A 57,671-nucleotide genomic window follows, 5' to 3' on the forward strand; every position below is an offset into this window, starting at 1 on the left:
CATGTGGACGATGTTGCGGGCATCACCCTCCAGCAGACCGTAGTCGCCGAACACCGCCACCGCCGCCGGGTTCCAGGCCAGCACGTCCCAGCGCCGGCCGACGACATAGGCCGGCTGCAGCACCAGGCTTTGCAGCATGTGCAGCAAGGGGCCGTCGACCTTTTCCGGCGCCACGGCGCGACGTTCCGGCTGCTGGCGGCCGGCGAGGATGAACAGATGCTGTTTTTCGGCCGCGTCGAGCCGCAGCGCCTCGCAGAGCGCCGTCAGCACCTCGACCGAGGGCCTGACCTCCCGCCCCTGCTCCAGCCATGTGTACCAGGTCGTGCCGACGCCGGCGATCATCGCCACCTCTTCGCGACGCAGGCCCGGCGTACGCCGCCTGAGACCAGTGGCGATGCCGGTTGCCGATGGCGTCAGCCTTTCGCGGCGCGAGCGCAGGAAGGCGCCCAGCTCGCGCCGGCGGCTGTCTTCAGCGGAGTGAGTGGGAGCAGAGTGGGGTTGGGATTCCATGAGCGTATTATAGCAGTATTGATACCAGGATAAAGTTTGAACTGTTTGGCGCGCTCCCGCTGTCCCATCTTCCGTTCAGAGCAACAGAACGGAGGGTCCGAATATGGAACTCAAAGACAAGACAATCCTCGTCACCGGGTCGACCGACGGCGTCGGCCGCGTCGTCGCGCAGCGGCTTGGCGCTGGTGGCGCCCGTGTGCTGGTGCATGGCCGCGATGCGACGCGCGGCAAGGCGACCGTCGCTGAGATCGAAGCCGCCGGCGGCAAGGCCGAGCTGCTGGTCGCCGACCTCTCCTCGCTGGCCGAGGTGCGCCGCCTCGCCGAGGCCGTGCGCGCCAGGGCGAACCGGCTCGACATCCTTGTCAACAATGCCGGCATTGGCACCGCAGGCCAAGGTGCCAAGCGGCAGGTCAGCGCCGACGGCTACGAACTGCGCTTCGCGGTCAACTATCTCGCCGGTTTCCTGCTGACATCGGAACTTCTGCCGTTGCTCAAGGCGAGCGCGCCGGCGCGCATCGTCAATGTCGCCTCGGCAGGACAGCAGGCGATCGACTTCGGCGATGTCATGCTGACCCGCAGCTACGGCGGCGTGCGCGCCTACTGCCAGAGCAAGCTGGCGCAGATCCTCTTCACCATCGACCTTGCGCAGGAGCTGAAAGGGGCCGGCGTTACCGTCAACGCGCTGCATCCGGCCAGCTACATGAACACCACCATGGTCCGCCAGGCCGGCGTGACGCCGTGGAGTTCAGTCGAAACCGGCGCCGACGCCATCCTCAACCTCGCGACTTCATCGGCGCTGGAAGGACGCAGCGGCCTCTATTTCGACGGCTTGCGGGAATCCCGCGCCGACGCCCAGGCCTACGATGCCAAGGCAAGACAACAGTTGCGCAGTCTGAGCCTCGACCTTGTCGGCCTCGCCTCCCCAACATCGAAGGAACAGCATTCATGACCACGACAATCCAGCACACCGTCATCATTGGCGGCTCGTCCGGCATCGGCCTGGCGACGGCGCGCAAACTGCTTGGTCCCGGCATGAAGGTGACCATCACCGGGCGTAATCAGGACAGGCTCAACAGCGCATGGAAGAGCCTTGGCGGCGCTGTCGACAAGGCTGCGTTCGATGCCGCGAAGCCGGACGAGGTCAGCGGGTTCTTCGAGCGCCTAGGCCCCTTCGACCACCTGGTCCTGGCGGCCAGCGGCGGCAAGGGCCTTGGCCCCTTCCAGACGCTTGACCTGACCGACATCGGCAGCGGTGTCGACGAGAAAGTGAGGCCGCAGCTGTCCTGCCTGCAGGCGGCCCTGCCGACTCTGAACAAGAGCGGATCGGCCACCTTCATCTCGGCAGTATCGGCACAGCTTGCGACGCCGGGCGTCGCCGGCATCGCCGCCATCAACGGCATGCTTTTGACCGTGGTGCCGATCCTGGCCGTGGAGCTGAAGCCGCTGCGCGTCAATGTCGTGGCGCCCGGCGTCATCGATACGCCCTGGTGGGATTTTCTGGCCGAGGAGCAGCGGCAGGCGATCTTTGCCGACTATGCCGGCAAGACCCCGGTCGGCCGAATCGGCCGCGCCGAGGACGTCGCCGACGCCATCGCCTTTCTCGTCTCCAACCGCTTCATGACCGGCCAGGTCCTGACCTGCGATGGCGGCCTGCGATTTGCGGCGTAGGGACAAGCAAAATGGCAGCGGCCGGCAAGGCCGTAGCCGGACTTGTCGAAGGGGCGAGCAGCGGGCCAGGGATCGTCGCCATGATTGGGCGCCGCCAGGCCTGCTGCCTATTTGGCCCTGTCGCCGGCCGGTCTTGCCGCACCTGAAGCGGACTGCTCCGGAACATGGGAATAATCCGGCGTATCGGCCCCATACATCTTGTTATCGATCGCTTCCTGCCAACTGGCGTCTGCCTCGGACGGTGAAATGTCGGCGGCCGCATGGCGGGCGGAGCGAGGATTGAGCCAACTCGGCGTGATCTCACGAACCAAACGTGCAAAGCGTCCCATCGTACCGTTCCTTTCCTGGCCGAAATATCCTTCCAAGATGCGCAATCGCGCTTGCATCCCTCGTCTGGACCTAAAGTTGGCCTCTCAGCCAGGCGAGCGTTTCGGCAACGCCGGCAAGGCCGTACCGCGCGGTTGTCTGCGCGGGTGGTTTGACCCGTATCGATATGCCGCCGGCATCATTGACGGCTTCGAAGCCGTTTTCGTCCGGCGTGTCGTCGCCCAGGAAGACCGGGCGGCGGCCTCTGAATGGTGCCATGCCCATGAACCGCCGGATCGCAGCACCCTTGGCTGCCTCGAGCGGCAGCAGTTCCACGCCGGCATTGCCGGCAACCACCCGGTAGCCCTTCGGCAGGGTGGCCAGCGCCTGCTCGACAAGCTGCGTCGCGCGCGGAAGCAGATGCGGGGCACCGCGCGTGTGGATGGCCAGCACCCGGCCCTTGCGCTCGATATAGGCCTGCCCACGCCCGAGCTCGGCCTCGATCTCGTCGGCAAGAGCGGCAATATCCGCCGGCTCTCCCGCGACTTCGACGTCGTCGTCCGGCAGGAGCCTGTGTTCCAGGCCATAAAGCCCGGCCGCGCGCAGTTTCAAAGGCTGAAACAGCTGGTCCACGGCCGCAACGGAGCGGCCTGTAATAACGGCCAATGCCCCGTTCAACTTGTGATCCAGGCCTTGCAGCAAGGAGCGAAGCTCGTCGCTGACCGAGACGGCGTCCGGGTGTTCCGCATGTTCCAAAAGGGTGCCGTCAATGTCGAGGAACAACGCCCATTCGCCGGTCAGCAAGGTCTGCGGCTTCTGCAGGGTCTCGCTCATGATATTGCCAGCCGTTTGCGCTCGAACATGGAGACGACATTGTCGACGCTTGGAGGCTGCCGATCGCTAGTGCCCGTTGCCCGATCGACGTCGCCGCGCTTGCGCAGGCGCGCCGCATCCAGAAGCATACTGCCGGCCCAGCGATAGACATTGTTGTCGCGGACCATCTGCCGCATCGGCCGCATGCGCTCGCGCTGTTCGTCGGGCGTCATGGTCAGCGCCTGCAGCAGCGTCTCGCTCATCATGGCGGCGTCGTAGGGGTTGACGATCAGCGCCTCCAGCAATTCGCGCGAGGCGCCGGCGAATGTGCTGAGCATCAAGACGCCCTGTTCGTCATCGCGCGCCGCAACGAATTCCTTGGCGACCAGGTTCATGCCGTCATGCAGGCTGGTGACCATGCATATGTCGGCGGCGCGATAGATCTCATAGACCTGTTCCTGCGTGTGATGTTCAGCCACCATGATCACCGGTTTGTAACCTTCGCTGCCGTAACGTTCGTTGAGCTCTTCGGCATAGCGGTGACATTCGTCGTGGAGCAGCTTGTAAGCCGGGAGCGTGCCGCGGCTGGGTGCCGCTATCTGCAGGAAGGCCAGTTTTCCGATCCATTCCGGATATCGCTTGAACAATTCGTCGAGCGCCTGAAACCTATCAAGAATGCCCTTGGTGTAGTCGAGGCGCTCGACGCCGACGCCCAGCTTCACATCCGCTCTCAGCCCGAACCTGGCGCGCAGGCGGGCGCGGCAGTCATCGACATCAGGCAATCTTGCCAGAAGGTCCGCCGGCCATTCTATCGAGATGGGATAGGCGTGCACCAGCGTCGTCTGCCCGCCATAGGAGATGGCCGCATCCGCCCGCTCGATGCGGCTTTCCAGGAAACGATCGACGCTTTCGGTGAAATTGTTGGCGTGGAACTGGGTGTGGAAACCGATGATCGAGCTGCCGAGCAGCCCCTCGAGGATGCGCTCACGCCACGGACAGATACTGTACACTTCCGAGTTCGGCCACGGGATATGCCAGAAGGTGATGACGATCGCCTCGGGCAGGCGCTCGCGGATCATCCGCGGCAGCAGCGCGAAGTGGTAGTCCTGGACCAGCACGATCGGCCGCTCGTTGCGCGCCTCGGCCACCACCGTATCGGCGAACTTCCGGTTGACGGCCTCATAAGCCTCCCAGTCCGAGGCGCGAAAAATCGGCCGGGTGAAGGCGATATGGCAAAGCGGCCACAGGCCCTCATTGGCGAAGCCGAGATAGTAGCCCTGATGCTCTTCCTCGGTCAGCCAGACCCGGCGCAGCGTGTAGGACGGATTGCCGGGCGGCACCTGTACCCGGTCGTCCTTGTCGACCATGAGACGGTCTGCCGTTCCACCGCCATAGGCAATCCATGTGCCGGCGCAGGCGCGCGTGATCGGCTCCAGCGCCGAAACCAGCCCGCTGGCCGGCACAAGCAGTTCGACGCCATTGCCCTTGACGTTGTGGATATACGGTTCGCGGTTGGAGACCACGATGACCTGCGCATCGGGCAGGTCATCGGTCAGGATCTTGCGCAATGTTTCGGGCGACCATGTCACCAGGGCGGCATCGGCCGATTGGCCGTTCTTTTCGAACTCCCGTATCACCTTGCGCGCCGCTTCCGCGGCCACGTCCTCACCGGCCGGATGTGCAATCGTGGGAGGGTGACTGCGGCGTTGCCGCGATATGGAGAAGAAAACGGCAAGAGCGGAGAGACCGAGGCTCGCGAGGATCAGAACCCAGAGCAGGTCCGCACCATAATCTGTCATTGGAATGCCAACTCACCTTCGGCCGTTCGGCGGCCTTTTTGTTCGTGTTTCCGATTTGAAACTGTCCGCCAGCGACCTGGTCGCCGTCCGGACCTGTATTTTTTGCAACGCACAAAGCCGGGATCGGTTCCAGCCAATCTGGCTCGGATCATGTTCTGACGATGAGCGGCACCAGCCCTTCATGCCGGTCGGCGAGGAAGGCGACGACCCGGTCGCCGACACGCTGGAACGTGAGATCGACCACTCTTTCGCCGACGCCCAAATGTCGCAGCGTGAGTGTGTCGATGCCGATCGGCAGTCTCGGACGGGTGACGCGGATTTCGCCATCCCAGCCATCGATCTCCAGGCCAAGGCAGGCCTGCATCAGCATGAAGGCGGAACCCGCCGACCACGCTTGCGGCAGGCAGGCGACGGGATAGGCGATCGGTGCTTCGCCCGGTGCGCGCGTAAAACCGCAGAACAGTTCCGGCAACCGCATGTTGAAATGGACCGCGGATTCGAACGTGCCGCTCATCAGGCGGACCACGCTGTCGCGCTCGCCATAGCGCGCCAGTCCGGCGCCGCACATGGCAGTGTCATGCGGCCAGATCGAGCCATTGTGGTACGACATCGGGTTGAAGAACACGGCATCGTCGGCAAGCGTCCTCAGCCCCCAGCCGGAATGGAAGGAGGCCGAAAGAAGCTGATCGGCGACCATCTGCGCCCGCGCCGGCTCGGGAAGCCCGACAAGGAGAAGATGGCCCGCATTCGAGGTCCGCACCTTGCAGGGCTCGCCGGCACCGTCGATCGCCAGGGCATAGAAGCCGAGATCGTCGAGCCAGAAATCGCGTTCCACCGCCACCCGCATGGCCTCGGCGCGGCTGTCCCAGTGATCGGCTCTCTCGTCCTCGCCACGGCGACGGGCGAGCGCCGCCAGCCCCCGGAAGGCGGCAAAGACATAGCCTTGCACCTCGACCAGCGCGATCGGACCCCTGGGGATGCGGCCATCGGCATGAAAGACGGAATCGAAGCTGTCCTTCCAGCCCTGATTGGCGAGGCCGGACTCGGCTGCCCGCTGGTAGGTCACGAATCCGGTCTCGCGGCCCGCCTCCTCCGTCCATTCGGCCGCGGCGCACAGCGACGGCCACAGGCTGTCGATGAACGCCATGTCACCGGTGCGGTCGGCATAGGCACAGGCGAGATGGATGTAGAGCGGCGTCGTATCGACGCCGCCATAGTAGCGGCCGAACGGAAGCTCCCGCAGCGCCGCCATCTCGCCCTTGCGGGTCTCATGCATGATCTTGCCCGGCTGCGAATCGCTGAACGGCGACGTCTCCGTCGCCTGATGCTGGGCAAGGAAGGCCAGCACGCCCCGCGCCAGGCCTGGGTTGAGCCAGAGCATCTGCAGCGCCGAGATGACGCCGTCACGGCCGAACGCCGTCGAGAACCAGGGGATGCCGGCGTAGGGATAGGGTCCGGTCGGAAGCTCGGTGGTCAGCAGCGCGACATCGGCGCGGGCGCGCTCGACCCAGTCGTTGAAGACGCGACCGGAACTGTGCACCGTCGCGCCATGGCGGCGCTTGGCCCGCATGCCAAAGCGGGCCCGGGCGGCGGCGGCGCGGAAACGGTCGCGATCGGGCGCATCCTCCACCTCGGAACCGACCTCGACATAGAGCACCTTGCTGCTGCGCTTGGTTACGGCGAGCAGGAAATCGGCGCGGTCGGCTGTCAGTTGATCCGGAGCCTGCGAGAACGAGATCGCCGACGCGCGCGCCAGCCCGTCCAACCCGTCGTAACGCAGCAGGACGGATGCCGCACCCATCTCGGCCATATGGGCCATGCCGCGCCGCAGTCGCGTCGAGCCGCGCACTTCGAACATGTCGCGGAAATCGGCGGCAAAGTGCAGGGAAACGCCGATTGTCGAGGTTTCCCGACTGTAGTTGGAAAGCGTGATGCGTTCGAACAGCCTGTCCTGCCAAAGCAGCCGGACGCGTTCGACATGAATCGCGCCCTGCGGAATGTCGCGACCGCTGGCGCTGAGCATCGGCAGATTGGTCAGGTTGGTGGTGAACAGCACATTGTCCTGGCTGAGCGAAGCGCCGAGCAACGATGTCTGCCTGCCGCCGACGGTCAGCCGGAATTCGGAGAGCACGCGTGTGTCGTCGCGGAAGAAACCGTCACCGGCGCCGCGTATGTCGCCATAGGCATCGGCAACCACAAAGCAGTCGCCTTGCTTGAGCGCAAACAGCCGGTGTGGCTCGCGAGGAGCGGTCGCGTCGAGCGATGCAAGGGCTACCGCGGGATCGAGCTGGCGCTCGTCGAGTTGGGCCATTCGTCACAAATCCCTGTCGTTTCGTTCCCGTCGCTCGAGCGCGTCGCCGTTCACGACGCCTTCGCTTCGGCCGGGACGCCGATCAGGCGCGCGTAGGCGGCCAAATAGTCGCCGGCCATTCTTCTGGCGGAAAACCGCTTTTCGAAAACGGCTCTCACTTTTCGCCTGTCGAGCCGCAGCAAGTCCGGCACCGCGGCGACCGCGCCATCCATCGAATCCGCGATAAAGCCGGTCACGCCCTGATCGATGATCTCGGGCAGTGCGCCGCAATTCCAGGCGATCACCGGCGTGCCGCAGGCCATTGCCTCGATGGCGACAAGGCCGAAGGGCTCCGGCCAGTCGATCGGGAACAAGAGGCCGGCCGCATTGCCGAGAAATTCCGCCTTCTGGTGCTCCTCGATCTCGCCGACATAGTCGATGCGATCGCCGTCGATCAAAGGCTCGACCACCTCGTGGAAATAGGCGCGATCGTCGTCGCCGATCTTTGCCGCAAGCTTCAGCCTGAGCCCCGAGCGCAAGGCGATCTCGATGGCGCGATCGGGGCGCTTGTCGCGTGAGAACCGGCCGAGGAAGGCAAGATAGGGTTCCTGCGCCTTCGTCTCGAAAGTCGGTTCATAGATACCGGTCGGCAGTCCGTGGTGGATTGTTGCCAACCAGTTGGCCCTGGCAAGGCCTGCCTTCTGGCTGTGCGAAATGGAAATCATCGGAAAGCGCGGGAAACGCTCATAGGCCGGCGCCAGGTCGACATAGTCCAGCCTGCCATGCGGCGTCGTCACCGTCCGCTCCGCCATGTCCTCGAAGAAGGAAAAGTGCAGGAAGTGGCTGAGGTGGAAGTGGATGACGTCAAACTCGCGCGCCCGTTTCCGCACATCGGCAAGCATCGAAAGATGCGCCGCGATCTCGGATTTGAGCGGACGCGGATCGAGGCGAAGCGCGCATTCCCGGCCGGCGACCAGCTTTGCGGAAGTCTGGCTGTCGCCACTGGCAAACAGCGTCACTTCATGGCCCAGATCGACCAGCGCTTCGGTCAGATACGAGACGATGCGTTCGGTGCCGCCATAAAGTCTGGGCGGCACCGATTCATAAAGCGGCGCGACATGGGCAATTTTCATATTTCATCCCGGGATGCTCGGCATACAGGGACGAAATGCGTCAACGGCTCGATTGGTTCCGATTTAATGATCGATGCCGTCGGGGCTGCAGTGCCGCAGTCGCTATGAAAACGCACATCCAGCGCCGCCTCCTCGACGGCGCTCCAAAGCCCTCTTGGACAATCAGGCAGCCTTGGCCGCCGGCATCGGATGAAGGGCGTGGAACGGGATGCAAAGCCGGTTCCAGGTGTTGATCATGCCGAGCGCGACGGACAGCTTGACCAGTTCCTCTTCCGAAAAATGCTCGAGCGTCTTTGCATAGAGTTCGTCCGACACGCCGTTGTTGGCGATCAAAGTGACCGCCTCGGTCCAGGCGAAGGCGGCGCGTTCGCGCTCGGAAAACAACGGCGATTCCTTCCAGGCCGAAACCAGATAGAGCCGTTGCTCGGTCTCGCCGTCGCGCCTGGCCTCGCGGCTGTGCATCTCGACACAGAACGAGCAGCCATTGATCTGTGACGCTCTGAGCTTGATCAGGTGCAGCAGGCTTTCCTCGAGCCCGCATTCGTCCACCGCCTTGTTGAGCGCCGACACCGCCTTCATGATCTCCGGCGCCTTGGCGAAGAACTGGAGCCTCTGTTTCATCCTCTTTCCTTTCACGTCTGCTTGGCTGAACTGGATTTCTGCAGCCGCTGATGGCGCGCCACGAAAGCGCAGCCGGCGGCGACCGAACGCGGATCGGCATCGGTCATGAATTCGGACACGATGTCGGACAGCTTTGCCTCGGCGAGTGCGGCGCGGTAGGCCTTCTCGGCCTTCAGCATCGCGGCGTTGATGCCGCAGGGCTTCACGTAAGCCGAGACATCGAGCCTGGCCGGACCGTTGCGGCGGATCTCGCCGCAGCGAAAGACCGGCTCCCGCCCTTCGACGGCGAGCACGATATCGAGCAGCGTTATGTGCTCGGCCGGTCGCGCCAGCCGGTAGCCGCCCGCCGGTCCCGGCACCGATTCCAGGATGCGAGCCACGCTCAGCATGTTGAGATGCTTCAGGAGATAGCTCGGCGACAGGCCAAAGGCCTGCGCCATGGCGGCGCCGGGAATGGTCGCGTCGCCATCCACGCCGGCCAGCATGGCGGCGCAGTGGATGGCTGCTTCAACGCCCTCGCCCAGCTTCATGGTGTCGATCTCTATTCATAGATAATTTTTATCGTGGATATTTTTTATCTGCAATAGGAAAATGAAAAAACGGCGCCCGAAGGCGCCGCTTTTTTCGACGAATGGCTGCTCCTACTCCGCCGCCACCTTGGCCATCGGGTTGTTCGGGTGCGTCGTCCAGTTGGCGTAGATCGGCGACACCGGCTTTCCGGTGCGCTGGTCCATAACGCCTGCCGCCAGCGGTTCCATGGTGATGCAGTTCTCGACCGGGCAGACATTGACGCACAGATTGCAGCCGACGCATTCGGCCTCGATCACCTCGAAATGCCTCTTGCCGTCGACCATGCTGGTGATCGCCTGATGCGAGGTGTCCTCGCAGGCGATGTGGCAGCGGCCGCATTTGATGCAGGCGTCCTGGTCGATACGTGCCTTGGCGACATAGTTGAGGTTGAGATACTGCCAGTCGGTGACGTTGGGCGTAGCGCGGCCGACAATGTCGTCGAGCGAGGCATGGCCCTTCTCGTCCATCCAGTTTTCGAGACCGGCGATCATCTCCTGCACGATCTTGAAGCCATAGGTCATCGCCGCAGTGCACACCTGCACATTGCCAGCGCCAAGCGCCATGAACTCGGCCGCATCGCGCCAGGTGGTGATGCCGCCAATGCCGGAGATCGGCAGGCCGTGGGTTTCGGGATCACGCGCGATCTCGGCCACCATGTTCATGGCGATCGGCTTCACCGCCGGGCCGCAATAGCCGCCATGCGAGCCCTTGCCGTCGATGGTCGGCTGCGGTGCAAAACTGTCGAGGTCGACGCCGGTGATCGAGTTGATGGTGTTGATCAGCGACACCGCGTCGGTGCCGCCGGCAAAGGCGGCGCGCGCGGGCTTGCGCACATCGGTGATGTTGGGCGTCAGCTTGGTGATGACCGGCATGCGGGTGTTCTGCTTGCACCAGCGCACCACCATTTCGATGTATTCCGGCACCTGGCCGACGGCGGCGCCCATGCCGCGCTCCGACATGCCATGCGGGCAGCCGAAATTGAGCTCGATGCCGTCGGCCTCTGTCTCCTCGACCACCGGCAAGATCGCCTTCCAGCTCTCCTCGACGCACGGCACCATCAACGAGACGACGATGGCGCGGTCGGGCCAGTCCTTCTTGACCTGCTTGATCTCGCGCAGATTGACCTGCAGGTCGCGGTCGGTGATCAGCTCGATGTTGTTGAGGCCGAGCAATCGCCGGTCGGCGCCCCAGATCGCACCGTAGCGCGGGCCGTTGACGTTGACCACCGGCGGACCTTCCTCGCCCAGCGTTTTCCACACCACACCGCCCCAACCGGCCTTGAAGGCGCGGATGACGTTGTGGGCCTTGTCGGTCGGCGGCGCCGAGGCCAGCCAGAACGGATTGGGCGATTTGATGCCGACGAAATTGTTGCGGATGTCTGCCATGACAGGTCCCTTTCAACCGAGACGAAGGAGCAGTTCGACGGGTGCAAGAATGCCGCCTTCAAGCGCGGCGGTGATATTGGCGATCTTGGTGCGGGCGTCCTCGCCCATGATGAGGCCGACGCCGGGCGGCGCCTTGTTGCCTTCCGCTTGCGCGGCTGCCAGGCGCGCACGCATCGTGGCAAAGAATTCAATGGCAAAGGCGCCGCGCGGCCGCTCGGCGGTCACAGAAAACCCCGCGGCGACGGCCGCCGAGCGATAGTCGTCCGGCGTGGCGACGAAGGACATGGTTTCATCAGACGCCCATGGCAGCGGATAGGTCAGCGCGCCGTCCTTCAGCCGCATCACATCGTAGACGGCCAAGACGCTGCCCGGTAGCAGCACGCGGGCAGCCTCGCTCATCAGTCTCGGCTTGTCGGGAAGGTTCATGCCGACATGCAGGATGACAGCCGCATCGAAGCTGGCGTCCGCGAATGGCATGTCCAGCGCGCTGCCTTGCACGAACCGCGTCTTGCCGGCCATCCCGGTTCGCTTCGACAGGCTGGTCGCGATATCGACATAGCTTTGCGTGAGATCAATGCCGGTAACATCGGCGCCGGCGCTGTTCGCGACAAAGCGGGCCGGACCGCCGACGCCAGATCCGATGTCGAGGAGTTTGGTCGCCGGCTTCAGCCCCATCTGCTCGATGAGTGCCTTCGTGGCGGCCACACCGCCAATGTGGAATTCGTCGACCGCTTCGAGATCGCTCGCACTCAGATTGGCAACGTCCACGCCCCAATCGGCGAGCGCGTCAATAATCCGCTCTTCCAGACCCGATATGTCGTAGTGACGGGCGATGCCCGGTTCCACCGTGGCCATGATCCTATCCCTGAGCGAGGCTCCTGTGGATGCTCTCCGCCGCATCGCGGCCTTGCGCGACGGCCGAGACGGTCAGGTCGTCGCCGCCGAATATGCAGTCGCCGCCGGCCCAGACCTTGGCAAGCGACGTGCGCCCTTCCGCATCGACCTTGATGCGACCGGCTTCGAGCTCGATCGCAGCACCGCTGCCGTTGAGCGCGGCCGGGACAAAACTCTGGCCGATCGCCTTGAACACCTGGTCAGCGATGAGCGTCAGCGTCTCGCCGGTGCCGGCAAGCCTGTCGCCATTCATGGCGGTGTATTCGAGTTCGATGGCAGACACCTTGCCGCCTTCGGCAATCACCCGCTTCGGCTGCAGCCAGTGGCGGATGGTGACGCCATTGGCGGCAGCCAGATCCTGTTCGAACCCGGAAGCGTTCATCTGCTCATGGCCGCGCCGGTAGCAGATCGTCACTTCCTCGGCGCCGAGCAGCTTCGACTGCACCGCCGCGTCGATCGCCGTCATGCCGCCGCCGATGACGACGACGCGCCGACCAACCGGCAGGCTGGAAAGATCGCTGGCCTGGCGCAGCTCGGCAATGAACTCGACCGCATTGGTGACGCCGTCGGCATCCTCGCCATCGGCGCGCAGCGCATTGACGCCGCCAAGCCCCATGCCGAGAAACACCGCATCGTAATTGCGCATCAGGTCGGACAGCTGATAGTCGCGGCCAAGCGCCTTGCCGTTCTGGATGTCGATGCCACCGATGGCGGTGACGTAGTCGACTTCGGCCTGGGCGAAATTGTCGACGCTCTTGTAGGCGGCGATGCCGTATTCGTTGAGCCCACCGGCCTTCGACCGCGCCTCCAGGATGGTCACGTCATGGCCATGGCGGGCGAGCCGGTGCGCAGCGGCGAGGCCGGCCGGCCCTGCCCCGACCACGGCGACCGTCTTGCCGGTGGCAGTGGCGCGTTGATAAAACTGCTTGTCCTCGCTCATCGCGACATCGGTGGCGTAGCGCTGCAAGCGGCCGATCTGCACCGGCTTGCCTTCCGCCACCTCGCGCACACAGACCTCCTCGCACAGCGTCTCGGTCGGGCAGACGCGGGCGCACATGCCGCCCAGAATGTTCTGGTCGAAAATCGTCTTGGCCGAACCGATCGGATTGCCGGTCGAGATCTGGCGGATGAACAGCGGAATGTCGATCGAGGTCGGGCATGCATTCATGCACGGCGCGTCGTAGCAGAAATAGCAGCGGTCGGATTCGACCAGCGCTTCATGATGATCGAGCGGCGGGTGCAGGTCGGAAAAATTGTCCGCATACTGGTCGGCCGCAAGCCGGCCTCCGGCAATACCCTCTTTGAACTGGCCTGCTGGCATCGTCAGTTCCCCATGTTTTCGTTTTGGGGAAGGCTAGCACGTTTTATTTTTTTATCAATTGGTCAATTTTCGACGCAAGGCCCTGAAAAGCCTGAGTAAAACATGATTTTTATACTCATGTTATGGCGTTTGCAGTGCGAGCGAATGGCTGGGCTCGACAGCACGGCCATGGACAGCCCGTATCTCGTCTGCAACCAGCTCCTGCAACCGCCACAGATTGCGGTCGTGATGCCGAACGCTTCGAGATGACTGACAGTGTTGTAGAGATATTCGGCGCCGGACCCGATATGCCCGCAGGCTCTGGCCAGCACGCTCGCCACCCTGTCCAGAGGCTGGTTCAGCGACGTTCCCCTGCCCCTCACGCCGACCCAGAAGCCAAGCGCGCGCAGCGACCCTTGTGCCGTATGCACCGGCAGCCATCTGACCGTGTCGATACTTTCATGGTCGCTGATCTCGCGCCGCAGCAGCCTTTCGATCTGGGCCGGTTTTTCGCCTTCAGGCAATCGATAGATCACGCCGTTGCATCGTCCACCCCGTTCGAGCGCCATCATCAGCCCCGGCTGCTCGGCGCTGCCGCGCCAACGCACCATGTCGAGGCAGAAGGAGCGGTGCCAGCCGAAGGCCGTGGCGAGCTGTTGCTCGACCGACTCGAACTCCGGCTTCCAGATCAGCGACCCGTAGGCGAACACCCATAGCGGCCCGTCGTCGGCTTCGTCAGACAGCCGCAAGGCAAGGGTCCGGAAATCCTCGTCGTTCAACTCCGTCCAGCTCGGGTCCGGGCCGGGATCGGCCTCCTCCCGATGGCACAGTGCGACAAGCTCAGGCGTAAGCGACATCCGGCGCATGAACGACAACCCCTCTCCACCGCAGAGAAATCGAAAACGCTGGGCGCGCAACCCGGGAACGCTTGTCATGGATCGACATTATTGTCTGGGCGGTTGTCGGATTTTCGTCGTGAAGATCGTCCTAGGATGGATCGACCGACGATCGATGCATAACCGGTGAGGAGACCGACCATGCCAAAATCCCCGATGCCCTTCTTCTGGTACGAATTGATGACCACAGACCTCGACGCCGCCGAGGCGTTCTACACCAAGGTGGTCGGCTGGACGGCGCAGCCTTTCGACAAGGCCCCCGGCATGCCGCGCTATATCGTCATGAATGTCGGCGAGCGTGGCGTCGGCGGGCTGATGACAATACCCGAGGACGCGGCCAAGATGGGTATGCCGCCCGCCTGGCTCGGCTACATCCATACAAAAGATGTCGATGCCTCAACGGCATCGCTGGAGAAAGTCGGCGGTGCTGTTCACCGCCAGCCCGACGACATTCCGGGCGTCGGCCGCTTTGCGGTCGTCGCCGATCCACAGGGCGCCACGTTCATGTTCCTGCAGCCGAACGGCCCGGACCAGCCCATCGTGCCGGCCAGCACGTCAGGCCATATCGGCTGGCATGAGCTTTACACATCGGATTGGAAGGCCGCGTTCGATTTCTATTCCGACCAGTTCGGCTGGGCCAATGCCGGCGATTTCGACATGGGCCCGATGGGCACCTACCAGACCTTCACGGCCGGCCCCGAATCCGGCGGCGGCATCATGAACAAGCCGCAGCAGATCCCGGTGCCGGTCTGGCAGTTCTATTTCAACGTCACCGGGATCGACGCGGCCGCAAAACGCGTCACCGACAGTGGCGGCAAGATCCTGATGGGGCCGATGGAAGTTCCCGGAGGCAGCTGGATCGTGCAATGCCAGGATCCGCAAGGCGCGCATTTCGCCTTGATGGCGCCGGTGCGCTGACGGCAATAAAAACCGGTGGCACGAAGCGACGGCCTTTCATCGACCCCCGATGAAAGGCCGCACTCCTCTGCCTGGCGGTCTTATTCCGGCGTCAGCACCGCGACCTTCAGCTCGGCCTTTTTCGCGCCACTGAACTGGACGGTGGCCGGGCCGGCCGCGAGCTTGAAGCGCACGCTCTTGCGGATGCCAGGGCAGGTTTTCACGCCGCTATAGCCCACCGACTTGATGGCGTGGCCGTCCTGAATGACATCGATCCAGGCCTCGCCTGACAGACTTATCTGAATGCCCCCCTCGGTCGGCACCTCCACGCTGGCGACGGCACCGAACGTGCCCGATGCGGGGGCATGTTCGGGCGGCAGCGTAAAACCGGCTTTCTCTGCCGGCACCAGTGCCAGATCCGCAGCAGCACCCACCGCGAGCGTCGCTCCAGACGGCGTTGCGGGCGCTGCGGCAAACAGCGCCTGTTCCCGCGTCACCGGCCATTTGAAGGCCTCGCAGCCGGCATCCTCGGCCATGGCGAAGCTGGTCCCTGCAAGGATTGCGAATAGGCTGATGAAGACTTTTTTCATAACAAAGGAACCCACATGTTTAGAATGCCCACACTAATACAACCATAGAGATACGAATGCAACCCTGACGAGAACAATATGAAAGGTCAAACTGGGGAACATTTCCAATCACCGATTGTTGATGGCATGCCATGGGAAGTGAATGGTCCATTGCTGGTCGATAATTTATGGCCGGTCCGGAAGCTAAAATGGAGCCATTTATGAAGCTTTTCGAGAGCCTTGCCAGATACCAGCCGCAGGCGCTCGGCGTGCTGCGCATCATGACCGCGCTGCAGTTCATCGAGCACGGCAGCCAGAAATTGTTCAATTTTCCCATCAGCGACCAACCCCATGCGCTCACCGGGCTGACACTCACTGCTGCAATTCTCGAATTCGCCGGCGGCATCCTGCTGGCGCTGGGCCTGTTCACTCGCCCGGTCGCGTTCCTTCTGGCCGGCGAGATGGCGATCGCCTATTTCATGGCGCACATGCCGCGCAACTTCTTCCCGGTCAACAATGGCGGCGATTTGGCGATCTCGTTCTGCTTCATCTTCCTCTATCTGGTGTTTGCCGGCGCCGGTGCTTTTGCGCTGGACAACCGGCGCAGCGCCTGACGCCCTGAGAGGGATGCGTGCTCAAGCGCGCATCCGCTCGAAATTGGCATCGAAGCGGCGCCGCCTGCATGCGCGCTGCATGACGCTTGCCCAAGAGCTCGATCTCGAAGCCGTCGCTCTCGTCGGCGATCTCCTTCGGCACATAGCCGACGGCGACGGATTTCTTCGAATGATGCGCGTAGCCGCCCGAAGTCACCCAGCCGCGCACGGCGCCGTCGAACCAGATCGGCTCGTCGCCGATGACATCGGCGTCGTCGGCATCGAGGATGAAGGCACGCAGGCGCAGCTTGCCGCCCTGCTTGCGCTCGGCGAGTGCCGCGGCCTTGCCGATGAAATCCGCATCCTTGCTGTAAGCAACGAAGCGGTCGAGCCCGGCTTCCAGCGGCCCGTAGATCGGCCGGTATTCGCGCGCCCATGAGCCGTAAGTCTTTTCCAGCCGCAGCGCGTTGAGCGCGCGCGAACCGAACAGGCCGATGCCGAATTCCTCGCCGGTCGCCATCAGGGCCTGGAATGCGGCGCGCTGATACTCCGGCGCCACCCACATCTCGTAGCCGAGATCGCCGGTGTAGCTGACACGGCCGACCAGGCACGGCGCCATGCCGATATCCATCCTGCCTATGGCCATGAACGGAACCGCGGCATTCGACACGTCTGCGCGCGTGGCTTTTGCCAGCATATCACGCGCCTTCGGCCCGGCGATCGACAGGCCGGTCAGCTTGGCGCCCAGCGCCTCGATACGGACCGAACCGTCGCCAGGCAGGTGCTTCTCGAACCAGCGCATATGGTACTGCTCGGCGATGCCGGAGCCGGCGAGGAACCAGCCCTCACTGCCGAGATTGGCGAGCGTGAAGTCGCCGATCAGCTTGCCGTCTTCCTTCAGCATCGGCGCCAGCGTCATGCGGCCGGGCTTCGGCAGCTTGCAGGCAAGCATCCGGTCGAGCCAGGCAGCCGCCCCCTCGCCCGTCACCTTGTATTTGGCGAAGCTCGAAATCTCGGACAGCCCGACACCGTCGCGAACGGTCGCGACCTCCCTGGCGATCTGGGTGAAGTCGCTCGAGCGGCGCCACGAGAACTCGTCCTTGACGCCTTCGGGCGCATACCACAGCGGCACTTCCAGCCCATAGGCGACGCCCCATTGCGCGCCCTTGGCCGATAGCAGATCATAGACCGGCGTCGTCTTCAGCGGCCGCCCGGCGGGCAACTCCTCATTGGGGAAGCGGATCGAAAAGCGCCTGGAATAATTCTCGCGCACCTTGGCGTTGGTGTAGGCCATCGTCGCCCAGTCGCCATAGCGCGCGACATCCATCGCCCAGATGTCGGCGCCGGGATCGCCCTCGATCATCCAGTTGGACAGCGCTAGGCCGACGCCGCCGCCTTGGCTGAAGCCGGCCATGACGCCGCAGGCGACCCAGAAGCCCGGCAGGCCGCGCACCGGCCCGACCAGCGGGTTGCCGTCCGGCGCGAAGGTGAAGGGTCCGTTGATGATCTGCTTGATGCCGGTGTTCTGGAAGGCTGGGAAATGCCGGAACCCGACCTCCAGCGACGGCGCGATGCGATCGATGTCCGGTGCCAGCAATTCATGGCCGAAATTCCATGGCGTCTGGAACTCGGACCACGGCTTGTTGGCCTTCTCATAGGTGCCCATCAGCATGCCGCCACGCTCCTGGCGCAGATAGAGCTCACCATCGAAGTCGACCGCGTGGATGATCTCCGTGCCGGTCTTCTGGTTCCAGGCGGCGACCTCCGGCATGTCCTCGGTGATCAGGTACATGTGCTCCATCGCCAGCACCGGCAGTTCGAGGCCGACCATGCGGCCGACCTCGCGCGCCCACAGGCCGCCGGCGTTGACGACATGCTCAGCTACCACCTCGCCCTTGTTGGTGATGACGCGCCACATCCCGTCGGCACGGCGTACGATGTCTTCGACCTTGGTGAAGCGCTCGACCTCGGCGCCGAGTTTGCGTGCGGCCTTGGCATAGGCATGGGTCACCCCGGACGGATCGAGATGGCCGTCCTCCTTGTTTCTGACAGCGCCGACGAACTGCTTGGGATCGAGCAGCGGCATCAGTTCGGCCGCCTCGCTGGGCGAGATCTCCTCAAGCTCGATGCCGAGATAGCGGCCCTTGGCGACGACCCCGCGCAGCCAGTCCAGCCGCGCCTCGGTCGCCGCGAGAAGCACGCCACCAGTCAGATGCACGCCGGTCGCCTGGCCGGAAAGCTCCTCGATCTCCTTGTAGAGGTTGATGGTGTATTTCTGCAGCTTGGCGACATTGGGATCGCCATTGATCGTGTGCATGCCGCCGGCCGCGTGCCAGGTCGAGCCCGACGTCAACTCGTCGCGCTCCAGAAGCACGACGTCGGTCCAACCGTGGCGGGCCAGATGGAACAGCACGGAGCACCCGACGACGCCACCGCCAATGACCACGACCTTTGCATGCGATTTCATGGATTATTCTCTGATATCAGTGAGCTGGATGGGTGAGATGAACCGAAATGGGAGGCATCACGGCTCGCCCTGCCCGATCGTTTCCTTGCGCTTGGCCATGTAGGCCTCCAGCGCCTCGCGCACGGCAATATCCATTACCGGCTCGACGTAATCCTCAAGCGCCTTCTTCCACAGCCGCGTCGCGCGCGCAGTGGCGTCAAGCCCACCGGCCTCTTGCCAGGCTTCGTAATTCTGCCAGTTTGACAGCATTGGCTGGTAGAACGCGGTGGCGTAGCGCTCGAGTGTGTGCGGCTCGCCGAAGAAATGGCCACCAGTCGGCACCGCGCCCAGCGCCTCGACGGCAAGCTCGGCCTCGTTGACCTCGATCGGGCGCAGGAACTCCATCATGTGCTGGATCATCTCGACATCGATGATGAGTTTTTCGAACGATGCCGTCAGCCCGCCCTCCTGCCAGCCGGCGGCGTGGTAGACGAGATTGCCATGGCCGAGCACGGCGCCCCACAGCGCCATCAGCGTCTCATAGGCGCCTTGCGCATCGGCGGCGTTGGAGGCCGAACCTGGCGTCGTGCGGTAGGGCAGATTATAGCGCCGCGCCAGTTGCCCCGACGCGATGTTGGCCTTGGTATTCTCCGGCGTGCCGAAGGCCGGCGCCCCCGACTTCATGTCGACATTGGAGGTGAAGGCGCCATACATGACCGGCGCGCCGGGCCGCACCAGCTGCGTCAGCACCACGCCAAACAGCGCCTCGGCATTCTGCTGCGCCAGCGCGCCAGCCAGCGTCACCGGGCTCATCGCCCCCATCAGCGTGAACGGCGTCACCGCCACCGACTGACCGAACTCGGCCATGGTCATCAGCCCCTCGGCCATCATCTCGTCGAAGCGACGCGGCGAGTTGACCGAGATGATGGTGGTGATCCCGGGATCGTCGCGCATCTGGTCCAGCGTCAGCCCGCGCGCGATCGCCATCATCTCGATGCCGTCCAGCGCCCTGCCCCGGCCGATCGCCGAGACATGGAAACTCTTGTCGGTCAGCGTCAGATTGGTGAAGTAGGTGTCGAGATGACGGGAATTCGCCGGCAGCTCCACCGGCGCGCAGACCTGGTTGCCGAGCATGTGGATGCAGTTGAAATGCTGCGCCAGCCGGGTGAGATCCCCGTAGTCGCGCAGATTGCCGGCGCGGCGGCCGCGCTCCATGTCATGCACATTGGGCGGCCCGGCGACGAGGGTGAAATTGATGGTGTTGCCGCCGAGATGGACGGCGTTGGCCGGGTTGCGCGGCGTCAGCGTATAATTGGACTGGGTGGTCTTCAGCGCCTCGGTGACCAGGCCGCGATCGATGCGGACATTCGCTAAGGCATGATCGACCGTGGCGCCGGCCTTCTCGAACAGCGACAGCGCCCGCGGGCTCATCACCTCGATGCCGAAATTCTCCAAGATGTGCATCGACGCCTGATGGATCTGCTCGATCTGGTCGGGCGAGAGCATTGCCATCGGCGGATAGGGATTGGTCACGCGCCTGAGCGGCAATTGCGGGATGGCTGACGGCCCCCTGTTGCTGGTGCGCTCGGCGCCGCGCTTGCGTCTTGGTTCGTTCATGCCTGATATCAAAGCCCCGGCAAACCTGGCAAGCTGTCAGAAATACGCCGTTTGCGGGCGTGATTTTAGCCACGGCGGCATTTCTACAATATCTGTTTAGAAAAAGCGACGAAATGCGTCGAATTATTGGTACAGGATTCCTCAAGCGAATGCGCCGATGAAGCGTTAACGGACGCAGCAAGATTCCTTTTATGTTTTCGGTCTATTGCTCCTCCAATGCGTAGTTCGAGTTTTAGTAAAATTGGTGCGGTTTGCGTGCTGCTGGCGCTTTCGGCCTGCGCGACTGCGCCCAGTCACATCAACAATGTCTGCGCCGTCTTCGACCAGAACGACGGCTGGTTCGACAACTGGCAGTCGGCCGCCGAGCGCACGCAGCAGAAATACGGCGTGCCGGTTCCCGTGCTGATGGCGACGGTGCGCAAGGAATCCGGCTTCAAGAGCAACGCCCGGCCGCCACGCACCAAGCTGCTCGGCTTCATTCCGTGGAAACATGTCTCGTCGGCCACCGGCTTCTCACAGGCGCTGGACGGCACCTGGTCGCAATATCAGAGGGAGACCGGCAACTGGGCGGCGCGGCGGACCAAATTTGCCGACGCCGTCGATTTCGTCGGCTGGTATCATTCCAAGACAGCAGACACATATGGCGTCGCCCGCAACGACACCTACAATCTCTATCTCGCCTACTATCTCGGCTGGACCGCCTATGGCCGCGGCAACCGCGGCGATGCCGGCGTGCAGGGCTATGCGCGGGCCACCGAAAAGATGGCGCGGGATTATGCGCAGCAGCTGAGCCAATGCGGCAGCTGATCACGCCGCTGCGCTGACTCCGGCTGCGCCCGTCAGTTCGGCTTTTTGCCGCGTGGAGGCTTGGGCGTGGACGCCCCCGGAACAGGCGGCGCGTCTTCCGGCACGCCCTCATGCGCGGCATGCTCCTTATCGAACTTGATCACCGGCTCCATCTTGGCCAGCACGTCGTCGGCCAGCCAGCACAGGCTCATATGGCCGTCGCCGAGATGCTTGACCGGCGGCACCTTGGTCTCGCACAGATTGTCCGGCACCAGCTTCTTGTAGCCGCAGCGGGTCTGGAACGGACAGCCCGATGGCGGGTTCATCGCCGATGGAATGTCGCCCTCCAGCACAATGTGCCGCTTCACCACGCTGGTGTCGGCAATCGGGATCGCCGACAGCAGCGCCTCGGTATAGGGGTGATAGGGTGGTGCGAAGATCTGGTCGGTCGTGCCCTGCTCGACGATATAGCCGAGATACATGACGACGACGCGATCGGCGATGTAGCGCACGACGGACAGGTCGTGGCTGATGAACAGCATCGTCGTCTTGTTCTTGCGCTGGATATCCATCAAGAGTTCGGTCACCGCCGCCTGCACCGACACGTCGAGCGCCGAGACCGGCTCGTCGGCCACCACCACCTTGGCGTCGCCGGCAAAGGCGCGCGCCACGCCGATGCGCTGCTTCTGGCCGCCGGACAACTGGCGCGGTTTGCGGGTCTCGAACGCCCGCGGCAGCTTCACCAGGTCGAGCAGTTCCAGCATGCGCTTGCGGCGGTCGGCGACCGTCTTGCCGACATTGAATTTCTCCAGCGTGCGGATGATCTGCGAACCGACCGAATGGCTGGGATTGAGCGTGTCGAACGGGTTCTGGAACACCATCTGGATCGACGACACGGTTTCGACGCTGCGGCTCTCGATGCCGGTCGACTGGATTTCCTTGTTGCCCAGCGTCACAGTGCCGGCACTTGCCGTCTCCAGCCCGAGCAGCACCTTGGCCAGCGTCGACTTTCCACAGCCGGATTCGCCGACGATGGCGACCGTCTCGGATTCGCGCGCCATGAACGAGATCGTCTCGTTGGCCTTGACGACGCGGCCTTCGCTCGAGCCGAACACCTCGCTGCCGCCGACCTTGTAGTATTTTCTCAGATCCTCGATCTTGAGCACCGGCGCGCCGGGCACCACGCGCTCATTGACCTTCTTGGCGCCAGGCGGCAGCGCCTCCCAGTCGATCTCGTTGAAGCGCACGCAGCGCGAGAAATGGCCTTCGTGGCCCGCGACCTCGATCATCGGGATTTCGGCGGCGTTGCAGACGCCCTCGACGAAATGGTGGCAGCGCGGGCCGAAATTGCAGCCCTTCGGCCGCTCATGCGGCAGCGGCAATTGCCCTGGGATGGAGATCAGTGGCCGCGAGTTCTTGTCGGCGCCGGGCAGCGGGATCGAGCGGAACAGCCCTTGCGTGTAGGGATGGCGCATCCGGTCGAACACGTCCTTGATCTTGCCGGTCTCCACCGCCTCGCCCGAATACATCACCGTGATGCGGTCGCAGGTCTCCAGGATCAGGCCGAGATTGTGCGACACGAAGATCATCGATGTGCCGAACTTCTCGCCGAGCCCCTTGACCAGGTCGACGATGCCCGCCTCCACCGTCACGTCGAGCGCCGTCGTCGGCTCGTCGAGCAAAAGCAGCGCCGGCTTCGACAGCAGCGCCATGGCAATGACGATGCGCTGCTGCTGGCCGCCGGAGAGCTGATGCGGATAGGATCGCATTATGCGCTCGGGATCGGGCAGCTTGACCGAGCGCACCATTTCGAGCGCGCGTTTATAGGCCTCTTCCTTCGACACCTTGTCGTGGATCAGCGGCACTTCCATCAACTGCTGGCCGACCTTCATCGCCGGATTGAGGCTCGCCATTGGCTCCTGGTAGATCATGGCGATCTTGTTACCGCGGATGGCGCGCAGCTCCTCGTCGGAGAGCTCGCCCATGTCCTTGCCCTGGAATTTGATCCTGCCGCCGACGATCTTTCCGATGTTGGAGAGGTCGCGCATGATGCCGAGCGACACGGTCGACTTGCCGCAGCCGGATTCGCCGACGATGCCCATCGCCTCGCCCGGCATGACCGTGCAGGAAAAATCCATGACGGCCGGGATCTCGCCCTTGCGGGTAAAGAAGGAGATCGACAGGTTCTCGATCTCGATGATCGGCTCTGCGGGATTTCGAACTGCCTCATTCATGGGTCGCTCCAATCCTTGGTTTTTCAGGCACGTGCTATTTCGCGTCGGGTCGAAACCCCAGATCAGTCTTTCATCGATTGTTCGCGCAGCGAGTCGGCCAGCAGGTTCAAGCCCAGCACGAACGACATCAGTGCGATAGTCGGCGGCAGCGCCGGGTGGATGAAGGAGCGCAGCAGCCGGCTGGCATCCTTGATCGCAGTGCCCCAGTCCGGGCTTTCCGGCGCCAGGCCGAGGCCGAAATAGCCGAGCGTGCCGAGCAGGATGGTGGTGTAGCCGATGCGCAGGCAGGCATCGACGATCAGCGGCCCGCGCGCATTGGGCAGGATCTCCCACAGCATGATGTACCAGGGCGATTCACCGCGCGTCTGCGCCGCCGCCACATAGTCACGCGTCTTGATGTCCATCACTAGGCCGCGCACGATGCGGAACACACCGGGGCTGGAGGCGAACACCACCGCCACGAAGATGTTGAGCTGGTTGGGGTCGATGTGCACGATCTTCAGCGGGTCTTTGTCGAATACGAGGCCAAGGTAAATCCAACCGCCGACGATCAAGGTGATGCCGAGCAGGATGTAGAGCCGGTCGGGTCGGTTCTTGTAGCGCGTCCAGAACAGCACGCTGAAGAAGATGATCGGGAACAGGAAGAACACGCCGGCCATGCCATAGGGGATCGGCGTGTCCATGATGCCCGGCGTCACCAGCAGGTAGAACAACAGGATCACCGGGAACGCCAGCACCAGATTGGCCAGGAACGACAGCACCGTGTCGATCTTGCCGCCGTAGTAGCCCGCGGGCAGGCCGAGCGTGATACCGACCATCAGCGCGAAACCCGTCGCGGCAGGCGCAATGATCAGCACGATCTGGCTGCCATAGACCATGCGCGAAAACACGTCGCGCGCCAGCTTGTCGCCGCCGAAGAGATAGGTCAGCCCCGATTGCGGCTCGATAGCGCCCGGCAGCACGTCCTTCATGATGGGGACCTGGGCCAACGGATCAAAAGGCGAGATGCTCGCGGCGAAGATCGCCGTGAACAGCCAGAACAGGCAGATGCCGACACCGACGATACCGACACCGCTGTCGAACAGCTGGCCGTAGAGCGCCAGCTTCTTCTTGTAGGCGAAGCTCGCTCCCATGACGATGAGGAGCGCGATCCAGACCGGCCAGAAGCGCGACAGCACTTCGAGAACGACGGTGAAGGCACTGATGTATTGGACCGGCATCCGCTTCGCCCCCTACTGAACTCTGATACGCGGATTGAGAAACGCGTAGCCGACATCGGAAATGAGCTGCGTGATCAAGACGATGAACACCGAAACCAGCGAGCAGCCGAGCAAAAGGTCGATGTCGTTGTTGCCGGCCGCCTCGACCAGCGTGTAGCCGAAGCCCTGGTAGCGAAACATCACCTCGACGATGACGACGCCGGTGAGCAGCCAGGGAAACTGCAGCATGATGACGGTGAACGGCGCGATCAGCGCATTGCGCAGCGCGTGCTTCACCACCACGCTACCGAAGGAGAGACCCTTCAATCGGGCGGTCCGGATATATTGCTGCGTCATCACCTCGACCATCGAAGCGCGCGTCATGCGGGCGATGTAGCCGATGCCGTAGATCGCCAGCGTCATCACCGGCAGCGTGAAATTGTAGAAGGTGATGCCCTGGCTGGCCGAAGCCGCCGAGCCGTTCAGCCAGCCAAGCCAGGAGGCGAAGATGACGGTGAAGATGACGCCCGACACATATTCGGGTGTCGCCGTCGAGGCGATCGAGGCCACCGAAAGCACGCGGTCGGTTCGCGACCCTTCGCGCATGCCGGCCAGAATGCCGATCAGCAGCGAGATCGGCACCATGACCGCCAGCACCCAGAACATCAGGATGCCGGTGGCGCTAAGCGCAGGAAACAGCTTTGACGCCACTGCCGTCTTGAACTTGGTCGAGCAGCCGAAATCGCCTTGCAGGACGCCGGAGAATGTCGGCACGACCGGATCGTTGCAGAAGGAGAAGCGCTGTACGGGCTTCCCCGTCGCCGGGTCGGTCACCGGCTGCTTGGGCATCACGCCGAGCCACTGGCCGTAGCGGACGAAGAAATTCTGGCGGTAGCCGTGTTCCGCCAGCCAACTTTCGAGCTGCTCGGCGGATGTATGCATTTCGGTCTGGCTGATCGCCAGCTTCTTCAAATTTGGATCGAGGTTGATCAGGAAGAAGACGATGATCGTCAGGCACAGCATCGTCAATGCCATGGTGCCCAAGCGCCTGATAACGAACGAAAGCATGGCGGTCCCCTGCCGATGGGTTTGGGGTTTGAGCCGGCTATGAAAGCCAACCCTGCCGTGACCGGCGGGGCTGGCTGTCAAACAGGCCTTCGGATGCGATCAACCCTGTTTTTGTTGCACGACCTTGCCTGGGAGTCCGCAACTTTTTTGAGAAGCGCGGACCAACAGGGGCGGACGATGCAAAGAGCGGGGGGAAAGGGACTGACGTCCCTTTCCCCGATCCGTGCGATCAAGCCTGCTCGAGCCAGACCTTGCCGTAGTCGCGCTCGTATGTCGGGTGCATCTTGTAGTTCTGCACCGCCTTGACCGAGTGACTGTAGAGCTTGCGCCAGAAGGGCTGGATGATGATGCCGGAATCCTGCAGGGTCTGCTGGATGTCCTTCATCATCTCTTTGCGCTTGGCGGCGTCGGCGACCGAAAGCGCGGCGTTGAGCTTGGCATCCCAATCGGGATTCGACCAAGCTGTCTCGTTCCAAGCTTCGCCGGTGCGGTAGCCGATCGCCAGAACCTGGACGCCGAGCGGCCGCATGTTCCAGGTGGTCATCGACAGCGGATACTTGGTCCAGTCGTTCCAGAAAGTCGAGCCCGGCAGCACCGTGCGCTTCACCTTGATACCGGCGTCGCGCAGCTGAGCGGCAATCGCATCGCCGGTGTTCTTGTTCCAGTCCTCGTCGGCCGTGATCAGTTCATGCTCGAAATCGGCATGGCCGGATTCCGCCATAAGGGCCTTTGCCTTGGCGGGGTCGCGCGCGATTTTCGGCAATTCGTAATATTCCGGGTGAATCGCGCAGACATGGTGGTTCTCGGCGACAGTCCCGGCATTGCCGTAACCGAGCTGGAGGACGACAGCGTTGTCGACGCCGAGTTGCAGCGCCTGACGCACCTTCTGGTTCTCGTAAGGCTTGTTGGTCACGTTGGTGCGGCAGACGATGGTCGCCGCGGTGACCACCTCGGACTTCACCAGATCCATGCCGTCGAGGATCGACACATAGTCGGCCGAGGTTTCGTAGTTGGTGTGTATTTCGCCGGCTTCGAAGGCGCTGACCATCGCCGCCGGATCGGTGCCGTAGTCGATGAACTCGACGCCGTCGAGGAAGACCTCGCCATCCCACCACTTGTTGTCTTCGCGGCGTTTGTAAACCACTTTCTGGCCGACATCGTAAGAGACGAGTTCGAACGGACCGGTGCCGATCGGGCAGGCCTTGAAGTCGCCGCCCTTCTCGTCGAAGCTCTTGTGAACGATGAGGCCCGGATAGTCGCACAGGTTCGGGATGAGCGCGATATCGGCCTTGCCCAGCTTCAGCTTGACAGTCATATCGTCGACCTTGGTCACGGCGCTTTCGTCCAGCTTATCGTCCTTGACCAGCGAGCCGAGACGGCCTGGCATGGAGTTGCCTTCGGCTTTCTTGTCGCCCCAGCGCTTGAGGTTGAAGATCACGTCGTCGGCGGTGAATGCATCGCCGTTCGACCAGGTCACGCCCTTGCGCACATGCAGTGTGTATTCGGTGGCGTCGTCGTTCACGTCCCAGCTCTCCAGCAGATAGGGACGGAACGTGTATTCGGTGGTGTACTTGACCAGCGGCTCGAGCGCCTGGCGCTCGGCATTGGCGATTTCCGACCAGTCGGCCTTGCGCGGGTCCTTCGGATCCTTGATCCACTGGGCGATCTTCAGCGTACCGCCCTTCTTGCCTTTTACCTCTTCGGCCTTCGCCGGCGTCGGGTCGGCGAGGCCGAGCAAGCCGTAAGCCATTGCCGTCGATGCACCGAAGACGCTGGCCATGGCCAGGAATTCGCGGCGATCCACCTTGCCTGCCTTGGCGTCTGCGGCCATGGCGAGGATGTGATCGGGAACGCGATCGCTGTTACTCTTGTAAATTGTCATGACTTAACTCCCATTGTTGGCTTTCCGCCTTTTAACATTCCGCATCCGAGCCATGATGTCAAAGACGGCATGGATTGGGAACATGTTAGCGAATGTGCAACTTTGGAAAGGGAGCGGTTCGCGTGATAGCGACAGTCTTGGCGCAAAATTGCTACTGCCTACGGATTCCTCTGGAATCTCGAAAGTCGATTAAAGTGAGACATTTACTCAAGGCTGGACAGCGCCAGCCTTGAGCCACCATAGGGCCAAAAGCCCCATCGAAATATCAATATTCCTTCTCGTAGAAGATGCCGCCCTTGGCTTCGCCGGCATCACTGGCCTCGCCCCGCAATTTGACACCGCGCCCGACATTGAGGTCGATGGTCGCCTTGCCGGAACCCGGCTTGTCGCCCTTCTGGATCGTCACATAGGTGCGGTCGTTCAAATACTTGCCGGCCGAAACCGCCGTGCCACCCTTGTCGTCCGTGGTTACATCTAGATCGTCGACGCCGATGGCGCTGCGCAGGTTTTCAAGCAGCGACGTCGAGCCGCCGACGCCGGCCAGTTGCCCGGCCGCTTCGGCGAGCTGGGCGATCTGCAGCGGCGACAGGTTCGACATCGAGCGGCCGAAGATCAGCTGCGCCAGCACCTCGTCCTCGGGCAGCGCCGGCACCGACGAGAAGCTGAATTTCGGATTGGTCGCCTCGCCCGACACCACGATGGTGACGGTGGTGCTGGTCGTCGTCGTTGTCGCCGTCAAATTGAGATAGGGCACCAGCGAGCCGGAGAAGCCGACTGTACCTTCGGTGAAAGTCAGCCGCTTGCCAAGGATCGACAGCCGCCCGCGCTGCAGGGTGAAGGTGCCGACCGCGTGCGGCGACGATGCCGGGCCGGTCAGCCTGAGCGAGCCGCCGAGTTCGGCATCAACGCCCCTGCCCTGGATGAAGATCTGGTTCGGCGCGTTGACCGTGACATCGAGGTTGAGGCCGCTGCCGCCACCACCGCCGCTGGTCGTCGGCGGACGCAGCGCCTTGTCCTGCGCCCGCACGGCGCCAGGCGCATTCTTGTGCTTGACGTCGAGCGCCGAAAGCGAGCCTGGCAGCTTGTCTGGAACCGTGATCACCGTCTTGGCGAGATTGATGGTGCCGGCAATCACCGGTGCGGATGTCAGCGGTCCCTTGATTGTCAGGTCGCCGCCGAGATTGGCCGTCACCACCCGGCCGTCCGTATAGCGGCCGTCGACCAGCTTGATCGACAGATCGGCCGGAAACCCTTGCGCCGGGTTGATGCCAACCGTGCCACTGGCCGACAGGCTGCCGCGCGTCGACAGCGTGCCGGTCAGCCGGTTGACCCTGGCAACGCCGCCGGCGATCGACACGTCGGCGGCGAGATCGTTGACCGCGAGGCCCGAGCGCGCATCGACCAGGCGCGCGCCGGAGGTGCTGACCGAGCCGCCGATGACAGGCGATGTCGCGGGACCGCGCACCTGCACATTGACATTGGCGGTTCCAGACAGCGACAGCCCTTGCGCGGCGAGCTTCTGGCTGAGCAGGCCGAAGGGCACGGCGCCATTGAAGTCGAGCACCAGCGCCGGCGTGCCTGCCGTCGTCACGCTGCCGCCGCCCTTGAGGCCAAGGCCGGCTCCATCACTGACATTGGCGTTGAAGGTCAGCTTGTTGGCGGCGAAGGTGCCGGAAGAAGAAACACCCACCGCACCGATACCGGCACCCCGGGTCTGCGACGTCTGCACGCCGGTCGCGTCGATGTTGAAGGCAACAGCGGGGCTCGCTGGCGCACCCGTCACCTTCACCGTGCCCGAGATCGAACCGGCGGCATCGAGGCCCTGCGAGAAACTGTTGGCAAGCGACATAGGCACCCGCGCCAGCGTCGCATTGATGTCGAGCGCAGTGCCGACCTTGCCGGTCACCGTCGCCGTGCCGCCGCCCAGGTTGAGCACCAACCGGTCCAGCGTCGTCGTGCCTTTGGCAATGCTGACGGTCGAGGCCTGGGCGATGGCCGCCTTGATACCCTGGACGGTCGCCTGGCCGGAAGCGAGTTCGATGGTCGTCGTGCCGTTGGCCACTTTCACCCGGCCAGCGGCCTGCGCCGGAATACCCTTGACGGTGGCGCCGCCGGAAAAGCCGGTCCAGTCGCCATCGCGCTTCAAATCCACATTGATGCCGCTGATCACGGTGCCGCCGGAGGTGACGGTGTCGGCGCGGATCTTTCCGGAGATCACCGGGGCCGCGAGATAGTTGGCGATGAGCGCATCGATGGAAACGGCCTTTGCCTGCAGATCGCCGCGCGAGATCGATGCCGTCGCCGCCTTGATGGCGACTTGCGGTGCGGCGCCATTTTTCGAGAAAGCGATGGTGCCACGCACGTCGCCTTCCGCCTTTTCCAGCGCAAGCGCCGCGAGCGGGCCGATATCGGGCAGGTCGAGCGCGATGGTGCCGACCGGCACGAACTTCCCGTCCAGCGCCAGATCGCCGGAGATCCTGTTCTGGCCGAGTGACAGCAGCAGGCCGTTGATGGCGCTCTTGCCGTTAGCCGTCGCCAAGACCGCACTGCCCTGCAGTGCCTGGCCGGCGACATTGCCGGTCAGCTGCACGTTCGCCGCCGGGTTGGCGACATCTGCCTTGCCGGTGGCGGTGAGCTTCAGCCCGGTAATCTCGCGCGCCGCCACCAGCAGCCGGTCGCTGTCGACCGTCAGCGACAGATCGGGCGCGGTGGCAGGGCCCTGCGCATTCAGGGCGAAGGCGATGGCGCCCTTGGCGTCTTTCGAAAGCAGCGAAATATCGCTCAGCCCGCCCTTGATGTCGGCGGCGACCTTGTTATCGGCAAGGCTGGCCTGCCCCTCGGCGGTCAGCGCACCGGAGGCCAGCTTCAATCCATCGACATTGACGTTGCCCGACGCATCGCGCTTCAGCGCAGCACTCAATTCCGCGCGTTCGGCAAGCACGCCGCGCACCGCGGCCGGCAGTGCCGCGGAAGCCGCATCGGCTTTCAGATTGAGGTCGATGGCGCCGTCGGCCAGCGATACCCGGCCGCTAAAACCGCTGTTCAGCGCATCGCTCGTCACCGAGCCGCTGTCAATGGTGACGGCGTCCTTGGCGAGGCTGCCGGCCACCTTGGCCGTGACCTTGCCGGCGATCAGCGGTGCGATGGTTGGATTGTCGAGGCCGATCCTGTCGGCCGACACGGTGCCGGAGATCGGTCCCGTCCGGGCCTTCAGATCGAAAGCATCGGAATGCAGCGCAACCGCGACGCCCTCGACCTTGGTCAGGTTGGTAGCGACCGAGGGCAGCGTCGCGGAAATGTCGAGCCTCGGCTGCGTGCCTTGCCCGGCAGCTTTCAACGACAGCGCCTGCAGTTCGAGCTTGATCGGGCTTTCCGCGCTGCCCAGCGTCAGCGGCAGGCTGGGTCCGGTCGAGGCGAGGTCGAGACCAAAATCGCTGGCACCGTTCGGGTTGAGAGTGCCCGTCGCCTTGCCGGAAATCTTGTCACTGGTGAGCGTCGCATGGTCGAGGGCGACACCGCCGGCCATTGTGTAGCTGCCGGCCGCATCGACAGCGAGCGGCCCGAGCCCGGCCTGGCGGGTCTGGCTGGTTCCGACGCCAGCCAGTTGTGCGTTGAACCGAACCTCGGGCGCCGATGGCGACCCGGTCACTTGCGCAGTGCCGCCAAGCGTACCTACGGCATCGAGGCCGGGCGAAAAATCATTGGCAAGAGCGGCCGGCAGAGCCGAGAATTGCGCCGCGAGGTCGAGCGCCTGGCCGGCGGTGCCGGACAGCGTCACCGAGCCCCCACCGACATCGAGCGCCAGTTTTTCGATGCTGGTCGTGCCATTGGCGATGCTCAACGTCGATGGCTGCGCGATCGCGGCCTTGATGCCGCGAACGGTGGCCTCGCCCGAAGCGATCTCGACGCTGGTGATGCCGTCAGCGACCTTGACCCGGCCGGCAGCGGTCGCCGGAATGCCCGATATGGTCGCGCCGCCGGTAAAATTGGTCCAGTCGCCGTCGCGCTTGAGGTCGACGCCGATGCCGCCGATTTCCGTGGTGCCCGAGGTGACACTATCGGCCTTGATCGAACCGGCAATCGCCGGCGCCTTGAGATAATTGGCAATCAGCGCATTGACGGTGATGGCCTTGGCCGTCACCTCGCCGCGCGCGATCGACGTGCTCTTGGCGTCGATCGCGACGGAGGGCGCGTCGCCATCCTTGGCGAAGCGGATGGTGCCGTCGATGTCGCCCGTCACCGCCTGGCCGGCGAGCGCTGCCAATTGGTCAATGGCGGGCGCGTCGAGCGTCAGCGTGCCCAAAGGCATGAATTTGTCATCCAGCGCGAGGTCGCCCGAGACCTTGTTGTCGCCGAGCGACACCAGGAAGCCATTGATCGAACGCTTGCCCTCGCTCGTCACCAGCGCTGCCTTGATGTCGAGCGGCTCGTCGTTGACGGAACCGGTCAGCGAGACAGTGGCGGCGGGGTTGGCGATGTCGGCCTTGCCGCTTGCCGTCAGCTTGATGGTCCTCACCGTACGGCCAGAGGCCGTCAGGCTGTCGCTGTCGGCGGAGACCGTGAAATCCGGCGCTGTCCTGGCGCCGCTTGCCGAAAGCGCGAAATCGACGCCGCCGGCAACCGGTACGCCGACCATCGGCGACAGCACCGAAACATCGCCCAGCCTGCCCTTGATGTCGGCCTGGATGTCCGTGCCTTGCGCACTGGCGGTGCCGCTGGCGCTGAGCGTGCCGGAGGTGAATGAGATCGAGTTGGCAGCGAAGGATCCCTGCGGATCGCGGGTCGCAATGGCCGAGAATTTCACCCGGGCGCCGAGCACCGAGCTGATCTGCGGCGGCAAGGCAGTCGCCACCGCATCGGCATTCATCTTGAGCTGCATCGACAGGTCGGCAAGTGCCACCGTCGCCGTCAGCGAGGCGTTGAGCGCGTCGGAGCGCAAGGTGCCCTGGTCGATGGCAATGGCGTCCTTACTGACCGACCCGGCCAGATCGACGTCGACCTTGCCGGTGATCAGCGGCGCCAGTGTCGCCACGTCGGTTTTGAGCCCGCCCGCCTCCAGCTTGACGGTGACCGGCCCGGCGCGGTTCTGGATATCGAAGCCGTCGGAATGGATCTGTGCCGCCAGATCGTCCAGCCGCGTGCCGCCGGCGACGATTGAAGCGAAGGAGGCACCGATGTCGATGATCGGCGTCTTGCCGTCGCCGAACGCGCGTGCGGTGGCGTTGTTGATCGCCAGCGTGATCGGCTGCGCCTTGCTGCCGACGCTGATCACCACAGGCGGGCCCTTGGTGGCGAGTTCGACCGCGAGATCGCTGGCACCGGCAGGATCGACGATGCCGGATGCGGTGCCGTGCACCGCATCGCTGTCGATGTTGGCCCTGTCGACACTGACACCGCCGGCTGATGTGGTGGTGCCGGCGACATCGAAGCTGGTCTTGCCGGCAAACAGCGGCTTCAAATTCTCCGGCAGGAAGCGGGCGAAATCGCCGTCGCCCTTGGCCTCGACGTGATTGCCCTTGTCGGTCAGTTGATGGCGCCCGGTGAGCTGGGTGACGATCTGGCCATCGACAACGAAGGTACCGATGCCGCTCCAGTTGGCCAACGGCCCCGTTCCCGAGACAAGGATCTCGACCGGCGGCGCATCAGGCAAATTGAGCAGATTGGCGATGATACCGCCCGCCGGCTCCGATGCCTTCAGATCGAGGTCGAGCTTGTTGTCGGCTGGCGCGAAATGGACTTTGGCGTCGACATTGCCTTGCTTACCGTCATGGCGGGTGACATTGAGCGTCGTCTCGACCGCCAGCGGCGCGGCGTCGGCCTTGAGCATCCCCTTGGCGGCAAGCTCGGCGATGCCGCTGCCGGCCAAATCCTGGCCGAGCGCGATTTCGGGAAGGTCGATCTGCTTGATGTCAAGCGAGACCGGCAGCGTCGTCGTGCCGCCGCTCTGCGCAGGCTGCGTGCCGGCGACCGGCAACCGGGCCAGTTCGATGCGCTCGGCCGCAATGCGCTCGGCACTGAAGCTTTTCGACAGCAGCGCCAGCGGCGACCAGTCGACGGCGACCTTGCGCGCCACCAGCCAGGCGCCCTCACGGTCCTCCAGCACGACATGGTCGACGCTAAGCGCGCCCGACCAGATGCCGTCAATGCCGCTGACCGTGACCTTGCGATCATCGCTCGAGGCCAGCCGCGAAATGATGCCGGCGAGATTGTCGCGTCCGCGCTCGGTCTTGGTCAGCACCACCAGCGCGCCGATCGCTCCGGCAACCGCGATGAGCAGCGTATAGAGGACAATGCGAAGGATGCGCCTGAATATCTTCATCACTCAGAACGCCTGGCCGATGCCGGCATAGATGCCGAAATGCGGATCGCCGGGGTCGCGGTTCAGTGGCACGGCGGCGTCGATGCGCAGCGGCCCGAATGGCGTGACATAGCGCAGACCGACACCGGCGCCGACCTTGACGTCGGAGAAATTGGGAACCGATTTGGTCGACACCGTGCCGGCATCGACGAACGGCACGATGCCTATCGTGTCGGTGATCGCGATGCGCATTTCGACCGAGGTCTCGAAGAAGGACAGACCGCCGATCGGCTGGCCGGTGAAATCCTTGGGGCCGATGCCCTGATAGGCGTAGCCGCGCACCGAACCGCCGCCGCCGGAATAGAAGCGCCGGTCGGCAGGCACATTCTGAAGCCCTGTGCCAACGATCGAACCAACCGCGACACGCTCGGCCAGCACGAACTTCGAAGCCGAATCCAGCGACTGATAGGCCGATCCCTCGCCCTTCAGCTTGAGGAAGGCCGCACCGCTCAGAATGTCGTAGCTCGGCTCGGCATAGGCCAGCACCCGGAAGCCGCTGGTCGGGTTCAGCCTGTTGTCACGGTTATCATAGACATATTGCAGCGGGATGCTGGCGATCAGATATTTGTGCTTGCCGAAAGCGTCGTGGATACGGGAATAGTCGAGCGACACTTCCGCCGAAACCGTCTGCTTCTTGGTCAGTTCGTACGACAGGCCGGTGCTGCCCTTGACCGAGAAATGGTCATAGGCGTCCGGATGTTCGAGCACCGTCTTGAAACTAGCGAAGAACTTTGAAGCCGGCCCGATCACGCCCGGCTTTTCGAACATAATGCCGGCATTGTAGTTGAGCTGGCTGAGATCATTGCTGCCGATGCCGCTGATGGCGCCGTCGATGCGCAGCTTTTCAGCCCGGCCAAACAGGTTGCGGTGGCCCCAATAGCCTTCCAGGCCGAGGCCCTCGGTGTTGGAGAAGGTGCCGCCGACACCGAAAAAGCGTGGCTTGCGCTCGCTGACCTGGACGCCGATTGGAATGTTGCCGTCGGCATCGAGCTTGTCGGCCTCTTTGAACGTCACACTGTTAAACACCTCGAGCGCCAGCAACCGGTCGCGCGCATCGCTGATCTCGTCGGGCGAGTATTGTCGGCCGCGCTTGAGGCCGGTCATGTATTCGGTGAAGTCGCGGTCGACCTTATCGGTGCCTTCCACCGTGGTGTCGCCATAGCCGGCGACCGGCCCGGCGGCGACCGTCAGCGTCACGTCGAGCGTCGAGGTGGCATGGTCGGCGACGATCTGGCGGTCGGTCACCTTCGCCAGCGGCCTGCCCTCCTGCTTCAACGCCCGCACGATCAGCGCCTCGGCCTTGAGCACGGCGCCGGAACCGGCATCGCCGCCGGCTATCAGGCCATAGTCGGCGCTCATCAGCCCCGCCGCGTCGCCCTCCAGCCGGATATTGCCGAGAGTGAATTTCGGCCCGCTGGCGATATCGATGACCACCGGGACCGGCTGCGGACCCTTGAATTCGGCATCGGGCGGCAAATCGTCGAGCGGCTTGCCGTCGATGGTGATGGTGACGACGCCTTCGTAGCGGGCATCGGCATAGAGCGCGGCGATCAGCTGTTCACGGTCGCTGCGTGCCTTGGCCATCAGCCCGAGCGAGCCGGAAACCGGACGCTCCTCGTCGCCTTTCAGCGTCGAGGCGTTTTCGAGCTTCTTGACGAGATCCTTGTCGGCATCGGGCGCGGAAATGGTGACGGCATAGCGCAGCGGATCGACGATGTCGGCGTCCTCGTCCTTCGACGATCCCCACAGCTTGATGCCGAAGAGCTCGAAAGCGACAGCATTTCCGGCCTCGGCGACAAGCGCGGTCGAGCAGAGCATGGCCAAAAGCAGGGCGCGCGAAAGCACACGCCCTGGCGCGGTACCTCCTGACATCTGCTCTTCATGCGCCGGCATTAAGACAACCTAGATTGAAAAACTAAAATTGGAATGAAGTTCTGAAGCGCTCGTAAAGGGGCCACAATCCAATTGTCTGAAATAGGACGGGCTTGGAATTCACACCTTCTGCGTCGCCGCAAGAAAGCGTGATCCCCGTCCTATGGAGGTACTACCGGCGATCGGCCGGAAAGGAAACCGTTGGCAGGCGGAACCCTGCCGCGTCCTTGTGTTGACAAGCCTGACTGATGCTTGATCATGCCTGGACGTCAGCAGTGTCTGGGAGGGTGTTATGGCAATGCGCGCGGCTCGTGGTCTGTCGATCCTGATTCTTATCTTTTTTGCCTGGGCCAATGTCTTAGCCTGGAGCGGTGTCGCGCAAGCGACTGAGGCCCGGCGAATCGCGACAACAGACAATTCCGATTATTTCGGCTTTGATCTCAGGTCCGACCAGAATCTCACGCTCGACCAGTGCAAGACGACATGTCTTGGCGATCCGGCCTGCCGCGCCTTCACCTACAATACCAAGGCCAAATGGTGTTTCCTCAAATCCGACTACAACCAGCTGAAGCCTTTCAACGGCGCGGTCGCCGGCAAGGTCGTCAACATCGATGGCGACCCCGACATCGGCGCGCCGCCGGAACTTGCCTTCTTCCCCAACTGGATGGCCGACCAGGCCCAGCAATACCGCAACAAGCTGTTGGGTCCGGCCTATATCAAGCCGACCGAAGGGCTGACGGCGCTGACGAATGCCGCCGAGCAGTCTGTGCTTACCGGCGACCACCGCTCCGCCATGCTGAGATATGAAGGCGCCGTGTCCGTCATGCCCGATGATGGCCAGCTCTGGCTCAACCTGGCGCGCGAAACGCTGGCCGTGCAGCCTGCCGCCAACACCTCCGAAGCCTCCACTTTGCCGGCAAACGGCACTTCGGCCGCCTTCAACGCCTACAAGCTGTTGCGCACCACCAAGACGCGCGCCGAAGTGCTGGCGTTGCTCGGCAACGGCCTCGACAAGCGTGATCTATATAGGCCGGCCCTGCAGGCCTATGAGGCCAGCCTTGCGCTGGTACCCTCGCCGGCGGTCCAGGCCGACTACGCCGATCTGAAGGCCCGCAAGGGTTTCCGCGTCATCGACCACACCGTCGATGCCGACACCAGCGCGCCGCGCATCTGCGCGCAATTCTCCGAGGATCTGGTCAAGACCGGCGTCGACTACGCCCAGTTCGTCACCGTCGACAACGCGCCGCCCAAGGGCGTCGAGGCCAAGGACAAGCAGATCTGCGTCGAAGGTCTGGAGCATGGCCAGCATTACGACGTCACCTTCCGCGCCGGCCTGCCGGCCGCCATCGGCGAGGTGACTGCCGCGCCCGTGGTGCTGTCGATCTATGTCCAGGACCGGGCCCCCTCGGCCCGCTTCACCGGCGACAGCTTCGTGCTGCCGGCCGGCGCGCGCCGCGGCATTCCGGTCGTCACCGTCAACATGAACGCCGCCGCAATGAAGCTCTACCGCATCGGCGACCGTTCGCTGGCACAGCTTCTGTCGGGCTATCAGTTCCTCCACCAGCTCGACAGCTATGACATCTCCAACATTTCCGAGCAGATGGGCGAGCCGGTCTGGCAAGGCCAGCTCGACATCGCCAATGATCTGAACAAGGAGGTCACCACCTCCTTCCCGGTCGACGAAGCGCTGCCGCAGCGCAAGCCCGGCGTCTATGTGCTGACCGCCCAGGCCGTCAACGACAAGAGCGACGACTACAACTCGATGGCCACGCAATGGTTCGTCGTCTCCGACATCGGCCTGTCGACCTATACCGGCCAGGACGGCCTCAATGTCTTTGCCCGTTCGCTGGGCAGCGCCAAGCCCATTACAGGCGCCGAACTGACGCTGGTTGCCAGGAACAACGAGGTTCTCGGCACCGCGACCACGGATGCGGACGGCCACGCCGTCTTCAACCCTGGACTGACGCGTGGCGACGGCGGCATGGTGCCGGCGGTGCTGATGGCCAAGCAGGGCGATAATGATTTCGTCTTCCTCGACATGGGCCGGGCCGGCTTCGACCTGTCCGACCGCGGCGTCACCGGGCGCCCGGCGCCCGGCGCGCTCGACGTCTATGCCTGGACCGAGCGCGGCATCTACCGCGCCGGCGAGGATGTCCATGTCGCGGCCCTTGCCCGCGATGGCGCCGCCAAGGCGGTCGAGAACCTGCCGCTGACCTTCATCTTCTCGCGCCCCGACGGCGTCGAGGACCGCCGCATCGTCAGCGACGGCGCATCCGCCGGCGGCCATGCCGTCGACCTGCCGCTCGAGCCCAACGCCATGCGCGGCACCTGGTCGGTGTCGATCTACACCGATCCCAAGCAGCCGGCTGTCGCCAGCCAGATGTTCCTGGTCGAGGATTTCGTGCCGGATCGCATCGAATTCGACATGACCGCCGACAAACAGGAAATCGCGCAGGGCGAAACCGCTAACATCAACATTGACGGGCGCTTCCTCTATGGCGCGCCGGCGGCCGGCCTGGCACTGGAAGGTGAGTTGACGCTGTCGACGTCCCGCGATTGGGACCGTTTCCAGGGCTTTTCGTTCGGCCTCGCCGACGAGCAGTCGGCCGAACCCACGGTCACCCCCCTCACCGATCTGCCGGTGGTTGGCGATGACGGCAAGGTGACCTTCCCGGTCTCCGTTGAACAACTGCCCTCGACCACCAAGCTGGTCGACGCCAAGGTGACGGTGCGCATGCGCGAAACCGGCGGCCGCGCCATCGAGCGTTCGCTCAACATCGGCATCCGCCCGCAAGGCCATATGATCGGCATCCGTCCGGATTTCGCCGACAATGAAGTGCCGCAAGGCGGTACGGCCAAGTTCAGCCTGATCGCCGTCGATCCCGACGGCAAGCGTGAGGCGCTGAAAGGCGCGCAATGGACGCTGGTCAAGGTTGATCGCAATTACCAGTGGTACCGCTCCAACAACTCCTGGAACTACGAGCCGGTCACCTTCACCAAGTCGATCGCCAACGGCCAGGTCGACCTCAGCGCCGACGGCGACGCAACGGTCTCCGTGCCGGTCGATTGGGGCCAGTACCGGCTCGAGGTCGAGACATCGGATCCCGAGGGACCAGCGACCAGCTACGAGTTCGACGCCGGCTGGTACGTCTCCTCGACCACCACCGAAACGCCTGACGGCCTCGAGATCGCCCTCGACAAGGACACCTATGCCGCTGGCGAAGTGGCCAAGCTCAAGGTCTCGCCGCATTTTGCCGGCGAACTTCTGATCAACATCGGCTCCGACAAGCTGCTGAAGACCGTCACGGCAACCGTGCCGTCCGGCGGCAGCACCGTCGACATCCCGGTCGGCGACGACTGGGGCGCCGGTGCCTATGTCACGGCAACCCTGTTCCGGCCTGGCGATGCGCAGGAGACGCGCATGCCGGCCCGCGCCATCGGCGTGAAATGGCTGAAGGTCGATCCGGGCTCGAAGAAGCTCGCCGTCACCCTGACGCCGCCGGACAAGACGATGCCGCGCCAGCAGCTGTCGATCCCGGTCGCGGTGGCCGGCGTGCAGCCGGGCAGCAATGCCTATGTCATGGTTGCCGCCGTCGATGTGGGCATCCTCAACCTGACCAACTACAAGGCGCCAGACCCGGAAAACTGGTTCTTCGGCCAGCGCATGCTGGGCATGGAAATCCGCGACCTCTACGGCCGCCTGATCGACGGCTCGCTGGGTAACACCGGCAAGCTCAGGACCGGCGGCGACGGCGCCAACATGCAGACGCAAGGTAGCCCGCCGACCGAAAAGCTGGTCGCCTTTTTCTCCGGTCCGGTTCAGCTCGATGCCGACGGCAAGGCGCGGATCGACTTCGACATTCCGCAGTTCAACGGCACCGTGCGCGTCATGGCTGTCGCCTGGACCAAGGAAGCGGTCGGCCATGCCCAGTCCGACGTCATCGTGCGCGATCCGGTGGTCATCACCGCCGGCCTGCCGCGCTTCCTGGCGCCTGGTGACGCCGCCGTGATGCGCCTCGATGTCGCCGACACCGATGGCCCGGCCGGTGACTATGCGCTGTCGATAAACACGACAGGCGACCTGTCGACCGGCGACAAGCCTCTGCCTGAAAAGCTGACGCTGGCCAAGGGCAAGCGGCAGACCCTGACCGTGCCGCTGATCGCACAGACGGCGGGCAACGCCTCGATCACCATCAAGCTTGCCCATACCGACGGCACTGCCGTCGAGCAGACGCTCTATGTGCCGGTGCGTCCGGCGCAATTGCCGGTCACCACCCGCCTGGTGGTCGACCTCAAGGGCAATGGCGGCGCGCTGCGCGTCGACAAGGAGCTCTTGGCGGCAAGCCTGCTCGACGGCGCCTCCGTCAGCGTCGGCGTTTCGCAAGCGGCAGCCTTCGACGTGCCGTCGCTTTTGATGACGCTCGACCGCTACCCCTATGGTTGCGCCGAGCAGACAACCAGCCGCGCCATGCCGCTTCTCTACGTCAATGAATTGGCGTCCGGCATCGGCATGGCCAGCGACCCCGACCTGCATGGCCGCATCCAGGATGCTATCTACAAGGTTCTGAGCTACCAGGCCTCGGCCGGCAGCTTCGGCCTGTGGGGCCCGGGCTCCGGCGATCTCTGGCTCGACGCCTATGTCACCGACTTCCTGACCAGGGCGCGCGAGCAGAAATACGACGTGCCGAGCCTGGCCATGAACCAGGCGCTGAGCAACCTGCAGAACTCGCTGGGCTACGACCAGAGCGTACAGGACCGTGGCAGCGAGATCGCCTACGCCCTCTACGACCTGGCTCGCAACAAGAAGGCCTCGATCGGCGACCTGCGCTACTATGCCGACACCCAGCTCGAAGCCTTCTCCAGCCCGATGGCGGTTGCCCAGCTGGCGGCGAGCCTGGCGCTCTACGGTGATACGCCGCGCGCCGAAGCGACGTTCAAGACCGCCCTGCAGCTCGCCAAGTCGACCAGCGACTACGATTACTACCGCTCCGACTACGGCTCGCCGCTACGTGACGGCGCGGCGATGCTGGCGCTGGCGGCGGAATCGAAGCCGGTGCCGACGATCGTGCCGGAGCTGATCAAGTTGGTGACCAAGGAACGCGCCGAAGCGGACTGGACCAGCACCCAGGACGAATCCTGGATGCTGCTGGCGGCCCGTGCACTGAAGGAAGGCAATGATTCGATCACGCTGACCGTCAATGGCGCGCCGCATTCAGGCGGCTATTCCAACCAGGTCAACGGCAGCGACCTGGTCGACAGCCCGCTCGCCATCGCCAACACCGGCAAGACCCCGCTGCAGGCCGTCGTCACCACCGTGGCGTCGCCGATCCAGCCGCTGCCGGCCAGCGGCGACGGCTTCACCATCGGCCGCACCTACTACAAGCTCGATGGCACTGAAGCCAACGTCACCGAGGCGACGCAGAACGAACGCTATGTTGTTGTGCTCAAGATCTACGAGCAGAACAGATGGCCTTCGCGACTCTTGATCACCGACCTGTTGCCGGCAGGCTTCGAGATCGACAATCCGGGCCTGGTCTCCAGTGCTCAATTGTCGAACTTCTCCTGGCTCGCCCAGACCGACGCCGCCCATCTCGAATTCCGCGACGACCGTTTCGTCGCAGCGTTCAACCCCAATGAGGGCGACGGCGACCGCAACATCACGCTGGCCTATGTCGTGCGCGCGGTGACGCCCGGCACCTACGCCCATCCGGCGGCGACGGTGGAGGATATGTACCGGCCGCAATATTCGGCCCGCACCGCCACCGGCATGATGGAGGTCAAGGCGCCGTAGCGATGAAGAGGGCCGCGAACTGCTCGACTGAGGCTAACGACGTGCTGTCGCACCGCCCCTCACCCTTACCCTCTCCCCGTGAACAACGGGGAGAGGGGGTCGCCAGCGTTGGTGCGCTTCCCTTCTCCCCGTCACTACACGGGGAGAAGGTGCCGGCAGGCGGATGAGGGGCAGCGCCATGCTCTCGAAAAAATTCCTGCGCCGCGCAGCCATCACCGCAGCATCCTGCGCCGGCATCCTTGCCCTTTCCGTCGCTAGCCTCTGGGAACTCGATCGCGCCTTTCCGCCGCCGCTGCCGGCCGAACTCACGGTCTCGACGGAAGTTCAGGACCGCGACGGCCAGCTGTTGCGCGCCTTTGCCACGCCTGACGGCTATTGGCGGCTCGAAACCCGCCTCGACCAGGTCGACAAGCAGTTCGTCGACATGCTGGTCACCTATGAGGACAAGCGCTTCTGGGACCATGAGGGCGTCGACGTGCTGGCGCTGGCCCGCGCCGCCGGCCAGTTCGCCACCAGCGGCCATATCGTCTCCGGCGGCTCGACCCTGTCGATGCAGCTCGCCCGGCTGATCGAGCCGCGCGAAAGCCGCAGCCTCGGTTCCAAGATCAAGCAGATGCTGCGCGCCATCCAGATCGAGCGCCGGCTGTCCAAGCGCGAGATCCTCGAACGCTATTTGACGCTGGCGCCCTATGGCGGCAATCTGGAAGGTGTCCGCGCCGCCTCGCTCGCCTATTTCGGCAAGGAGCCGAAGCGGCTCACCGTTTCCGAAGCCGCCCTGCTCGTTGCCTTGCCGCAACTGCCGGAAAAGCGCCGGCCCGACCGCAACCTGCAGATCGCCCACGCCGCGCGCGACCGGGTACTGACCCGCATGGTCTCCTCCGGCCTGCTCGGCGAGCGCGAGGCCGCGCGTGCCGCCCTCGACGATGTGTCGGGTCTGCGCCGCACCTTGCCGACGCTCGCCGCCCACGCCGCCTATGCGATGCTGCCCAAGGCGGTGCCCGGCCAGCCCTTGCAGCTGACGATCCGCAAGAGCGTCCAGGAAGGGCTGGAGCAGGTGGCCAGGGATGCCGCCACCAAGCTTGGGCCCCGCCTGTCCGTCGCCATGGTGCTGGCCGACGCCCGCACCGGCGACATTCTTGGCGAAGTCGGCTCGGCCAATTTCTTCGATGCCAGCCGCTCCGGCTGGATCGACATGACCAAGATCGTCCGCTCGCCCGGCTCGACGCTGAAGCCGTTCATCTATGGGCTTGCCTTCGAACAGGGGCTGGTGGCACAGGAAACGCTGATCGATGACAGCCCGGTCGATTTCTCCGGCTACCGGCCGAAGAATTTCGACATGGGCTACCAGGGCGACGTCAGCATCCGCCAGGCGCTGCAGCTGTCGCTCAACGTGCCGGCGATCCGCGTGCTCGACGCGGTCGGACCAACGCGGCTGATGGCGCGCTTTCGTCAGGCCGGTGTGAGCCCCACGCTGCCGGTCAACGAGGCGCCGGGCCTGGCCATCGGCCTCGGCGGCGTTGGGATTACGCTGCGCGATCTCGTCCAGCTCTACACGGGGCTCGCCAATGGCGGCAAGACGCACACTCTGCATGACGGCACCGAGCCGGCCAATGCCGAGCGCACCACCGCCACTATCCTCGACGGTCGGGCGAACTGGCAGATCATCGACATCTTGTCGGGCGTCAAGCCGCCCGAGGGCGCCTTGCAACGCGGCATCGCCTACAAGACCGGCACCTCCTATGGCTACCGCGACGCCTGGTCGGTCGGCTTCGACGGCCGTTATGTGCTGGGCGTCTGGGTCGGCCGTCCCGACGCCGGCGCGGTGCCTGGCCTCTCCGGCTATGTCTCGGCCGCCCCGATCCTGTTCGAGGGCTTTGTCCGTTCGGGTCTGGTCACCGTGCCGTTGCCGGGCAAGCCCCCCGGCGTCTTCAGCCCCAAACGCGAGGACCTGCCGGTGACGCTCGCCCGCTTCGGCGCCGGTTCGGACGGCCTGGTGCAGGCGACGCCGACCGAACCCGCGCCGACCATCATCTTTCCGCCGGACGGCGCCCGCGTCGACCTCGGCACCAACTCTGCTGATGCCTCGCCGCTGGTGCTGAAGCTGCAAGGCGGCCGCGCGCCGTTCCGCTGGCTAGCCAACGGCAAGCCGCTCATCGGCATCGACCGCCGCCGAACCGCGACGTGGCAACCGGACGGCGCCGGCTACTCGACGCTGACCGTCATCGACGCCGCTGGACGTGCGGCCAGCGTAAAGGTGTTCGTCGAGTGAAAGCGTTCCTTGCATAGAATGCGCCAGGCGATTCAGCGCATTGGCTTTTGCGCGCTGACGGTCGCGGCTTTCGCTCTGCCGGCCCATGCCGACACCCTGCCCGCCGGCTTTGTTCGCCTCACCGATATCGACCCCTCGATCCGCCAGGACATCCGTTACGCCGGATCGGGCAATTTCCTCCATCGCAAAGCCAATGGCTATGAGGCGCCGGTCTGCATACTCACCGAGCAGGCCGCCAGGGCGCTCTCCGGCATCCAGAAGGCAATTGCCGCCAAAGGCCTGACCCTGGTCGTGTTCGATTGCTACCGACCTGCCCGTGCCGTCGCCGACATGGGGCAATGGACGCGAGAGGGTGGGCCACCTGATCCGCAATGGTATCCGCGGGTCAAGCGTGGCGACCTCATCGCCAACGGCTATGTCGGTGAACTGTCCAGCCATTCTCGCGGCTCGACGGTCGATGTCGCCATCGCGCGAACCGACGGCATATCCGCGCCGAAACCGGCCTGCGGCGCTGTCGATGCCGACACGCTCGATTTCGGCAGCGGCTTCGACTGCTTTGACCCGATGAGCGAAACTGCCCACCGCGGGCTCGCCGGCGAGGTGGCGGCAAACCGCAGGATGCTTCTCGATGCCATGCGCGCCGCCGGCTTCAAAAACTATGCCCGCGAATGGCGGCACTTTACGCTGGAACACGAACCTTTCGCCAAGCAGCGTTTCGATTTTCCAATCACCGCCGAGTGAGGCGCCCAAGCCGGTGGTGGTCGACGATTTGTCGATGCCACATTCGCCGCGCGTCCATGACGGCGCGCTGTGGGTGCTCGATTCCGGCCGCGGCTTCCTGGTCCGCATCGATCCCAGCACGAAGGAAAAGCAGAACATCGCCTTCTGCCCCGGCTTCCTGCGCGGCCTGAGCCTTCATGGCCGCTTTGCCATCGTCACCACGTCCCTGCCCCGCGATGGCCTCTTCAAGGACCTGCCACTGCAGGCCAACCTGCAGACGCGCGACGCCGAGCCGCGCTGCGCGCTCTACATCATCGACCTGCACACCGGCGGCATAGCCGAGTGGATCGAGTTGAAGGGACACATCACCGAGTTGTTCGACGTCGCCGTCATTGCGGGCTGTCGCTGTCCCTCGTCGGTCCCGCTCAACAGCCCGAACATGGCCTCGCTGATCACCATCGACAGCGAAGGCTGAGCGAATCGCCCCTCGCCGGCGAAGTCCTTGTCCCGGCCGGCCCCAAGCCTAGATGAAACATCAGGCAGGCTCGGCGTTCGCCCAGTCCAGCCATGAGGAAGAAATTTCTCCGCAGAGCGAAATGTCGTCGAGAATTTTCTTCAAAGGGGCAAAAAAGGCAAGATTGAATGCATCTAATTTCTATCATTTCAGTAGATTTGGCACGAGTTCAACGGAGGCAGAAATGACCAAACCTCATTTCAGGAAACTGCTCGGCGCACTGGTCGCCACATCTGTCCAGTTCGGCACGCTCGGTTTCGCGTTTGCCGATACCACCATTCTCAACGTGTCCTATGATCCGACACGCGAGCTCTACAAGGCCTATGACGAAGCTTTCGCGGCACATTGGAAGGCCGAGACCGGCGAAACGGTCACCATCCAGCAGTCGCATGGCGGATCGGGCGCCCAGGCCCGCGCCGTGATCGACGGCCTCGACGCCGATGTGGTGACGCTGGCGCTCGAAGGCGACATCAACGCCATCGTCTCGAAATCAAAGAAGATCAATCCCGACTGGCGCACCAAATTCGAAAACAATTCAGCGCCTTACACCTCGACGATCATCTTTCTCGTCCGCAAGGGCAATCCCAAGGGCATTCACGACTGGAACGACCTCGTCAAGGACGGCACACAGGTGATCACGCCCAACCCCAAGACCTCCGGCGGCGCGCGTTGGAACTATCTCGCCGCCTGGGCCTACGCCAACGCCAATGATGGCGGCGACGAGGCCAAGACCAAGGAGTTCGTCGGCAAGCTTTACGCCAACGCCCCGGTGCTCGACACCGGCGCGCGCGGCTCGACCGTGACCTTCGCACAAAAGGGCATCGGCGACGTGCTGATCGCCTGGGAAAACGATGCCTATCTGGCACTCGACGAATTCGGCGCCGACAATTTCGACATCGTCTACCCGCCGACATCGATCCTGGCCGAGCCGCCGGTGGCAATTGTCGACGCCAATGTCGACGCCAAGGGCACGCGCAAGGTGGCGGAAGCCTATCTGGGCTGGCTCTATTCCAAGGAAGGGCAGACGATCATCGCCAAGAACCACTATCGTCCGGCCAAGCCCGACCTTGTGGCGCCGGAGGACCTCCCCAAAACACCTGAAATCAAGCTGATCTCCATCGACGATCCGCTTTTTGGCGGCTGGAAGAAAGCACAGCCTTATCATTTCGGCGACGGTGGTATATTCGACCAGATCTACAAGCCGGCCCAGTGAGCTAGATCTAGATCAGGACGATATGACCACAGCACCCGCGCAGGCGGGGTGGCGATTCAGGCAGCCGAGTGTCATTCCGGGTTTCGGACTGACGCTCGGCTTCTCGCTTGCCTACCTCACCCTCATCATCCTCATCCCGCTGTCCGGGCTGCTCTGGCGCTCGGCCGCCCTTGGCTGGCCTGAATTCTGGGCCATCGCCACCGATCGCCGCACCATCAACGCGCTTGAAATCAGCTTCGGCACCGCCTTCATCGCGGCTGCCGTCAATGTCGTGTTCGGCACGCTGGTCGCCTGGGTGCTGGTGCGTTACCGCTTTCCCGGCCGCCGCATCGTCGATGCCATGGTCGACCTGCCCTTCGCGCTGCCGACGGCGGTGGCCGGCATCGCGCTGACGACACTCTATGCGCCGAACGGCTGGATCGGAAAATTGCTGATGCCGCTCGGCATCAAGGTCGCCTATACGCCGCTCGGCATCGTCATCGCGCTGATCTTCATCGGCCTGCCCTTCGTCGTGCGAACCGTGCAGCCGATCATGGAGGAGATCGACAAGGAGGTTGAGGAAGCCGCCGCCACGCTCGGCGCCAACCGCTTCCAGATCATCACCCGTATTCTGTTTCCGGGCCTGGCGCCGGCCATCGTCACCGGCTTCGCGCTCGCCTTCGCACGCGGCGTCGGCGAATACGGCTCGGTCATCTTCATCGCCGGCAACCTGCCCTACAAATCCGAGATCGCACCGCTGCTGATCGTCATTCGGCTGGAGGAATACAATTATCCGGCGGCGACCGCGATCGCGGCGATCATGCTCGCTTTGTCGTTCGTCATGCTGCTGGTCGTCAATCTCGTGCAGACATGGAGCCGCAAACGCTATGGCTGACCCCGAGATCAAATCCTACGAACCGTACCACGAGAGCCAGTCGGCGGCCGTCACGGAGAGCCGCCCGGCGCGCGTGGCGCTGATGACTATCGCCTTCGCCTTCCTCGGCATCTTCCTGCTGTTGCCGCTGATCATCGTCTTCAACGAAGCGCTGGCGAAAGGCGTCGGCGCCTATACGCAATCGCTGAGCGATCCCGACGCGCGCTCGGCGATCCGGCTGACGCTGCTTGTCGCCGCGATCTCGGTGCCGCTCAACATCGTCTTCGGCATCTCCGCCGCCTGGGCGATCGCCAAGTTCGAGTTCAAGGGCAAGGCCTTCCTGACCACGCTGATCGACCTGCCCTTCTCGGTCTCGCCGGTCATATCAGGTCTGGTCTATGTGCTTCTGTTCGGCGCCCAGGGGCTTCTCGGCGGCTGGCTGAAGGCGCATGGCATCGCCATCCTGTTTGCCGTGCCGGGCATCGTGCTGGCCACCGTCTTCGTCACCTTCCCCTTCGTCGCCCGCGAACTGATCCCGCTGATGCAGGAACAGGGCAATGGCGACGAGGAGGCAGCCCTGTCGCTTGGCGCCAATGGCTGGCAGACCTTCTGGTATGTGACATTGCCCAACGTCAAATGGGGGCTGCTCTACGGCGTGCTTCTGTGCAATGCACGTGCCATGGGCGAGTTCGGCGCGGTTTCGGTGGTGTCGGGTCACATACGCGGCCTGACCAACACCATGCCGCTGCATGTCGAAATCCTCTATAACGAGTACAACGCCGTCGGCGCCTTTGCCGTCGCTTCATTGCTTGCGGGCCTGGCGCTCGTCACGCTGGTCTTGAAAACACTTCTCGAGATGCGCTACGGCGCCGAGATCGCCGCGACGCGCGGACACTGAATGCATATCGCCCAAAAGTGGGATACCGGTTTTGGGATAACGACATGCATCGACAAAAAAGGGGTTTGCATGGAAGTTCGCGTTGCCAACGTGCGCAAGGAGTTTGACCGGTTTCCGGCGCTGCATGACGTGTCACTCGATATCAAGTCGGGCGAACTGATCGCGCTGCTGGGGCCGTCCGGTTCCGGCAAGACGACCCTGCTCAGGCTGATCGCCGGGCTGGAGCGGCCGACACGGGGAAAAATCTTCTTCGGCGACGAGGACGCCTCGCAGAAGTCGATCCAGGAGCGCAATGTTGGCTTCGTCTTCCAGCACTATGCGCTGTTCCGGCACATGACGGTCGCCGACAATATCGGTTTCGGCCTCAAGGTCCGGCACGGGCCGTCGCGCCCGCCGGTGCAGGAGATCCGCCGCCGCGCTTCCGAACTGCTCGACCTCGTCCAGCTTTCGGGGCTGGAGAAGCGTTATCCGGCACAGCTCTCCGGTGGCCAGCGCCAGCGCGTGGCGCTGGCGCGCGCCATGGCGATCGAACCCAAGGTGCTGCTGCTCGACGAGCCCTTCGGCGCGCTCGACGCACAGGTGCGCCGGGAATTGCGCCGCTGGCTGCGCGAAATCCATGACGCCACCGGCCACACCACCGTCTTCGTCACCCACGACCAGGAAGAGGCGCTGGAGCTTGCCGACCGCGTCGTGGTGATGAGCCAGGGCCGCATCGAGCAGGTCGGCACCGCCGACGATATCTACGACACGCCGAACTCGCCCTTCGTCTACGGCTTTATCGGTGAATCGAGCTCGCTTCCCGTCAAGGTCGAGAATGGCGAGATCTGGCTCGCCGACCGTCCGATCGGACTTTCCGCGCCCCACGAGCCCTCGGGCGATGCGACGCTGTTCTTCCGCCCGCACGATGTCGAGTTGCTGGACGGCTGCAGTGGCTGCATCGCCGGCACGGTCGCCGCCAGCCGGCGCGTCGCCGGCACGCGGCGGGTGGAGCTTGAGATCGGCGGCGAGCGCCAGCGGGTCGAAATCGAACTGCCGGTCGATCACCCCGCAGCACAGAAAAGCCGGGTGGCCTTCCGCCCCGGTCGGTGGAAGCTTTTCCCGGCCGCCTGATCCACCGCCTGCCCATCGGTCCGCGAAGGATTGTGCGCGCACGCAGCGTCATTGTGTCGGCTGGGGCATCGAAAAGACTCATGCCTGGAAGGAGATCCTAACAGCCGGTCGTTTTGAGGATACCTTTTCTCGCGGCAAGGGCTTGGAGCCGCTGCGCGTGCCTCGTCGCGCACCATGCGCCACGGCTATGGTCCGGCCATAAACGCATTGCATCGGAGCCCTGTTTCCATGAAGCGATTTTTCCTTGGCGTCGTCGCCGTCGCCGGCCTGTTCCTCGCATCCTCCCAAGCCTGGTCGGCCGACAAACTGCTCAACGCTTCCTATGATGTCGGCCGCGAATTGTTCGTCCAGGTCAACAAGGCTTTCATCGCAGGGCATCCCGGCGTCACCGTCGACCAGTCGCATGCCGGCACCTCGGCGCAGGCGCGCGCCATCGCCGAAGGCCTTGGCGCCGATGTCGTCACCTTCAACCAGGTCACCGACATCGATTTCCTGGTCAAGAAGGGCCTCGTTTCGGCCGACTGGCAGAAGGATTTTCCCAACAACGCCTCGCCCTTCTATTCGCTGCCATCCTTCCTGGTGCGCGCCGGCAACCCCAAGCACATCAAGGACTGGAACGATCTCGTGCGCGACGACGTGCAGGTGATCTTCCCCAACCCGAAAACCTCGGGCAATGCGCGCTACACCTATCTGGCGGCCACCGCCTACGCCAAGGAAGCCTTCAAGGGCGACGACGCCAAGGTGAAGGAATTCATCACCAAGCTGTTCAACAACGTGCCGATCTTCGATACCGGCGGCCGCGCCGCGACCACCACCTTCGTGCAGCGCGAGATCGGCGACGTGCTGATCACCTTCGAGTCCGAGACGCGCGGCATCCGCAAGGAATATGGCGACGACAAGTTCGAGCAGGTCACGCCCTCGGTCAGCCTGCTCGCCGAATTCCCGGTGGCGATCGTCGACAAGGTCGCCGACGAGCATGGCACGCGCGATCTGGCCAAGACCTATCTCGCCTTCCTCTACACGCCTGAAGGTCAGGACATCCTCGCCCAGAACGGCAACCGCGTCCGCGACGCGGCTGTTGCCGCCAAATACAAGGCTCAGTTTCCCGATGTCCGCCTGCTGACGGTGGACGACGTCTTCGGCGGCTGGGACAAGGTGCAGAAGGAGCATTTCGCCGCCGGCGGCCTGCTCGACCAGACCTACGGCAGCCGCTGACAGCGGCAACATCCGAGGTGAGCGAGAAAGCCGGCGCCTTGCCGGCCTTTTCGTTTCGTGCGCCGGCAATCCGGTTTTCAGCGAACCAAAGCATGATCCCGAAAAGTGGAATCCGGTTTTCGGAGAAGATCATGCTCAGGGCAAGAGATAAGAGCCCCATCCCGATTTCACCCGGATGGAACAGGCTCTATCGGCGTCATCCATGCAAAACGTTACAAAGAATCAACGCGTTTGTGCCTAACGTGCCATCTGGCGGCTTGTTTTCGCGAAACGTCATCGCGCGGCGAAAACGTCATTATTTGCACACAAACAGTCGCCAGATGCGGGTGGCTGGGGCTTCAATGGGTTGATCTGGGCATGCTGACAAAAAAAGGCAAATACGGCCTCAAGGCCCTCGTGCATCTGTCCGGCCTGCCGGCCGGCCAACTGGCCTTTGTCAACGACATCGCGGTTGCCAACAACATCCCGAAGAAATTCCTCGATGCCATCCTGGGCGAGTTGCGCAATGCCGGCTTCGTCCAGAGCCGCAAGGGCAAGGAAGGCGGCTATCGCCTCGCCCGGCCGGCCTCCGAAATCAAGATCGGCCATGTCGTGCGCGTGCTTGACGGACCGCTGGCGCCGATCCCCTGCGCCAGCCGCACGCAATATCAGCGCTGCGAGGACTGTGACGAGGCGACCTGCCAGGTCCGGCACATGATGCTGGAGGTGCGGCAGGCGATTGCCGAAGTGCTGGACAATCGCAGCCTCGCCGCCATGCGCGATGCCGACAATGATGATTTTCCGGTCGAGCTGACGTCGCAGATTTAGCGCATCTGACGAACCGCTGCAGCGACAAGTTCGCCGACCGGGCGCGTCGCATCGAGCGTCAATGCCCGCTCATCCGCCGCCGGCGGCTCGAGGATGGCGAACTGGCTGTCGACCAGGCTTGCCGGCATGAAATGGCCCTTACGGCTGCGGACACGCCGCCTGGCAGTGGCAGGGTCGATCTCCAGATAGAGGAAGACGATCTCCGAGCAGAAGCCGCTCAGCCGCTCGCGATAGCTGCGCTTCAGCGCCGAGCAGGCGGCGACCACCCCTTGTCCCTGCTCCGCCGACGCCGCGATGCCTTCGCCGATCGCGTCAAGCCAGCCTTCGCGCAGTTTATCGGTGAGCGGCTCGCCGCTGGCCATGCGCGCGACGTTTTCGGGAGGATGCAGCCGGTCGCCCTCGATAAAGGTAACGCCCAGTGCGGCGGCCAGCGCGATGCCGACGGCCGACTTGCCGCAGCCGGCGACGCCCATCACCACAATGGCCGGCACCGAACCGGGAGCGCCCGTTGGCGCCTGTGCTGCCTTTTCGTCCACTGTCAGCGGCTTGCCGGCGCGCGGCCGTAGAGCAACAGCATGGCAACAATGACGACGCCATAGACGATCTGCCGCCCCGCCTCCGGCATCTGCATGACCGACAGGATGGATTGCAGCAGCGTGATCAGGATGACGCCGGCGACGGTGCCGAGATAGGAGCCGCGTCCGCCCAGGATCGAGGTGCCGCCAAGCACCACCGCGGCGATCGACGGTAACAGATAAGCATCGCCCATCGATTGCGCCGCCTTGGAGGCATAGCCGGCCAGAAGCACGCCGCCGAAGGCCGAAAGCCCCCCGGAGATGGCAAAGGCGATCATCACCACGCGCCGCGTGTCGATGCCGGAGAGATAGGCAGCGCGCTCGCGGTTGCCGATGCCGTAGACGGCGCGGCCGAAGCTGGTGCGGGTCAGCACGAAGACCATCGCCGCGCCGATCAGCGCCCAGATGATGACCGCGTTGGGCACGCCTGGAATGGCGAAGCCGGTCGCCAGATAGCGCATCGCGCCGGTCGACGAATCCTGTGGCGAGAAGCCGCCGGTGTAGACCACCATCAGCCCTTGCGCGACGGCGTTGGTGGCCAGCGTGATGATCATCGAGGGGATGCGCAGATAGGCGACACCGATGCCGTTGACCACGCCGATCGCGACGCCGCAGAAAATGCCGAAGGGGATCGCCAACGCGACGCCAGCCGGCCCGAAGGCGGCCACCGCACTGGCCATCATGGCACCCACTGCCACCGACCATGGCACCGACAGGTCGATCTGGCCAAGCAGGATGACCAGCATCATGCCGGTGGCGATGACGCCCAGAAACGAAGCCACCTTGAGTTGCTGCAGCAGATATTCCGGCGACAGGAAGCTTCTGGAGTAGAGGCTGCCGAGGAACAGCAGCAGCACGATGCAGGCAAAGGCCGTGAGCACCGCCGGGTCGGCGCGGCGGATGAATTTCGGCATGCGCCCAGCAATACCACCGATGGTCGTTTCGCTCACAGGAACCACTCCAGCCGGTTGCGGACCCTGAACAGGGCGAAGGCGCCGAGGCTGACGGCGATCAGCAGGATAACGCCCTGGAACAACGGTTGCCAGAGCGGATCGAAATCGAAGACGAAGAGCAGGTCACCGATAGTGCGGAAGGCCAGCGCCCCGAAGATCGCGCCGATGGCGCTGCCCTTGCCGCCGAACAGCGAAACGCCGCCGAGCACGACGGCGGCGATCGAGAACAGCGTATAGGCGTTGCCGCTGGCATAGGCGGCATCGCCGGTATAGGTGAAGAAGGTCAGGAACAGCCCGCCGACCGCGGCAAGCAGCCCTGCCAGTGCGTAGGCGGCGAATTTTCCACGACGGATCGGCACGCCGGACATGTAGGCCGCCATCTCCGACGAGCCGGCTGCGTAAGCCGCACGACCGAGCACCGAGCGGCTGAACGGCACCCAGACGATCAGCACCACGGCGAGCAACACGATCAGGCTGGCCGGCACCACGCCGAACAGGCGCCCGGTCAGCGCGTCGGCGAGGTCCTCGTTGACCGAGCCACCGGGGAATGGCCTGAGCAGCAGCGCGATGCCGAAGTAGACCGCGCCGGTGGCGATGGTGGCGACGATCGGCTGCAGCCGCCCGTAAATCACAATGGCGCCGTTGATCGCGCCGCACAGCAGCCCGGTGCCGAGCACAGCAATAACCCCGAAGGCGGTCTCGATGCCGGTGCCAATCACCAGCCACGAGGCGAGGCAATTGGTCAGCGTGAAGATCATGCCGACGGAAAGGTCGATGCCGGCGGTGATCACCACCAGCGTCTGCGCCATGGCGACGAAGGCCAGCAGCACGCCCTTGTTCGAGGCCGTTTGCACGACGTTGGCGGTGAAGCCCGCCGGATGGTTCGAGGTGTAGATCACGAACATGACGACGAAGATGCCGAGCGCCAGCAGCGTTCCGCGCTGTTCGGCCAGCCAGTAACGCCAATCTTTCACGCGTTTGCTCCTTGGCTCACGGGGCTCTCTTCGCCATGGATGTTGAGCGCGCTGGCGATCAGCGCCCGCTCGGTGATCTCGGCGCCGACCAGCTCGCGCTTGACCGCGCCGTCATAGAGCACCAGCACGCGGTCGCAGCAGCCGATCAGTTCGTCATAGTCGGTCGAATAGAAAAGGATCGCAGCACCCGCATCGGCGAGCTTGCGCATCAGCTGATAGAGTTCCTGCTTGGTGCCGACATCGATGCCGCGCGTCGGATCGTTGAGCAGGATGATGCGCGGCTGGCGCATCAGCCATTTGGCGATGACCACCTTCTGCTGGTTGCCGCCAGACAGCGCCCCAACCGGAATGTCGAGACCGGCCGTCTTGATCGCCAGCAAGCCGACCATGTCGTCGATCAGCCGCTGCTCGGCGGCGCGGTCGATGATGCCGGCTTTGGACAACCGGTCGAGCGCGGCGAAAGAGAGGTTTTCGCGCACCGTCATCGGCAGCATCAACCCTTCCGTCTTGCGATCTTCCGGGATCAGCGCCATGCCGATCCCGTCATGGCGTGCAGCGGCAGGGCTGGCGATCGCGACCGGCTTGCCGTCGATCAAGATGTGACCGGACAGGCCGCGCAGCACGCCGAAGAAGGCAAGCAGCAATTCGCGCTGGCCTTGACCATCGAGACCGCCAAGACCGACCACCTCGCCTGCTCCAACCGTCAGCGAAACATTGTCCAACCGGTCGGTCCATGAAAGTTGGCGTGCCTCCAACACCGGAACGGCGGCAGCCGAAGCGCGTACCGGCTTCGGCGGAAAGATGTGGCTGTATTCGCGCCCGATCATCAGTTCGACGACTTCATTGTCGCTCTTTGTGCCCGCAGCGTAACTGGCGACATTGCGGCCGTTGCGAAACACCGTGCACTGGTCGGCCAGTTCGGCGATCTCGTTCATGCGGTGCGAGATATAGAGCAGTGCCAGCCCTTCCGAGCGCAGCCGCTTCAGCACACCGAAAATCTTGGCGACATCCGTGGCGGTCAGCGCCGAGGTCGCCTCGTCGAGGATCAGGATGCGCGGCTTGCGTGCCAGCGCCTTGGCGATCTCGACCATCTGGCGGCGCGACAACGGCAGGTCCTTGACCAGCGCCAGCGGATGGATGTCTGCGGCGCCCGCGCGCGCCAACGCTTCCTCCGCGATGCGGCGTTGTGCCCTGCGGTCGATCATGCCGAACCGCGTCGGCGGGTCGGAAATGACGATGTTGTCGGCGACGCTGAGCTCGGGAACCAGCGACAGCTCCTGGAAGATGCAGACGATGCCGGCCTGGTTCGCGGCAGCCGGCGAAGCGAACGTCACCTCGCGGCCATCCAGCGTCATGCGGCCTTCATCGGGCGCGACGACGCCCGCCATCACCTTGATCAGCGTCGATTTGCCGGCGCCGTTTTCGCCGAGGATGGCGTGAATGCTGCCGGATGAGACCGAAAGCTCGGCCTTTTCCAGCGCCCGCACACCACCATAGCGCTTGGATATGCCTTCCATCCGGAAGAGCGGAACCGCACCGTCCATCGGCCCTCCCGAGGCACATTGACGACTAGGGATATCGGAGTGGTCGGCGCCGCGGGAGATCCCGCGGCGCCGGGTGTGCCGCCTACTGGTCAGCCTTGGTCTGGCCCATGATTTCCTGCGCGGTGAAATTGATACCGCAGGTCGGGAAGGAATTACCGACGAAGAAATTGTCGGACTGATCGGGGAAGAAATCCTGACCTGCCTTGAAGTTCGGATCCTCGACGATCGCGAGCGGCAGCTTGACCGACTGCGGGACGACATTGCCTTCAAGTGCTGAGATCGCCGTCTTGATGGCAACCGCCACCTGGGCCGGGCCGGTACCGGCTGACGAGCATTTCAGCCCGTCCGCTGCATGGGCCGCGCAGAACTTGCGGAAGCCGTTCTCTGTTTCGCCGCCGAACGGTACGAACGGATGCTTGGCGTCGATCATCGCCTGCACGATGCCGGTGTCGCCACCCTGGCCGGTGATGCCGACGAACGGACCATTGGTGGCGATCGCGTCAGCCGTGACCTTCTGCGCTGTCGGATCGTCCCACTTGCCGGCGACTTCGGTGACGTCCCATTTCTTGCCCGAAGCGTCGAGAACCTCATGGATGCCATTGTGGCGATCGGTGTCGACCGACGTGCCGGCAACGCCGCGCACTTCAAGAATCTTGCCGCCATCGGGTATATGGCTGATCAGCCATTTGCCCCAAAGTTCGCCGAGGCCCTTCTGATCGACATTGACGTTGATGGCATCCTTGGTATCGAGAATGTTGTCGAAGGCGACCAGTACGACGCCGGCTTCCTTGGCGCGCTTGATGACCGGCGCGAAAGCGGTCGGATTCTGCGCGTTGACGACAGTCGCGTCATAGCCGGAATCGATGAAGTTGTTGATCGCCGAAATCTGCGCCGGCACATCCTCGCCGGTCGACACCACCTTGAATTCCTTCAGCTTGGCGGCGACGTCCTTTTGCGCTGCGTAAGCCTTGGCGGTCTGGATCATCTGGATGCGCCAGGTGTTGGCGATATAGCCATTGGCGAGCGCGATCCGGTATGGGCCGTCTTTCTTGGGAAACTTGAAGAACAGCGTGTCTGCGGCCCAGGGCGCGAAGCAGTCCGCCTCGGCGGCTGGTCCCTTCACGACTTCGGGGCCGGCGGCCATTGCGGCCGAGTTGAGCATGACAAATGCAGTGGCGGCAACGATGCCACCCATGAGTGACTTGATCATCGATATTCCTCCCAGTTGCAGTTTTGATTGTTGTTGGCTGCCATGCACTTCACGCGTTCGGCCAGACGCCTCCCGCCTTGCCTGCCGCGCTTTTTAGTCGCCAATGCTGACCCGCTGCCCTCCTTTGCCATCTCTCAATCGGAAACAAAAACTATCATATTATACATAATAAACAAGAATTGGCTGTCGCTTATATATAATAAACAGGCTCTGGCTTTTGCCGCGAGTTTCCAAAGTGGCAATTGGTAGCGCTACCATGACGCTGTGTAAACCGGCATTCACACAGTCGCTTCTGTGTGTTTCAACGGGCGGTGCTCTCGCGGCGCTTGAGTTCGAAACCGAGATCGACGATCCGCTGTTCCGGCCTGTTGCCGGCGATCGCCGCCAGCGCCATGGCGACCGCGCGTCGGCCGATCTCATAGCGGTGGGTGCGGATGCTGGTGATCGAAGGAAACGCCACCTGCATCATGTCGAGGTCGTTGAAGCCGACGATGCCGATCGTCTTCGGCACCGCGATCGAGGCGCGATGGCACTCGAACAACACGCCGAGCGCGATGTCGTCATTGTTGCAGAAGACACCGTCGAGCGTCGGCACCTTGGCCAGCGCGTCGCGGAGCATTTCGCGACCGAGCGACACGCTCGAAGGCACCGGCGTGGTGGTGACAAGGCGCGGGTCGAACAGGCCGGCGGCGTCCATCGCCGCGCGATAGCCGGCCAGGCGCCGCTGTGAGCGCGGGTCCATGCGCGCGCCGATGAAACCGATGCGGCGATAGCCCGCCTCGACAAGATGTTCGGTCGCGGTCCTGCCGCCGTCGAAATGCGAAAAGCCGACCATCATGTCGACCGGATCGAGCCCGGTTTCCATGACTTGGACTACCGGGCAGCCGGCGCTCTCCAGCAGTTTTCGCGACGCCGGTGTCTGGTCGATGCCGGCGACGATCAGCGCTGCCGGCCGCTGCGAACCGAACAGCTGCAGCAGCCGCTCTTCCTCGAGGCCGGAATAATGGGTGTTGCCGAGCTGGATGCGGAACGGGCTGGCCGATAAGCTGTCATAGATACCGCGCACCACCTCGGCAAAGACGTTGTTGGTGAGCGACGGCACCAGCACGCCGAACACCTCGGCGCGCGCCGAGGCCAGTGCCCGTGCATTCGGGTCCGGCACGTAACCGAGTTCGTCGACGGCGGCCTGGATCTGGCGGCGCAGTTCCTCCGAGACGCGCTCCGGCTCGCGCAAGGCGCGCGACACGGTGATGGCGCCGACACCGGCCTTGCGCGCGACATCGGCAATCGTCGGGCGGCCGCCGCCCCGGCGCGAGCGC

The 57,671-nt window shown here is 63.8% G+C and carries 40 protein-coding genes and 2 pseudogenes (2 of these 42 cut by a window edge); 15 read left to right on the forward strand and 27 right to left on the reverse strand.

The window, feature by feature from the left end:
- A protein-coding gene (locus ACFFNA_RS02915) for a helix-turn-helix transcriptional regulator (RefSeq protein ID WP_378915442.1) crosses the window boundary here: on the reverse strand, positions 1-510 show its 5' portion. 378 nt of this gene lie to the left of the window's left edge; only the first 510 of its 888 coding nucleotides appear in the window; the start codon lies at positions 508-510; its stop codon lies beyond the left edge, outside the window.
- Positions 511-613: 103 nt separating this feature from the next.
- Here ACFFNA_RS02915 and ACFFNA_RS02920 point away from each other — a divergent pair, with 103 nt between their 5' ends.
- Together ACFFNA_RS02920 and ACFFNA_RS02925 are read left to right on the forward strand one after the other, a co-directional pair.
- Positions 614-1,459, forward strand: coding sequence for an SDR family NAD(P)-dependent oxidoreductase (locus tag ACFFNA_RS02920; RefSeq protein ID WP_378915444.1), 846 nt, complete (start codon positions 614-616; stop codon positions 1,457-1,459).
- On the forward strand, positions 1,456-2,178 hold the full coding sequence (locus ACFFNA_RS02925) for an SDR family oxidoreductase (RefSeq protein WP_378915446.1): 723 nt from the start codon (positions 1,456-1,458) through the stop codon (positions 2,176-2,178). The genes ACFFNA_RS02920 and ACFFNA_RS02925 overlap by 4 nt, the downstream gene beginning before the upstream one ends.
- A gap of 107 nt (positions 2,179-2,285) precedes the next feature.
- On the opposite strand, the gene ACFFNA_RS02930 is transcribed toward ACFFNA_RS02925, so the two are convergent.
- From ACFFNA_RS02930 to ACFFNA_RS02980, 11 genes and pseudogenes are all read right to left on the reverse strand, one after another.
- Positions 2,286-2,552, reverse strand: coding sequence for a hypothetical protein (locus ACFFNA_RS02930; protein WP_378915448.1), 267 nt, complete (start codon positions 2,550-2,552; stop codon positions 2,286-2,288).
- A 25-nt stretch (positions 2,553-2,577) separates the two neighbouring features.
- On the reverse strand, positions 2,578-3,318 hold the full coding sequence (otsB, locus tag ACFFNA_RS02935; protein ID WP_378915450.1) for a trehalose-phosphatase: 741 nt from the start codon (positions 3,316-3,318) through the stop codon (positions 2,578-2,580).
- Positions 3,315-5,096 carry an alpha,alpha-trehalose-phosphate synthase (UDP-forming) gene (locus ACFFNA_RS02940; protein WP_378915452.1) on the reverse strand — a complete coding sequence of 594 codons (1,782 nt, stop codon included), beginning with the start codon at positions 5,094-5,096 and terminating at the stop codon, positions 3,315-3,317. Before ACFFNA_RS02940 ends, otsB begins: the two co-directional genes overlap by 4 nt.
- 148 nt (positions 5,097-5,244) lie before the next feature.
- Entirely contained in the window at positions 5,245-7,407 is a 2,163-nt protein-coding gene (locus tag ACFFNA_RS02945; RefSeq protein WP_378915454.1) for an amylo-alpha-1,6-glucosidase, read from the reverse strand.
- Positions 7,408-7,457: 50 nt separating this feature from the next.
- Positions 7,458-8,519 (reverse strand): glycosyltransferase family 4 protein, encoded by a 1,062-nt coding sequence (locus ACFFNA_RS02950; protein ID WP_378915456.1) that lies wholly within the window; start codon positions 8,517-8,519, stop codon positions 7,458-7,460.
- Between the two features lie 162 nt (positions 8,520-8,681).
- On the reverse strand, positions 8,682-9,140 hold the full coding sequence (locus ACFFNA_RS02955; RefSeq protein ID WP_378915458.1) for a carboxymuconolactone decarboxylase family protein: 459 nt from the start codon (positions 9,138-9,140) through the stop codon (positions 8,682-8,684).
- 11 nt (positions 9,141-9,151) lie between these two features.
- Entirely contained in the window at positions 9,152-9,670 is a 519-nt protein-coding gene (locus ACFFNA_RS02960) for an RrF2 family transcriptional regulator (RefSeq protein ID WP_378915460.1), read from the reverse strand.
- Between the two features lie 111 nt (positions 9,671-9,781).
- On the reverse strand, positions 9,782-11,095 hold the full coding sequence (preA, locus tag ACFFNA_RS02965; RefSeq protein WP_378915462.1) for an NAD-dependent dihydropyrimidine dehydrogenase subunit PreA: 1,314 nt from the start codon (positions 11,093-11,095) through the stop codon (positions 9,782-9,784).
- A gap of 12 nt (positions 11,096-11,107) precedes the next feature.
- On the reverse strand, positions 11,108-11,950 hold the full coding sequence (locus tag ACFFNA_RS02970) for a class I SAM-dependent methyltransferase (RefSeq protein WP_111543595.1): 843 nt from the start codon (positions 11,948-11,950) through the stop codon (positions 11,108-11,110).
- Between the two features lie 4 nt (positions 11,951-11,954).
- Positions 11,955-13,310 (reverse strand): NAD(P)-dependent oxidoreductase, encoded by a 1,356-nt coding sequence (locus ACFFNA_RS02975; protein ID WP_111543594.1) that lies wholly within the window; start codon positions 13,308-13,310, stop codon positions 11,955-11,957.
- Positions 13,311-13,430: 120 nt separating this feature from the next.
- Positions 13,431-14,155: pseudogene (locus tag ACFFNA_RS02980) on the reverse strand (gamma-glutamylcyclotransferase).
- Between the two features lie 171 nt (positions 14,156-14,326).
- Between ACFFNA_RS02980 and ACFFNA_RS02985 the strand changes: the two are divergent.
- Positions 14,327-15,103, forward strand: coding sequence for a VOC family protein (locus tag ACFFNA_RS02985; protein WP_378915465.1), 777 nt, complete (start codon positions 14,327-14,329; stop codon positions 15,101-15,103).
- Positions 15,104-15,183: 80 nt separating this feature from the next.
- Here the strand turns inward: ACFFNA_RS02985 and ACFFNA_RS02990 are convergent, their stop codons facing one another.
- Positions 15,184-15,672 carry a hypothetical protein gene (locus ACFFNA_RS02990; RefSeq protein WP_378915467.1) on the reverse strand — a complete coding sequence of 163 codons (489 nt, stop codon included), beginning with the start codon at positions 15,670-15,672 and terminating at the stop codon, positions 15,184-15,186.
- 200 nt (positions 15,673-15,872) lie between these two features.
- Here ACFFNA_RS02990 and ACFFNA_RS02995 point away from each other — a divergent pair, with 200 nt between their 5' ends.
- A complete protein-coding gene (locus ACFFNA_RS02995) occupies positions 15,873-16,265 on the forward strand; it encodes a DoxX family protein (RefSeq protein ID WP_378915469.1) in 393 nt (130 codons plus the stop codon).
- Positions 16,266-16,286: 21 nt separating this feature from the next.
- Here ACFFNA_RS02995 and ACFFNA_RS03000 read toward each other — a convergent pair.
- Positions 16,287-18,711, reverse strand: a pseudogene (locus ACFFNA_RS03000) (GcvT family protein).
- A gap of 57 nt (positions 18,712-18,768) precedes the next feature.
- Positions 18,769-20,307, reverse strand: coding sequence for a trimethylamine methyltransferase family protein (locus ACFFNA_RS03005; protein ID WP_378915471.1), 1,539 nt, complete (start codon positions 20,305-20,307; stop codon positions 18,769-18,771).
- Positions 20,308-20,523: 216 nt separating this feature from the next.
- On the opposite strand from ACFFNA_RS03005, the gene ACFFNA_RS03010 reads away from it, so the two are divergent.
- On the forward strand, positions 20,524-21,114 hold the full coding sequence (locus ACFFNA_RS03010; protein ID WP_111543590.1) for a transglycosylase SLT domain-containing protein: 591 nt from the start codon (positions 20,524-20,526) through the stop codon (positions 21,112-21,114).
- A gap of 32 nt (positions 21,115-21,146) precedes the next feature.
- On the opposite strand, the gene ACFFNA_RS03015 is transcribed toward ACFFNA_RS03010, so the two are convergent.
- The 6 genes from ACFFNA_RS03015 to ACFFNA_RS03040 form a co-directional block, all read right to left on the reverse strand.
- Positions 21,147-23,327 carry a dipeptide ABC transporter ATP-binding protein gene (locus ACFFNA_RS03015; RefSeq protein WP_378915473.1) on the reverse strand — a complete coding sequence of 727 codons (2,181 nt, stop codon included), beginning with the start codon at positions 23,325-23,327 and terminating at the stop codon, positions 21,147-21,149.
- Between the two features lie 62 nt (positions 23,328-23,389).
- Positions 23,390-24,547, reverse strand: a complete 1,158-nt coding sequence (locus ACFFNA_RS03020) for an ABC transporter permease (protein WP_111543588.1) — start codon at positions 24,545-24,547, stop codon at positions 23,390-23,392.
- Positions 24,548-24,559: 12 nt separating this feature from the next.
- Positions 24,560-25,594 (reverse strand): ABC transporter permease, encoded by a 1,035-nt coding sequence (locus ACFFNA_RS03025; protein WP_111543587.1) that lies wholly within the window; start codon positions 25,592-25,594, stop codon positions 24,560-24,562.
- A 229-nt stretch (positions 25,595-25,823) separates the two neighbouring features.
- Positions 25,824-27,476 (reverse strand): ABC transporter substrate-binding protein, encoded by a 1,653-nt coding sequence (locus ACFFNA_RS03030; protein WP_111543586.1) that lies wholly within the window; start codon positions 27,474-27,476, stop codon positions 25,824-25,826.
- Positions 27,477-27,741: 265 nt separating this feature from the next.
- Positions 27,742-33,795 (reverse strand): translocation/assembly module TamB domain-containing protein, encoded by a 6,054-nt coding sequence (locus ACFFNA_RS03035; RefSeq protein WP_378915476.1) that lies wholly within the window; start codon positions 33,793-33,795, stop codon positions 27,742-27,744.
- Between the two features lie 3 nt (positions 33,796-33,798).
- On the reverse strand, positions 33,799-35,727 hold the full coding sequence (locus ACFFNA_RS03040; RefSeq protein WP_111543584.1) for an autotransporter assembly complex protein TamA: 1,929 nt from the start codon (positions 35,725-35,727) through the stop codon (positions 33,799-33,801).
- A 271-nt stretch (positions 35,728-35,998) separates the two neighbouring features.
- Here ACFFNA_RS03040 and ACFFNA_RS03045 point away from each other — a divergent pair, with 271 nt between their 5' ends.
- The 10 genes from ACFFNA_RS03045 to ACFFNA_RS03090 all read left to right on the forward strand — a co-directional run bounded on the left by ACFFNA_RS03045 (position 35,999) and on the right by ACFFNA_RS03090 (position 51,096).
- On the forward strand, positions 35,999-41,497 hold the full coding sequence (locus ACFFNA_RS03045) for an alpha-2-macroglobulin family protein (protein ID WP_111543583.1): 5,499 nt from the start codon (positions 35,999-36,001) through the stop codon (positions 41,495-41,497).
- Between the two features lie 178 nt (positions 41,498-41,675).
- Positions 41,676-43,766 (forward strand): penicillin-binding protein 1C, encoded by a 2,091-nt coding sequence (gene pbpC, locus ACFFNA_RS03050; protein ID WP_378915479.1) that lies wholly within the window; start codon positions 41,676-41,678, stop codon positions 43,764-43,766.
- 18 nt (positions 43,767-43,784) lie between these two features.
- Entirely contained in the window at positions 43,785-44,507 is a 723-nt protein-coding gene (locus tag ACFFNA_RS03055) for a M15 family metallopeptidase (protein WP_378915481.1), read from the forward strand.
- Positions 44,425-44,961, forward strand: a complete 537-nt coding sequence (locus ACFFNA_RS03060) for a DUF4915 domain-containing protein (RefSeq protein WP_378915483.1) — start codon at positions 44,425-44,427, stop codon at positions 44,959-44,961. Before ACFFNA_RS03055 ends, ACFFNA_RS03060 begins: the two co-directional genes overlap by 83 nt.
- A gap of 223 nt (positions 44,962-45,184) precedes the next feature.
- Complete coding sequence (locus ACFFNA_RS03065; RefSeq protein ID WP_111543579.1) at positions 45,185-46,213, forward strand: sulfate ABC transporter substrate-binding protein; 1,029 nt, start codon at positions 45,185-45,187, stop codon at positions 46,211-46,213.
- 22 nt (positions 46,214-46,235) lie between these two features.
- Positions 46,236-47,087 carry a sulfate ABC transporter permease subunit CysT gene (cysT, locus tag ACFFNA_RS03070; protein WP_111543578.1) on the forward strand — a complete coding sequence of 284 codons (852 nt, stop codon included), beginning with the start codon at positions 46,236-46,238 and terminating at the stop codon, positions 47,085-47,087.
- Positions 47,080-47,964 (forward strand): sulfate ABC transporter permease subunit CysW, encoded by an 885-nt coding sequence (cysW, locus tag ACFFNA_RS03075; protein ID WP_111543577.1) that lies wholly within the window; start codon positions 47,080-47,082, stop codon positions 47,962-47,964. Before cysT ends, cysW begins: the two co-directional genes overlap by 8 nt.
- 69 nt (positions 47,965-48,033) lie before the next feature.
- Complete coding sequence (locus ACFFNA_RS03080; protein WP_111543576.1) at positions 48,034-49,074, forward strand: sulfate/molybdate ABC transporter ATP-binding protein; 1,041 nt, start codon at positions 48,034-48,036, stop codon at positions 49,072-49,074.
- A gap of 228 nt (positions 49,075-49,302) precedes the next feature.
- A complete protein-coding gene (locus tag ACFFNA_RS03085) occupies positions 49,303-50,289 on the forward strand; it encodes a sulfate ABC transporter substrate-binding protein (protein ID WP_378915486.1) in 987 nt (328 codons plus the stop codon).
- A gap of 357 nt (positions 50,290-50,646) precedes the next feature.
- Positions 50,647-51,096: an RrF2 family transcriptional regulator gene (locus ACFFNA_RS03090; RefSeq protein WP_013530871.1), complete on the forward strand. Its 450-nt coding sequence runs from the start codon at positions 50,647-50,649 to the stop codon at positions 51,094-51,096.
- Here ACFFNA_RS03090 and ACFFNA_RS03095 read toward each other — a convergent pair.
- The 6 genes from ACFFNA_RS03095 to gntR all read right to left on the reverse strand — a co-directional run.
- Positions 51,093-51,632 (reverse strand): gluconokinase, encoded by a 540-nt coding sequence (locus ACFFNA_RS03095; protein WP_378915491.1) that lies wholly within the window; start codon positions 51,630-51,632, stop codon positions 51,093-51,095. The genes ACFFNA_RS03090 and ACFFNA_RS03095 overlap by 4 nt on opposite strands.
- A gap of 2 nt (positions 51,633-51,634) precedes the next feature.
- Positions 51,635-52,621, reverse strand: coding sequence for an ABC transporter permease (locus ACFFNA_RS03100; RefSeq protein WP_111543573.1), 987 nt, complete (start codon positions 52,619-52,621; stop codon positions 51,635-51,637).
- The gene (locus tag ACFFNA_RS03105; RefSeq protein WP_378915494.1) at positions 52,618-53,598 is read right to left on the reverse strand and encodes an ABC transporter permease; all 981 of its coding nucleotides are present in this window, start codon (positions 53,596-53,598) and stop codon (positions 52,618-52,620) included. Before ACFFNA_RS03105 ends, ACFFNA_RS03100 begins: the two co-directional genes overlap by 4 nt.
- The gene (locus ACFFNA_RS03110) at positions 53,595-55,142 is read right to left on the reverse strand and encodes a sugar ABC transporter ATP-binding protein (RefSeq protein WP_378915496.1); all 1,548 of its coding nucleotides are present in this window, start codon (positions 55,140-55,142) and stop codon (positions 53,595-53,597) included. Before ACFFNA_RS03110 ends, ACFFNA_RS03105 begins: the two co-directional genes overlap by 4 nt.
- A gap of 82 nt (positions 55,143-55,224) precedes the next feature.
- A complete protein-coding gene (locus ACFFNA_RS03115; RefSeq protein ID WP_378915498.1) occupies positions 55,225-56,352 on the reverse strand; it encodes a sugar ABC transporter substrate-binding protein in 1,128 nt (375 codons plus the stop codon).
- Positions 56,353-56,653: 301 nt separating this feature from the next.
- On the reverse strand, positions 56,654-57,671 hold the 3' portion of the coding sequence (gene gntR, locus ACFFNA_RS03120) for an HTH-type transcriptional regulator GntR (protein ID WP_378915500.1). It continues 11 nt past the right edge of the window; only the last 1,018 of its 1,029 coding nucleotides appear in the window; its start codon lies off the right edge, out of view; it ends in the stop codon at positions 56,654-56,656.

Source organism: Mesorhizobium kowhaii (assembly GCF_042431665.1).
Lineage (GTDB): Bacteria > Pseudomonadota > Alphaproteobacteria > Rhizobiales > Rhizobiaceae > Mesorhizobium > Mesorhizobium kowhaii.

What these genes read in the sequence shown, in the direction of transcription:
- ACFFNA_RS02920 (WP_378915444.1), top strand. Translation starts at nt 614, where the DNA reads ATGGAACTCAAAGACAAGACAATCCTCGTCACCGGGTCGACCGACGGC.
- ACFFNA_RS02925 (WP_378915446.1), top strand. Translation starts at nt 1,456, where the DNA reads ATGACCACGACAATCCAGCACACCGTCATCATTGGCGGCTCGTCCGGC.
- otsB (WP_378915450.1), bottom strand. Translation starts at nt 3,318, where the DNA reads ATGAGCGAGACCCTGCAGAAGCCGCAGACCTTGCTGACCGGCGAATGG.
- ACFFNA_RS02940 (WP_378915452.1), bottom strand. Translation starts at nt 5,096, where the DNA reads ATGACAGATTATGGTGCGGACCTGCTCTGGGTTCTGATCCTCGCGAGC.
- ACFFNA_RS02945 (WP_378915454.1), bottom strand. Translation starts at nt 7,407, where the DNA reads ATGGCCCAACTCGACGAGCGCCAGCTCGATCCCGCGGTAGCCCTTGCA.
- ACFFNA_RS02950 (WP_378915456.1), bottom strand. Translation starts at nt 8,519, where the DNA reads ATGAAAATTGCCCATGTCGCGCCGCTTTATGAATCGGTGCCGCCCAGA.
- ACFFNA_RS02955 (WP_378915458.1), bottom strand. Translation starts at nt 9,140, where the DNA reads ATGAAACAGAGGCTCCAGTTCTTCGCCAAGGCGCCGGAGATCATGAAG.
- ACFFNA_RS02960 (WP_378915460.1), bottom strand. Translation starts at nt 9,670, where the DNA reads ATGAAGCTGGGCGAGGGCGTTGAAGCAGCCATCCACTGCGCCGCCATG.
- preA (WP_378915462.1), bottom strand. Translation starts at nt 11,095, where the DNA reads ATGGCAGACATCCGCAACAATTTCGTCGGCATCAAATCGCCCAATCCG.
- ACFFNA_RS02970 (WP_111543595.1), bottom strand. Translation starts at nt 11,950, where the DNA reads ATGGCCACGGTGGAACCGGGCATCGCCCGTCACTACGACATATCGGGT.
- ACFFNA_RS02975 (WP_111543594.1), bottom strand. Translation starts at nt 13,310, where the DNA reads ATGCCAGCAGGCCAGTTCAAAGAGGGTATTGCCGGAGGCCGGCTTGCG.
- ACFFNA_RS02985 (WP_378915465.1), top strand. Translation starts at nt 14,327, where the DNA reads ATGCCAAAATCCCCGATGCCCTTCTTCTGGTACGAATTGATGACCACA.
- ACFFNA_RS02990 (WP_378915467.1), bottom strand. Translation starts at nt 15,672, where the DNA reads ATGAAAAAAGTCTTCATCAGCCTATTCGCAATCCTTGCAGGGACCAGC.
- ACFFNA_RS02995 (WP_378915469.1), top strand. Translation starts at nt 15,873, where the DNA reads ATGAAGCTTTTCGAGAGCCTTGCCAGATACCAGCCGCAGGCGCTCGGC.
- ACFFNA_RS03005 (WP_378915471.1), bottom strand. Translation starts at nt 20,307, where the DNA reads ATGAACGAACCAAGACGCAAGCGCGGCGCCGAGCGCACCAGCAACAGG.
- ACFFNA_RS03010 (WP_111543590.1), top strand. Translation starts at nt 20,524, where the DNA reads ATGCGTAGTTCGAGTTTTAGTAAAATTGGTGCGGTTTGCGTGCTGCTG.
- ACFFNA_RS03015 (WP_378915473.1), bottom strand. Translation starts at nt 23,327, where the DNA reads ATGAATGAGGCAGTTCGAAATCCCGCAGAGCCGATCATCGAGATCGAG.
- ACFFNA_RS03020 (WP_111543588.1), bottom strand. Translation starts at nt 24,547, where the DNA reads ATGCCGGTCCAATACATCAGTGCCTTCACCGTCGTTCTCGAAGTGCTG.
- ACFFNA_RS03025 (WP_111543587.1), bottom strand. Translation starts at nt 25,594, where the DNA reads ATGCTTTCGTTCGTTATCAGGCGCTTGGGCACCATGGCATTGACGATG.
- ACFFNA_RS03030 (WP_111543586.1), bottom strand. Translation starts at nt 27,476, where the DNA reads ATGACAATTTACAAGAGTAACAGCGATCGCGTTCCCGATCACATCCTC.
- ACFFNA_RS03035 (WP_378915476.1), bottom strand. Translation starts at nt 33,795, where the DNA reads ATGAAGATATTCAGGCGCATCCTTCGCATTGTCCTCTATACGCTGCTC.
- ACFFNA_RS03040 (WP_111543584.1), bottom strand. Translation starts at nt 35,727, where the DNA reads ATGCCGGCGCATGAAGAGCAGATGTCAGGAGGTACCGCGCCAGGGCGT.
- ACFFNA_RS03045 (WP_111543583.1), top strand. Translation starts at nt 35,999, where the DNA reads ATGGCAATGCGCGCGGCTCGTGGTCTGTCGATCCTGATTCTTATCTTT.
- pbpC (WP_378915479.1), top strand. Translation starts at nt 41,676, where the DNA reads ATGCTCTCGAAAAAATTCCTGCGCCGCGCAGCCATCACCGCAGCATCC.
- ACFFNA_RS03055 (WP_378915481.1), top strand. Translation starts at nt 43,785, where the DNA reads ATGCGCCAGGCGATTCAGCGCATTGGCTTTTGCGCGCTGACGGTCGCG.
- ACFFNA_RS03060 (WP_378915483.1), top strand. Translation starts at nt 44,425, where the DNA reads ATGCCCGCGAATGGCGGCACTTTACGCTGGAACACGAACCTTTCGCCA.
- ACFFNA_RS03065 (WP_111543579.1), top strand. Translation starts at nt 45,185, where the DNA reads ATGACCAAACCTCATTTCAGGAAACTGCTCGGCGCACTGGTCGCCACA.
- cysT (WP_111543578.1), top strand. Translation starts at nt 46,236, where the DNA reads ATGACCACAGCACCCGCGCAGGCGGGGTGGCGATTCAGGCAGCCGAGT.
- cysW (WP_111543577.1), top strand. Translation starts at nt 47,080, where the DNA reads ATGGCTGACCCCGAGATCAAATCCTACGAACCGTACCACGAGAGCCAG.
- ACFFNA_RS03080 (WP_111543576.1), top strand. Translation starts at nt 48,034, where the DNA reads ATGGAAGTTCGCGTTGCCAACGTGCGCAAGGAGTTTGACCGGTTTCCG.
- ACFFNA_RS03085 (WP_378915486.1), top strand. Translation starts at nt 49,303, where the DNA reads ATGAAGCGATTTTTCCTTGGCGTCGTCGCCGTCGCCGGCCTGTTCCTC.
- ACFFNA_RS03090 (WP_013530871.1), top strand. Translation starts at nt 50,647, where the DNA reads ATGCTGACAAAAAAAGGCAAATACGGCCTCAAGGCCCTCGTGCATCTG.
- ACFFNA_RS03110 (WP_378915496.1), bottom strand. Translation starts at nt 55,142, where the DNA reads ATGGACGGTGCGGTTCCGCTCTTCCGGATGGAAGGCATATCCAAGCGC.
- ACFFNA_RS03115 (WP_378915498.1), bottom strand. Translation starts at nt 56,352, where the DNA reads ATGATCAAGTCACTCATGGGTGGCATCGTTGCCGCCACTGCATTTGTC.